Here is a 42,989-nt window from a genome sequence, read left to right on the forward strand (position 1 = left end):
GCAGCGGCCCACGGCGATGGTCAGGCCCTGCCCCAGCGAGCCGCCGGACATTTCCATACCGGGCGTGTAGCTGGCCATGCCCGACATCGGCAGGCGGCTGTCGTCGCTGCCATAGGTCTCCAGTTCTTCGGCGGGCAGGATGCCGGCTTCCAGCAGCGCCGCGTACAGCGCGATGGCGTAGTGGCCGTTGGACAGCAGGAAGCGGTCGCGCCCTTCCCATTGCGGATCTTCGGGGCGGTAGCGCATGGCATCGAAATAGGCCACGGCAAGCACGTCGGCGATATCGAGCGCCTGGCCGATATAGCCCTGGCCCTGGACCTCGCCCATCAGCAAGGCGTTGCGGCGGATGCGGTAGGCGCGTTCCCGCAAGGACACGGCCTTGGCGGTGGTGGCTTGTTGCATGATGTCTCCAGCAATCGGTTGGATCAGCATTTCAGGAAAAGGAAGCGGCCTCAGCGGTTCACCGACCTGGCCGGCACCATCAGCACCAGCACGGCACCGAAGACCACGGTGGCCGAGATGAACACCAGCCCCGCGGTGGACTTGCCGGTCAGGTCGTTGAGCCAGCCCACGATGGCGGGCGAGAAGAAGCCGGCCAGGTTGGCCACGCAGTTCACCGCGGCGATGCCGGCGGCGGCGGACATGCCGCCCAGCAGCGCGGTCGGCAGCGCCCAGAACTGCGAGGACGAGGCCAGGATGCCGGCGGCGGCGATGCACAGGCACACCAGCGACGCGCTCACGCTGCCCAGCAGCGGCAAGGTGGCAAAGCCGGCGGCAGCGACCACCATCGGCACGATCAGGTGGAAGCGGCGCTCGCGGCGGCGGTCGGCGCTCATGCCCACCAGCGGCAGCGCGACGATGGCGCACAGGTATGGCAGCGCGGTATAGATGCCGACCCACAGCGGGTCCGCCACGCCGGCCTTGCGGATGATGGTCGGCAGCCAGAAGGTCAGCCCGTACTGGCCCAGCACCACGCAGAAGTAGATCGCTGCCATCAGCCACAGGCGGCGGTCGGCCATGAAGGAGCGGATCGACATGTGCTCCATCTTTTGCGCGTTGTCGCCTTCGATATTGCGCTTGAGCAGCGCCTTTTCTGCGTCGGTCAGCCAGTGCGCCTCGTCGATGCCGTTGTCGAGGTAGTACAGGATCGCAACGCCCAGGCACAGCGACGGCAGCGCCTCGATCAGGAACAGCCACTTCCAGCCGGCCAGGTCGCCCACGCCGTGGAAGGCATGCATGATCCAGCCCGACAGCGGCCCGCCCACGATGCCGGCCAGCGGGATCGCCATGAAGAACATCGACAGCGCCTTGGCGCGCCGCTCCGACGGGAACCAGTACGTCATGTAGAGGATCACGCCCGGCGCGAAGCCGGCCTCGGCCACGCCCAGCAGGAAGCGCAGCACGTAGAACTGGGTCGGCGTGGTGACAAAGGCGAAGCACGCCGAGATCACCGCCCAGGTCAGCATGATGCGCGCCAGCCAGCGCTTGGCGCCGACCCGGTGCAGGATCACGTTGCTCGGCACTTCGAAGATGAAGTAGCCGAGGAAGAAGATGCCGGCACCGAGGCCATAGACGGTTTCGCTGAACTGCAGGTCGCTCAGCATCTGCAGCTTGGCGAAGCCGACATTGACCCGGTCCAGGTAAGCGCCGAGGTAGCACAGCATCAGGAACGGGATCAGCCGCTTCACCACCTTGGCATAGGTGCGGGTCTCGAAGGTGGCGGCATCGGCGCGCAGCGTCGCTTCGCCGCCAATGGGCGAAGCCGCGTATTTGGTCTTCATCGCTTGTCTCCTGCCGGGCAGCGCCGCGCTGCGGCGCACCGGCTGTTCTGGGGTCCCGCCTCGTCCGGGCGGCTTGGTTCGAATTCAGTGGATCAGCATGCCGCCGTTGACGTCGAGCGTGATGCCGGTCAGGTAGGCGGACATGTCGCTGGCCAGGAACACGCAGGCGTTGGCGACGTCGGCGGCGTTGCCCAGCCGGCCCAGCGGGATGCCCTTGATGATCTCGGCGCGCATCTCGGGGGTGAGCTTGTCGCCGGTGATGTCGGTCTGGATCAGGCCCGGCGTGATCGAATTCACGCGGATGCCGTCGGGCCCGAACTCGCGCGCCATGGCGCGCGCCAGGCCCAGCACGCCGGCCTTGGCGGCGCTGTAGTGCGGCCCGCCGAAGATGCCGCCGCCACGCTGCGCCGACACCGACGACATGCACACGATGCTGCCGCGCTGCTGCGCGCGCATCTGCGGCAGCACCGCCTGCGACATGTACAGCGTGCCGCGCAGGTTGACGTCGAGCACCGCATCGTAGTTGGCCGCCTGGATGTCGAGGGTGCGCACCGGCTGGGTGATGCCGGCATTGTTGACCAGCGCGTCGATGCGGCCGTAGTGCTGCAGCACGGCCTGCGCCGCGCGTTCGCAGGCGGCCTTGTCGGTCACATCGCAGGCCAGGCCGAGGTGCTGGTCGCCCAGTTCACCGGCGGCGGCCTGCGCGTCTTCCAGGCGCAGGTCCAGGATGACCACGGTGGCGCCCTGGGAGGCGAACGCCCGGGCGGTGGCCTTGCCGATGCCGCGCGCCGAGGCGGCGCCGGTGATGATGACTACGTTGTTCTCGACCAGCATCTTTGTCTCCTGCAATTGGACTTGGGATGTGTCGAGTTTTGTCGCTGGCGGCCTGGCGATCAACGCGGTCTGCCTCAGCTATTGCTGAGAAATTTTCAAACGTCGGCGGCAGGCGGTCTCAACGGGCGCCGCTCCGGTCACTTTGCCGGCCCTGCCCCGGCTGCGCGCGTTCAGGGCGAAGCCGGCAACTGGCGCTCGAGCCAGGCCAGGAAGCGCGCCACGCGCGGCAGTCCGGCGTTCTGGGCCGGGCAGACCACGTGGTGGCTGCCCACCTCCAGCGCATGGCTGTCGTCGAACACCGGCACCAGCGCGCCCTTGCGAATCTGCACCGATGCCAGCAGCGTGCTTTCCAGCGCCACGCCCAGCCCCAGCGCGGCCGTCTCCAGCGACATGTAGGAGCGGTCGAAGCTGAAGTCGAAGGTCTTGTGCGCAGCCGGCACGCCGAAGCGCGCGAACCATTGTTGCCACTGCACCAGCGGCGTTTCGGAATAGATCAGCCGCTGCGCGAGCAAGTCCTCCGGTGTTCGGATCGGATGCTTTTCGAGATAGGCGGGAGAGGCCAGCGGCGTGATGGTCTCGCGCCGCAGCGTCTTCACCTGCAGGTCGCGCCAGTGCGCGTAGCCATGCCGGATATCGACGTCGTAGTAGCCGCTGGTGAACGACACGTCCTCATACGAGCACGACAGGTTGAGCTGGATGTCGCCGTTGTCGGCCTGGAACGATTCCAATCGCGGCAGCAGCCACATCAGGCCAAAGCTAGGGCTGGAATGCACGCGCAGGATCTCGATGCTGGCCGGGCTGGAAGCCCGCTCGGTGGCGCGGTTCAGGTCCGCCAGCACGCCGGTGACATCGCGCAGGTACTGCTGCCCCACCGGCGTCAGCGCCAGCCCGCGCCCCTGCCGGAAAAACAGCGCCTGCCCCAGCGCCTCTTCCAGGTTGCCGATCTGGTGGCTGACCGCGGATGCCGTCAAACCCAGCTCCTCGGCGGCGCGACTGACGCTCTTGGTTCGGGCAACGCTTTCGAAGGCGATGATCGCCTTCACCGGTGGAATTCGCATGGGCGGCAAGGATCGGCGCGGGAGCGCGCCGAGACACCCTCCATCCCGATCGCGGTCAGGAACATGCCCGGATTCTACTTCGGCGGCCCGCGGGGGGCCGAGGGTTACGCTACTCCGCCCGCAGGGTTCTGACCGCGGTGCGCGCGTATTGCATGAACGCCGCAACCGCCCCGCCACGCAAGACCGGATCGTCCGGCCCGCCCGCCAGGTACGCCGCCCGCGCCGCTGCCAGCAGCGGCCGATGCGAATCCGGTACACGCTCCAGCGCCCACGCCGCGGCCACGTCCTTCGGCGCAATCCGGCCGGTGGCGGCGCTGTACCAGATCCGCGCCATCGCCAGCACGACGTTGCGCTCGTCGCCGGCCCAGTCGCTTTCGGTCCGCCATTGCGCGACGGTATCGGCGAGGGCAGCGATGAAGTCCTGCCGGGGCACGGGTTCGAAGCAGGCCGTGGCCGGCGGGCCAAGCAGCGCGACGCCATGCTGGCGCACCTGGGTCAGCAGGATGGCGAGATCGTGGTCCGGCATCCGGTCCGCGAACACACCGGCCTCGATGTCCTGGCGCAGCCATTCGCCGAACTGCAGTTCGCGCGTGGCCGGATAGCGCCAGGGCACCACTTCGCCGTGCGCCACCACGGTGACCTCCAGCGGCCGCCAGGGCGCACCGCTGCCTGGCGGTGCCGATACCTCCAGCAGGTCGCGCAGCAGCGCTTGCCGCGCGGCGTCGCCGGGCACGTTGCGCGTGGTCACCAGCAGGTCGATATCACTGTGCGGCCGCAGCCCGCCATCGAGCGCCGAGCCGAACAGGTGGACGCCCAGCAGTGTCCCGGCCAGGTGCCGTGCGATCACGGCCTGGGCCAGACGGACTTGCTGCGCGATGCCAGCGGGCAGGGATGGGGCCGCCCCGCTCACAGCGGCCCCGGCAGCGTCTTCAGCCCCAGCCAAAGCACGCCGATGACAACGTTGACCGGCACGCACAGCGCGCCGGGCACGTAGAACAGCGCCGACAGCGCCGGCGCGGACAGCATCAGCTCCACCGCGCCGCCCAGCGCGTAGAAGAACACGCCGCACCAGAGCCAGCGCCGCATGTAGGTCAGCAGCCAATGCGCGCGCGCCTGGTTGAAGTGCCAGGCGCGCGTGCGTTCGGCGCGATTGCCGCGGCTGGCGTCCCGGAACAGCCAGCCGAAGAAGAAATAGCGGTACAGCAGGGCGCTAAAGCTCAGCTCTTGCATGATCACTCCTTTGGCCGCTGCCAGCCGGAGGAGTGCGGAAGTCACGCACGCGCGGGGCGCAAGCAGCGATGGCAGCGGCAGGCATACCACCAGCGTACCAAAGAAGCGGCGCTAACCCGAGCCCGAGGATGCCCCTGCATGGCTGGCCGCACTAAGACAGTGCAGCCGATCGCGCGGCGATGGCACGCTGAATCACTGCACGCCGATCACTGCAGGCTGATATCGAGCTGCTGCACCACGCGCTTCTCGCGCTCGAACTGTTCGGCCGCGAACCTGGTGTAGTCCGCGCTGTTGAGGTGGACCGGCTCCAGGTCGATGGCCTCGAGCGAGCGCAGGTAGGCCGGGTCCTGCGCGGCGCGGAAGAACGCGTCGTGCAGCTTCCTGACCACCGCCGGGTCCATGCCGCGCGGGCCGACGATGCCCACCAGCGAGCTGGCGGTGATGTCGTAGCCCCGCTCCTTCAGCGTCGGCACATCCTTGAAGCGCGCAAAGCGCGTGTCGCCGACGATGGCCAGCGGCCGCACCTTGCCGGCGACGGCGAACTGTCCCCAGCCCGGGTCCAGCACCGCATCGATGTCGCCGCCCATCAGCGCCATCATTTCCTCGGCGCCGCCCTTGTAGGGCACGAAGGTGAATCTGGCGCCGGCGGCGCGGCCCAGCTTCTCCATCGAGATATGTCCCGAGCTGCCGATGCCGACCGCACCGTAGGTCACTTTGCCCGGGTTCGCCTTGGCATAGGCAAGGAATTCTTCCAGCGTCTTCCAGCGCGCGTCGGCGCGGACCACCAGGCCATAGCGGTAGTTGGTCAGGCCGATGATGTAGGTAAAGTCCCTGAGCGGGTCGTATGGCGTCTTTTGCAGGTGCGGCATGCGGAAGATGTTGGCCGCGACCATCGACAGCGTGTAGCCGTTCGGCGCCGTCGTCTGCGACATCACCTGGGCCGCCAGCGTGGCGCCCGCACCGGGCTTGTTGATCGGCACCACGCGCTGGTCCAGCTCCTTGCCGGCGGCTGCCAGCAGCGTGCGCAGCGAGCCGTCGGTGGGACCGCCGGGTGGGAACGGAATCCAGAACTCGATGGGCTTGGCCGGGAAATCGCCCGCCGCGGTCGCGGCCGGCGCTGCCGCCGTGCACATCGCCGCTGCCGCCATGGCCCTGGCCACGACCGATAGCAAACGCCCTCCCATTCCACGCCTTGTGATAGCCATGCGCTGTCTCCTGGTTGTCGTTCTGGTATTGCCGCCCGGTGTGCCGGCCGCGGTCGTTTTCGACAGACGTTAGAGCGTTGCGCCAGGCGGGCCAATTGCCGTTCTGCTCAATGTCATTGGCAGAAACGCCCGGCATGCGGGGCCGGACGCACCGGCCGCTTCAGGCCATCGCGGCAAGCACCGTGCCGAGCACGCGCACGCCCTGCTCTATCTGCGCGATGGTCAGGCTGGCGTAGCCCAGCACCAGGCCGGCCGTGCGGGGCCGGCCCGCCCCATGCGGCCGGGCATACAGCGCCGAAACCGGATACACGCCAACGCCGGCGCCGCGCGCGGCGGCCACCAGTGCCGGCTCGTCCCGCGGCCGCAGCGACGGCAGCCACAGCACCACGTGCAGGCCGGCGGCGGTGCCGCTGACCTCGGCATCGCCTGGCAGGTGGCGCGCAATGCCATCGAGCAGCGCCGCGCGGCGGCGCTCGTTCTCGCGGCGCATGCGGCGCACGTGGCGCTCGTAGGCGCCGCTGTCGATCAGCGCGGCCAGCACGCGCTGCTCCAGCACGGGCGCATGGCGGTCGGCCAGGCGCTTGGCCTGCCGGAACACCGGCACCAGCTCCGGCGGCAGCACCAGGTAACCGAGCCGCAGCTGCGGTGACAGCGCCTTGGAGAAGGTGCCGACATAGATCACGCGGCCATCGGTGTCGATCGCGCGCAGGGTGTCGATCGGGCGCTGGCCGTAGCGGAATTCGCCGTCGTAGTCGTCCTCGACGATCCACGCGTCATGGCGCCGCGCCCATTGCAGCAAGGCCTGCCGGCGCCCGATCGGCAGCACGCCGCCCAGCGGGAACTGGTGCGACGGTGTCACATAGGCCAGCCGGACCCGGCCGGCCGCGGGCAGGCTGGCGGTATCCATGCCATGCCCGTCCACCGGGACCGGCAGGCACGTCGCGCCGGTGGCCTCGAAGCAGCGCCTGGCCATCAGGTAGCCGGGGTCTTCGAAGGCAAAGGTATCGCCGTCGTCCAGCAGCAGCCGCGCGCACAGGTCGATGGCCTGCTGCGAGCCATGCACCACCACGATCTGCCCGGCATCGCAGGCCAGCCCGCGCGCGCGGCGCAGGTAGCCCTGCAGCGCGCGCCGCAGCGATGCCTCGCCTTCGGGGGCGGCATAGGACAGGCTGTCGTGCTGGCGCAGCAGCTCGGCCTGCCAGGCGCGCCGCCACGCCAGCGCCGGGAAGTCGCGCCAGGCGACCGCGCCGTACAGGAAATCGAAGCGCACCGGCTCGGCCGGCGGCGCTGCCGGCAGCGCCAGTGCCGCCACGCGACGGCCGAACGGCGACAGCGCCGGTACCCTGGCGCGCCGCGCCGCATCCGGCCGGGCCGGCGTGGAAGGCGCCAGCGGGCTGGCGATGCGGGCCGCCCGTCCCCGCGCCGTGACCAGGAAGCCCTCGGCCGCCAGCTGTTCATAGGCGGCCGTCACGGTGGTGCGCGATACCCCCAGCTCGGCCGCCAGGCCGCGCGTGGACGGCGCCGGCGCGCCCGGGGGCAGCGTGCCGTCGGCGATCTGGGCGCGCAGCAGGTCATAAATGCGGCGTCCCGCGCCCGTGGCGCCGGGCCGGGGGCCGGGGGACTGATCGAACTGGCCCATTCAAATTCCCGGAAACTGGACCTTCCGATTGTGCCAGTTGTCGGCGACAGTATCGAGCATCCGATCGCCCCGAGCCCCAACGATGTACGTCCCCGACCATTTCGCTGAGACCCGCCCCGACGCCCTCGCCCGCATCATCCATGCGTATCCGCTGGGCATGCTGGTCACGAACAGCCAGCACGGCCTGGATGCCGACCACCTCCCGTTCGAATTCGACCCCTGCGCCGGCGGCCACGGCGTGCTCACCGCGCACGTGGCGCGGGCCAACCCGGTCTGGCAGCGGTGCCCGACCGGCACGCAGGTGATGGTGGTGTTCCGTGGCGCCGAGGCTTATGTCTCGCCGAACTGGTACCCAAGCAAGCATGAGACGCACCGCCAGGTGCCGACCTGGAACTACGAGGTGGTGCACGCGCACGGCATCCTCACCGTGCGCGACGACGAGCGCTTCGTGCGCGGCCTGGTCGCGCGCCTGACGCGGCGGCACGAGGCCACCGAGGCCCGGCCGTGGAAGATGGGCGACGCCCCGCCCGACTACCTCGACGCCATGCTGCGCGCCATCGTCGGCCTGGAGATCGCCGTGACGTCGCTGGTCGGCAAGCGCAAGCTCAGCCAGAACAAGGACACGCGCGACCGCCTTGGCGTGGTCGACGCACTCGAGGCGCGTGGCTGCACGGAACTGGCGCAATCGATGCGCAACGCGGTCTGATCCGGCATCGCCGCAATCCGCGCGGGCGCAGCCGCAACCCTGCCTCATCAACAAGGAACCTGAACCATGTCGCTGATCCCCTTCCTGGTCGCCGCAGTCGTGCTCGCCATCACCCCCGGCCCGGCCATCGCCTATGTCGTCGCGCGAACGGTTGCAGGCGGACGGTCGGAGGGCCTGGCCTCGTGCCTGGGCACCGGCCTCGGCGGCTTGCTGCACGTGCTGGCTGCGGCCGCAGGCCTGTCGCTGGTCATCGCCCAGTCCGCGGTGGCGTTCAGCGTGCTCAAGTACCTGGGCGCGGCCTACCTGGTGTACCTGGGCGTGCGCATGCTGGTGCGCAAGGACCCGCCCGCCACGGTCGCGGCCGTGCCGTCCCGCGGCGCGCGCCGCGCGCTGGTCGAAGGCGTGGTGGTCGAGGTCCTGAACGTCAAGACCGCGCTGTTCTTCCTGGCGTTCCTGCCGCAGTTCGTCGCGCCCGGCGCAGCGGCCGTGACGCAGCTGGCGCTGCTGGGCTGCATCTGCGTCGCGCTCAACACGCTGGTCGATGTGGTGGTGGTCTTTGCCGCGCATCGCCTGCTCAGGTCCGGGGCCGCGAGCGCGGCACGCGCGCGGCTGATGACCCGTGCCTCCGGTGTCACGATGGTGGGGCTGGGCACCTTCCTGGCGCTGGCGCGGCGCGAAGCATAGCGGACCTCGCACCGCTGCCGCCCTCATCCGGGCTGGAAGGGCCTGCCCATCGGCTTGAGGCGGATGCCCGGGGCCAGCCTGGTCCACGGCAGGTCCGCGGGATCGGCCGTCATCGGGCCCGGCGCCTTGGCCACCAGCACGGCATGCGCGATGCCCTGGAAGTCGGCGCGGAAGTGCACCGAGCTCTTGTTGACCAGGATCTTCATCGCCTCGGGCTCGACCCCGCCCACCCGGAACAGGTTGCGGTCGAGCATCTGGGCCTTGCCGGCACTGACCACCACCTGCACTTCGTCGATGCGCAACAGTGCGACCGGGCCGACATCGGCCAGCATGCCGTGCATCATCGGCCCGCCGTAGCGGCATACGCCATCGGACAGCTTCAGCACCTCGAAGCGGCCCTGCAGCGGCGCATCGCCAGGCACCCCCGATACACCGCCGAGCGCCACCTCGATGGTCGCGCCCACGCCCGCACGGTGCGCCGCGGCCGCCGCGGCCGGGTCCCAGATCAGCCCGATCGCCGCCTGCCGCGCACCGTGGCGCAACAGTGCGCGCAGCATGCCCATGGTGTTCGAATCGCCGCCGGCGCCGGGGTTGTCCTGCGTGTCGGCGATGACCACCGGGCGCGTGGCCCCCGCGGCCAGCCGCATGGCTTCGCGCACGGCCTCGTCGGGCGAGAGGAACGGTACCTCCCACGCGGGCTCGTCGGCCAGCATCCGGTCGTACAAGGCCTGCACCGCCGCTTCGGCCGCGCCGGCGTCCTCGCCATAGCCCCAGATCACCGGCCCGCATTCCGGAAAATCTGCAGCCGGAAAGCCCGGCGCGAACGACAGCGACACCACCTCGCCGTGCTCGCGCTGCTGCAACAGCGCGTACATGGCGCGCGCCGGCTCCAGCAGCGTGCACATGCCGTTGATCGGGATCAGGAACGGCAGCCGCCGCACCGCGCGGTGCAGCGGCCCCTTGCGTTCCAGCAGGCGCTGCAGCAGCGCCGCGGCGCGCGCGCCGGTCTCGGCCATGTCGACATGCGGGTAGGTGCGGTAGGCCACCAGCGCGTCGGCCGCCTGCAGCATGGCCTGCGTGACGTTGGCATGCAGGTCGAGCGAGGCGACCACCGGCACCCCGGGGCCCACCGCCGCGCGGATGCGCGCGAGCAGCGTGCCCTCGCCGTCGTCGGTGTGCTCGGCCACCATGGCGCCGTGCAGGTCGAGATAGACCGCGTCGAAGCCGCCCGCGCGGGCCGCGCCGACGATCTCGCCGGCGATGCGCTCGTACGCGTCCTCGGTCACGTGCGCGGACGGGCTGGCGCCGGCCCAGACCACCGGCAGCAGCGTCCAGCCGTGCCGCTCGGCGGCGGCCATGAAGCCGCCGGCCGGGATGTTGACGTTGCGCAGCGCGCGCATGTCGTCGCCGCGCACCATCGCGGGAAAGCCTTCGCCGCGCTCGAAGCTGGCGTAAGTCGCCTTTGACGGGGCAAAGGTATTGGTCTCGTGCTGGAAGCCGGCGACCAGGATCCGTGTTGCCAAGGTTCTTCTCCGTGAAACAAAAGTCCGGCGTCAGGCCGGCGACACCGCGCCCTGCGGCGACGGCATCCGGTTGGCCACCAGCACCGCCGCGCCGGCCATCAGCAGCACCACCATCACCAGCAGGCCGGCCTGCATGCTGCCAGTGGCAGTGCGCACGGCGCCGATGATGGTAGGGCTGAGGAAGCCGCCGACCAGGCCGATGGTGTTGATCAGCGCAATGCCGCCGGCCGCGGCATCGCCCTTCAGGTATTGCGACGGAATCGCCCAGAACACGGTATAGGCGGCCCACATCATCGCCGTGGCGATGGTCATGCACAGCAGCGACACCGGCAGGTTGCCGCTGGACTGCGTGGCCACCGCCAGCGCCACCGCGCCGGTAAACGCCGGCACCGCGCTGTGCCAGCGGCGCTCGCCGCGGCGGTCCGAGCTGCGGCCGATCACCAGCATGGCAATCGCCGCGGCAATATAGGGAATCATCGAATACAGCCCGATCTGCATGGTGTCGGTGACACCGTCCGCCTTCAGGATCGACGGCAGCCAGAAGCTGACCGCGTAGATGCCGCAGATCATGGTGAAGTAGGCAAAGGCCAGCAGGTACACGCGCGGATCGCGCGCGACCTGGCCGAACGAGTGATGCCCGCCCGCCGGTGCCTGCAGCTCGGCAGCCAGCATGCGCTTTTCCGCGTCGCTGAGCCACTTCGCCTCGGCCGGCCGGTCTGCCAGCACGCGCAGCGCCAGCGCGCCGAGCAGCACGCATGGCAGCCCTTCCACCAGGAACATCCATTGCCACCCCGCCAGCCCGTGCGCGCCCGACAGCGCCGTCATCAGCCAGGTCGACAGCGGCGAGCCGAAGATGCCGCCGATGGGCCCGGCCAGCATCACCACCGCCATCACCCGGGCCATGCGTTGCTGCCCGTACCAGTAGGTCAGGTAGAAGATCATCCCGGGGGCGAAGCCGGCCTCGAACACGCCAAGCAGGAAACGCAGCACGTAGAACGTGGTTTCGTCGCGCACGAACATCATGCCCGCCGAGGTCAGGCCCCACAGCACCAGGATGCGGCTGATGGTCTTGCGCGCACCGATCCGGGGCAGCAGCAGGTTGCTCGGGATCTCGAACAGCACGTAGCCGAAGAAAAAGATGCCTGCGCCCAGCCCGTACACCGCGTCGGAAAAACCCAGGTCGCTCTGCATCTGCAGCTTGGCGAAGCCGATGTTGACGCGGTCCAGGTAGGCGAAGGTGTAGCACAGCAGCAGGAACGGCAACAGGCGCCAGTTCAGCTTGCGGTACAGCGCCTGCTGCGCGGCGGCTTCCGTTGGGGTGCGTGGGGGCAGGGTTGCGGACATGTCGATCTCTCCCGTGGTGGTCGGCTCTTGTGGACGCGATGTCTTTCGCTGGCAGGCTTTGATCGTCTGGCATCTGAAAAAACAGAGCAAGAGCAACTTAAGTCGGCTATCGTTGCCCTGCCGGCAACGCCACGACACGCCGGCGCCTTCCACGCCAGACAACGAGGTCCGACATGCGCGAACTGAACCAGCGCAGGCTGCGCTATTTCCACGAGGTACTGACGCACGGCTCGATCCGCGGCGCGGCCGACAGCATCAACACCTCGCCGTCGGTGATCACGCGCCAGATCCGCCTGCTGGAAGAAGAAGTGGGCGCGCCGCTGTTCGACCGCCATGCGCGCGGCGTGCAGCCGACCGAAGCGGCGGTGCACCTGCTGGAATACTGGCGCGGCTGCCGCGCCCAGCAGGAACTGTTCGAAGACCGCCTGCAGGCCTTGCGCGGGCTGCAGCATGGCCAGGTGCGCATCGCCACCAGCGAGGGCTATGTCGACGGCCTGATGGATGAGGTGCTGACGGATTTCTGCGCGCGCTATCCCCGGCTTGACGTGACCGTCGACATCCTGCCGGTGAACAACGTGCTGCAGGAGGTGGCGGAAAGCCGTGCCCATATCGGCCTGGCCTACAACCCGCCCGGCCATGCGGACATCGCGTGGGTGGCCACGTCGTCGCAGCCGGTGGTGCTGCTGGTGCACGCCGGGCATCCGCTGGCGCGCCGCGGCGGCAAGGTCCAGGTGCAGGAACTGGCGGACTATCCGCTGGCCATGATGCCGCCGGCATTCGGCCTGGGACAGGTGGTGCAGATGCTGGCGTACGCGGAGAACATCCAGATCCGCCCGACGCTGACCACCAATTCGCTGGCAGTGCTGCGCCACTTCGTCAAGCGCCATGACGGCATCACGCTGATCGGCGGCTTTGCGGCCTACCGGGAATTGCAGTCCGGCGAACTGGTGACCTTGCCGATCGCCCATCCGCTGTTCGAGGCCGCCAAGGCGCGCCTGCTGGTCAAGGCGGGCCGGCCCATGGGCGTGGCCGCCAATACGCTGCTGGACTGCATCCTGCGCGACATGTCGATGTTCGCCGGCGCGCGCCGGCGGAGGAAGCGCTAGCCCCGGCCCGCCCGCTCCGGTGCGCGGCTACTCCGGCACGAAGCCAATCGACCGCAGCAGTTCCGCCTGCCGCTCATGCGCCGCGCGCGCTTCCTTTGACAGCGCCTCGCTGCCGAGCGGCTGCCCGTTGTCCATGCCCATGTCTTCAACGTGCTTGCGGTAGCCGGGCTGCTGCATGATCGCCAGCGTGGCGTTGCGGATCTTTTCCTGCACCGCCGCGGGCACGTCCGGCGGCAGCCACAGGCCCATCCAGCCGGGCTCGGTCATTGCCGGGAAGCCCACCTCGGCGAAGGTCGGCACGTCCGGCAGCGCGGGAATGCGCTTCGGGTAGGCCACGGCATAGGCCCTGAGCTTGCCGGCCTTGATCAGAGGCAACGAGGTGGCCAGGCCGTCGAACATCAGCGGCACGTGCCCGCCCATCACGTCCTGCAGCGCGGGCGGCGAGCCCTTGTAGCCCACGTGGCTCATGTTCACGCCCGCCAGCCGGTTGAACTGGACCCCGAGGGTCTGTCCGCGCATGCCGGCGGCGTAAGAGGCGTAGTCGACCTGACCCGGCTTGCTCTTGATGTAGGCCAGCAGCTCGCTGAAGTTCTTCGCCGGCAGTTTCGGGTTGCCGACCAGCACCAGGCCGGTGCGCGCAACCTGGACAATCGGTTTCAGGTCCTTGAACGGGTCGAACGAGACCTTCAGCGCCAGCGGCGTCTCGGAAACGATGCCGCCCTGGATCAGCAGCACGGTATGCCCGTCGTGCGGCGCCGACAGCAGCGTGCCGACCGCGATCGCGCCGGCACCGCCGGGCTTCTGCTCGACGATCACTGGCTTGCCCAGCGCTTGCGCCAGCCCCTCGGCCAGCAGGCGCGCGAGGATGTCGGCGGTGCCGCCGGCAGGGCCGCCGACCACGATCCTGACGACCTTGGTCGGCCACGCCTGCGCATGGGCGGGCGCGGGGAACGCAGCCGGCAGCGCCAGGCCGAGCATGCATGTCAGCAACGCCCTGCGGCGCGCCGACGGTTGTGCTTGCTTCATGGTTGTCTCTCCGTATATGCGAGGGTTCGGGGCAGCCAGCTGCCACCCCTGCCCTTCTGCGGGCCGCATGCCAGTGGCAGCCGGCCCGGTTCAGGCGGCCTTGCGCAGGAAGCCCTGGTTGCCGCCATTGCGGTTCGGCGCGAAGCCGTTGGCCGCCAGCGTCTCTTCGACCGTGTCGTAGAACACGCCGATCCTCTGGATCTCTCGCGCTTCCTGCGCGGTAGCGACCTTGCGGCCGAACTCGCCGGCGATGCGCACCAGCTGCTCGATCTGCTTCACCGTGCTCATCTTGGCCGTGCGCGACTGGTTCCACAGGCAGTCCTCGGTGCCGCAGCGCACATGCAGCCCCAGCGCGATGCCCATCATGTTCACCGGCAGCACGTTGCGCACTGAGCTTTCGACGGTCAGCACCGCGCCATCCGGCACCGCACGGACCATGTTGGCCAGGTTGAACACGCTCGGCGCATCCATGCCGCCGCTGATCGCAACCCAGTTCATCACCAGCGGGCCCTTGTAGATGCCGCGCCGGATCAGCCGCTCGACCGATTCGAAGCTATTGATGTTGTAGCACTGGAACGCGCTCTGGATGCCGGCGGCCGACAAGCGGCGGATATGCTCCTCGACCCAGCCGGGCTGGGCGGGCACCGTCATTTCCTTGTACGCGTTGAAGATGGCGGGGTTTTCGCGCGAGGTGCCCCGGAAATCCGCCAGCTCGGCATGCTCGGTCACGTTCATCTGCGAGGTGTTCACCGTGACCGTGACCTGGTCCGGCACCGGATCGAGTTCGGCCAGCATGTGGCGCGTGTCGTCGGACAGCCACTTGGCGGCATCGCCCTCGTTTTCCGGGGCGAAACTGATCGATCCGCCGACCTGGATCACCATCTCCGGCACCGCCTTGCGCACGCCGGCGATCAGTTCGTTGAACTTGGACAGGCGCTTCGAGCCCCTGCCGTCGAGTTCGCGCACGTGCAGGTGCAGCACCGTCGCACCCGCGTTGTAGCAGTCAACGGCCTTCTGGATCTGGTCTTCCATCGTTACCGGAATGTCCTCCGGAAAATCGGAAGGCAGCCAACCCGGCGCGTAAGGTGCCGCGGTGATGATCAGCGGCTGCTGGTTTTCGGGGAACAGGGACCCATCTAGGTAATGCACGGCATGTCTCCATTGATCGTGGCGCTGGCCAGGCCGGGCCTGGCGGCCGGCGTGCTTCAGAACGGCTTGTCGCCGATGATGGCGGCGCGCTCCATCTTGCGCGGCGCCGGCCAGTAGTCCTGCACCGCGTAGTGCTGGGTGCAGCGGTTGTCCCAGATCGCCACGCTGTTGGGCTGCCAGCGGAAACGCACCTGGTACTCGGGAATCGCCGCCTGGCTGATCAGGTAGTTCAGCAGATGGCTCGCGCCCGGGGTCTTGTCCTGTCCGTAGCGCACGTTCTCGGGCGTGTGGAAGTTGACGAAGTGGGTGGAGAAGCCGCAGACATAAAGCACCTTTTCGCCGGTCTCCGGATGCGTGCGCACCACCGGGTGCTCGACCGCGGGGTACTGCGCCGCCAGCCTGGCGCGGTTCTCCGGGCTCATCGCCGCGCCGAAGGAATGCTCGATGCCGTGCTTGGCGCGCAGGCCGGCGATGCGCTGCTTGATCTCCTCGGGCAGGTGCTCGTACGCCGCGGCCATGTTGACCCAGATGGTGTCGCCGCCGACCGGCGGCGACTCGATGCAGCGCAGCACGCAGCCCATCGGCGGGCATTCGCGCCAGCTGCCGTCGGTGTGGTAGCTGTTCTCGTAGTTCTCGCGCTTGTCGCTGCGATAGATCTGCACCAGGCCGGGATGGTCGGGATCGCTGCCCGCCACCGGATGGTCTTCCAGTTCGCCGAAGCGCCGCGCGAACGCCACGTGATCGGCGCGCGAGATCTGCTGGTCGCGCAGGAACAGCACCTTGTGCTCGAGCAGCAGCGACCTGATCTCGGCAAACAGCGCCGCATCGCGCGCGCCATCGGCCAGGCTGACGCCGCTCAGTTCGGCGCCGATGCTGCAGGTAAGTGGTTGGACTCGCATGAAGACGCTCCTTTACAGCACGAAGATCGAAGAGCCGGTGGTCCGGCGCGACTCCAGGTCGCGGTGGGCCTGGACCGCTTCCTGCAGCGCGTAGCGCTGGTTGATGCCGATGCGGAGCCGCCCCGCGGCCACGTGGCCGAACACTTCCGCGGCCAGTTCGGCCTTCTCGGCGGGATCGGCGATGTAGTCGGCCAGCGCCGGACGGGTCAGGTAGAGCGAGCCCTTCCGCGCCAGCAGTTGCGGATCGAACGGCGGAATCGTGCCCGAGGCGGTGCCGACGCAGACCATCAGCCCGCGCCGCCTGAGCGAATCCAGCGAGCCCTGGAAGGTGCTGCGGCCGACGCTGTCGAACACCACCGACACGCCCGTGCCGTCGGTCAGCTCGCGCACCCGCGTTGCCACGTCCTCGCGGCTGTAGTCGATGACGTGGTCGCAGCCATGCGCGCGCGCCAGCTCGGCCTTGGCTTCGGTCGAGACCGTGCCGATCACGGTCAGGCCGAGCAGCCTGGCCCATTGCGAGACGATCAGCCCCACCCCGCCGGCGGCCGCGTGCAGCAGGATGGTCTCGCCGCCGCTGAACGGATAGATGCGGCGCATCAGGTAGGCCGAGGTCAGGCCGCGCATGGTCATCGCCGCGGCGGTCTCGAAGGAAATCGCATCCGGCAGGCGGATCAGCGGCGCGGCGGGCACCAGGCGCTCGGTGCAGTAGGCACCCAGTGTGTTGGTGAAGCCGGTATAGGTGACGCGGTCGCCCTCCACGATGTGGGTCACGCCCGGGCCCACCGCCTGCACCACGCCGGCCGCCTCGACCCCCATGCCGCTGGGCAACGGCACGGGGTAGGTGCCGTTGCGGAAGTAAGTGTCGGCATAGTTGAGCCCGACCGCGACGTGGCGGATTCGTACCTCGCCCGGGCCCGGATCGCCGACTTCGGCGTCCTCGTAGCGGAGGACTTCGGGGCCTCCGGTCTCATACATGCGAATGGCTTTGGCCAAGGCTGTCTCCTGATTGTGGTGTCCTGCCCGCGCCGCTATCATTGGCGCGGCGCAGTCGATTGTGAGACAGCCGGGGCGCAGCGCCCTTGACCGATCGCGCCACGATTTGCCATTTGACGACGGCCACGACCGACGCCCCCACCCCACTCTCGCGGCAGCCCCCATGACCGTCCTCGTTCGCAGCGCATCGCTGACCAAATACCTGGGAATCGCCCGGGGCGCGGGCCTGGATCCGGTGCGGATGGTGGCCCGGGCAGGCCTGGACCAGGCGTGCCTGTACACGCCCGACCTGCGCATTCCGGAGCAGCGCCTGGCGGAAGTGCTGGAGGCCTCCGCGCGCGAGACGGGCTGCCATTCGCTGGGACTGATGGTGGGGGAATCGTGGCGCCTGTCGGACTTCGGCCCGGTCAGCCTGCTGTTGCAGCACCAGCCCACGCTGCGCGACGCCCTGGCCGAGATCGAGCGCTACCGCCACTGGCTCAGCGACTCCATCGCCATCCTGGTCACCGAGCATCCCGGTGTCGCGGTGCTGCACGTGACGCTGCAAACCGGACGGCAACAGCCGGGCAGGCAGGCGATGGAGCTGACCGTGGCCGCATTGCACAGCCTGATCCGCGCCATCCTGGGCGAGTCGTGGATGCCGCACAGCGTGCATTTCGCGCATGCGGCGCCGGCCGACCTGCGCCTCCACCGGCGCCTGTTCGGGCCGCGCATCGAATTCGGTTCGGACTTCGACGGGCTGGTGCTTGCCAGCGGTGACCTGGACCGCGTCAATCCGCTGGCCGATGCCAGCCTGGCCGGCTACGCGCGGGGTTTCCTTGACCTGCAACCGGGCGCCGGCAAGCCATCCATCGCCGCGGACGTGCGGCGCACCCTGAACCAGCTGCTGCCGCGCGGACGCGGTGCGGTGGAACAGGTCGCGCAAAGCCTCGGCACCAGCCCGCGCACCTTGCAGCGCCAGCTGGAACAGGATGGCCTGACGTTTTCCACACTGGTCAATGAGGTGCGCCGCGAGCTGGCGCAGCGCCATCTGCAGGATCCGGCGCGACCGCTGGCGCAGGTCGCCACCTTGCTGGGATTTTCGGAACCGAGCGCCTTCTCGCGCTGGTTCGCGGCGCAGTTCGGCAAGTCGCCGACGCGCTGGCGCCAGGACGGCGCCTGAGGCGGGCCGCTTACTTCAGGTACTTCATCGTGGCGACACCGGTGGCCACCAGCAGTTCGCCATCCAGCCACACCTCGGCCCGCGAAAAGAAGATCGAACGCCCGCGGCGGTCGACCATCCCCTTCGCCGTCAGCAGCTTGCCGGTCCCGTTGCTGAGGAAGTTCGACGTCAGCGACAGCGTGACCGCATGCCGCGGGCTCTCGCCCGGCGCCGAGTAGAGACCGGCATAGCCGGTGGCGGCATCGAGCAAGGTGCAGATCGTGCCGCCATGCACGACGCGGCTGCGGTTGAGCATATTGGGCGCCAGCGGCAGTTCCAGCTCGACATGGTCGTCGCGCCAATGGGTGATCCTGACCCCGATGCTTTCCAGTGCCGGATTGTCGAGGCCGTAAGCCTGGTCCTTGCCTTCCACGATTGCCGCGTCCATCGCCCGGATGTTCCTTTGCCTGATCAAGCCTCCTTTGTGCGCGATCCGCGTGTTTCCGACAATCTGTATTTCGCAAACCGGACCTTCCGCCCGCATGAATCCACGCATGCGCCGCGGCATGCGCGGCTTTGACTCGGCATGCAGAACGACCTAGGCTAAGTAGGCTTACCGCGCACTCGGCCACGCGTCAGGTGACGTACCGGCGATGTCGCGAGGTCCGCCAGGACCAGGGAGGGGCTCACCATGAACATGCGGCCAGATCCGACGTTTCACGCCTCGCCGGAGCTTGCGATCCACGCGCCAGCGGAATCCTTTGCCTACACTGTGCTGCTCAGCCCTGACGGCGCGCAGCCCGACGCGCTCGCGGTGATCGACGTCAAGCCCGGATCGCCGACCTACAGCCAGGTGGTGCATACCGTGCCGATGACGCACAAGGGCGACGAGTTGCATCACTTCGGCTGGAACGCCTGTTCGTCGGCACTGTCGCCGCTGACCGGCCATGCGTTCCTGGAGCGGCGCTACCTGATCATCCCGGGAATGCGCTCGTCGCGCCTGTATATCGTCGACACCAGGCCGCATCCGACCCAGGCACGCATCCACAAGATCGTCGAGCCCGACGAGATCTTCCGCAAGACCGGCTATTCGCGGCCGCATACCGTGCACTGCGGCCCGGAAGGCATCTATGTCAGCACGCTGGGCGGCAGCGGGCCGGATGGCACCGATGGCCCGCCCGGCATCTTCATCATGGACTGCGAGACCTTCGAGGTGCTGGGCCGCTGGGAGATCGACCGCGGCGAGCAGCAGAAGCACTACGACTTCTGGTGGAACCTGCCGCGCGACTACATGGTGTCGAGCGAATGGGCCCTGCCCCCGCAGTTCGAGAACGGGCTGGTGCCCGAGGATCTGCTGGGCAACCGCTACGGCCACAAGCTGCATTTCTGGGACCTGCGCGCACGGCGCAACGTGCAGACCATCGACCTCGGCGCGAATCACCAGATGGCGCTGGAAGTCCGGCCCGCGCATGATCCGGTGCGCGAGTACGGCTTCGTCGGCGTGGTGGTCGACACCACCAACCTGGAAGGCTCGATCTGGACCTGGTGGCGCGAAGACGGCAAGTTCCACGCCGAGAAGACGGCGACGATCCCGGCCGAGCCCGCCGATGCCAGCCAGTTGCCGCCGCTGCTGCAAGGCTTCGGCGCGGTGCCGCCGCTGGTGACCGATATCGACCTGTCGCTGGACGACAAATTCCTCTACGTGTCGTGCTGGGGCACGGGCGAGATGCGGCAGTACGACGTCACCGATCCGCGCAAGCCCCGGCTGGCCGGCTCGGTCCATCTCGGCGGCATGGTCCGCCGCACTCCGCACCCCAACGGCAAGCCCTTCGCCGGCGGCCCGCAGATGGTGGAGATCAGCCGCGACGGCGAGCGCGTCTACTGGACCAACTCGCTGTATTCCACCTGGGACCAGCAGTTCTATCCCGACGGCATTCCAGGCGCGCAGGTCATGGCCCGCGCCGGAGCGGACGGCGGCCTGGAGCTGGCCGACGACTACTGGGTCGAGTTTCCCGAAGGCTACCGCGCGCACCAGATCCGGCTGGAAGGCGGCGACTGCTCGACCGATTCGTTCTGCTATCCCTCGGCCAGGGCTTGAGCGGGCACGACTGGGAACAGCTGGGCCTGTGGTCGGCGGTGCTGGCCAGCGGGCTCTATCACGGCGTCAACCCGGCGATGGGATGGCCGCTGGCGGTATCGAATGGCCTGCTGACGCACAGCGGCCGCGCCCTGCTTGCGGCGCTGGGGTATCTGGCGGCGGGGCACGCGCTGGCGGTGCTGGCGGTGACGCTGCCGTTCGGCATGCTGGCCGCGCTGGTCGCCTGGCAGGCGCAGATCCGCATCGGCGCCAGCCTGCTGCTGATCGCCGGCGGCATCGCGCTGCTGCTCAGGCGCGGCCATCCGCGCGCACTGGTGCGCATCGCGCCGTCGCGCCTGGCACTGTGGTCGTTCGCGGTGGCGATCGCGCATGGCGCCGGGCTGATGCTGGTGCCGATCTATCTTGGCCTGTGCCGAACCGATAGCGAGCCGGGGCACCAGGCCGCGGCCACGCTCGCCGGTGCCAACCTGGGCATGGCGCTGGCGGTCGCGCTGCTGCATACGCTGGCCATGTTTGCCATGGGCGGCGGCATGGCATGGCTGGTCTACCGCTACCTGGGGCTGCAGTTCGTCTCGCGCAGCTGGTTCAACCTGGAGGCGGTCTGGGCCCTCAGCCTCATGCTGGTCGGGATGCTGGCGCTGGGGCTTGAAGCCTTTGGCTAGGCGCCAGGCTCAGCCGGCCAGCCGCGCCATCAGCCGTCCGCGCGTGATGGCCGCGATCTGCGCCAGCGCCTCGTCCAGTTCCTGCTGCGTGCTGCGGCCGATGCGGCGCTCGAACGCGGCAAAGATGCCTTCGCGAGTGTAGTGGCGCACGCAGATGATGAAGGGGAAGCCGTGGCGCGCCTGGTAGTCGGCGTTGAGCTGGTCCAGCGCGGCCTCCTGCTGCACCGACATCGCATCCAGTCCGGCGCTCTTCTGCTCGGCGTTGGAATCCGCCGTCATGGTGCCCGCGCGGATATTGCGCGCCGACAGCTGCGGGTGCAGGTTCAGGAAATCGCACTGGCGCGGCGCGTCGAGCTTGCGCACCACGTCCATCATCGCGCCATGCAGCGCCGCCACCGAGGCGAACGGCCGCTGCGCCCAGGCGCCTGCCGCGGCCTGCGGAAAGTGTTCGAACACGCTGCCGAAGGCCTCGGCAAAGGCCGCTTCGTCCAGGGCGTTGACCGACGCCAGGTCGAGGGGGTGAGACATGGAGGCTTCTCCCGTAGGGATCCCGCGCAAGGCGGATCGTTGGATACGGGGCCGAGTATAGGAACGCCCCGCCGCAGCGGCGAGAGCCCGCGCCCTATAGATCGCATAACAGAAACCGATACCGCTAGCGATGCATGTCGCGCAGGTCGCGCAGTTCCTGCGAGGCCGCGCTCAGCATGCCGCGCAGCCAGACATGGGCGGCGGAGCGGTGGCGCGACGGGTGCCACAGCTGGTAGAAGCGCATGAAGGGGAACTCGATCGGCGGCTCCAGCACCGCCAGCGGCACATGCTGCGCATGGTAGTTGGCGAAATGGCGCGCGGTGGTCAGGATCAGGTCGGTGCCGGGGATCAGGCTGGGCGCGAGGTTGAAGTAAGGACAGCTGATCCGGTTGTCGCGGTGCACGCGCATGGTGCTCAGGCCTGCATCCACCAGCCCGCGCTGGTCGCGCGAGTACGGCGTCGGCACGATATGCGATGCGCCCAGGTAAGCCTGCGCGGTGAACTTGCCCGGCTGCGCATGCACGCTGTCCTGCGCCACCACGCACACCACCTCGTCCTCCAGCAGCACTGACAGGTGCAGGTGCTCGGGCGGATTGGGCCAGTTGCCGATCACGATATCGACCGTGCCCGCCGACAGCGCCTGCTCATAGTCGAAGCTGGTCCCCAGCGGCAGCGCCGACAGCCGCGCATGCGGCGCGGCGCGGCGCACGGCGCGCACCACGTGCGCAAAGAACGGCGGCGCCAGGTAGTCCGGCATCGCCACCACGAAGCTCTGCTCGGTGGTGGCCGGGTCGAAGCGGTCGTCCGACACCAGCAGGTTGTCGAGCGCGCTGAGCGCGGCCTGCGCGTTGCGCGCCAGCTGCAGCGCGCGCTCGGTCGGCACCATCACGTTCTTCTCGCGCGTCAGCAGCGGGTCGTTGAAGATCGCACGCAGGCGCTTGAGCGCGGCGCTGATGGCCGGCTGCGACTGGTTCAGGCGGATCGCCGTGCGCGACACGCTCTGCTCGGCGATCAGGATGCACAGCACGCGCAGCAGGTAGGTGTCGAACGGGTCGTCGGCGCGAATCATGTTGGGTCCGTGGCAGGGGAATAAAGGCGGGAACAAAGAAAGCATGGCGGGTGCGGCTGCCGCCGCTCGCGGCGGTGCCGGTATGCCAGGCCATGGCGACTTTGTAGCGTGTCGCGCACCGCACGGCAACTGGTGGAACCCGGACAGGCGCCGCCGCGCCGCGTGCGCGGCATCCCAGCAGCGGGCCGATCAGGGTAATCCATAGGTCTACACGTGGCCGCCGCGGATTCCCGCAAACCCGCCACAGGCAAGGGATAGCGGCCCATATCGGCGCTGCTATGGGGCCTATACCAGCCCCCTCGTTTCGCATCGGCGGGCCATTCATATACTTGCTCCCAACCCGGCGGACCGCATGCACCGCCACCAGGCCCCGGCCTGGCAGAACACCACAAGACAGGAGACATCATGTCGATCACGAAACAAGGCGTACCGGTCTTCGCCGGCACCGCCGAAGACGCCGAGGACAGCGTCTACCGCAAGGTAACCTGGCGCCTGCTGCCCTTCCTCGGGGTGCTGTGGGTGCTGGCGTGGCTGGACCGCGTCAACATCGGCTTCGCCAAGCTGCAGATGCTGGACGCGCTGCGCTTCAGCGAGGCCGTGTACGGCCTTGGGGCGGGCATCTTCTTCCTGGGCTACTTCTTCTTCGAAGTGCCGTCGAACATGCTGCTGCAGAAGATCGGCGCCAAGAAGACGATCATGCGCATCACCATCTGCTGGGGCGTGATCTGCATGCTGCAGAGCTACGTCACCACGCCCACGCAGTTCTACATCCTGCGCTTCCTGCTGGGCGCGTTCGAGGCCGGCTTCTACCCCGGCGTGATCCTGTACCTGACCTACTGGTACCCGTCGCAGCGCCGCGCGCGCGCCTTCGGCACCTTCATGTCGGCGTCCGCCATCGCCGGCGTGCTGGGCGGCCCGCTGGCAGGCTGGATCATGACCGGCATGGCGGGGGTCAACGGCATGCACGGCTGGCAGTGGCTGTTCATCCTGGAGGGCATCCCGTCGGTGCTGGCCGGCATCTTTGCCTGGTTCTACATGACCGACAAGCCCGAGCAGGCACGCTGGCTGTCCGACGCCGAGAAGCGCGTGGTGCAGGACGCGCTCAAGCGCGACAATGCGGCGATGGGCGAGCGCGGCCACGACTGGCGCACGCTCTTCACCAACCCCAAGGTCTGGCTGCTGATCGCGATCTTCTTCTGCCTGCTGTGCGCCAACTCGACGCTGACCTTCTGGATCCCGACCATCATCAAGGACGTGGGCTTCACCACGCCGATGGCAGTGGGCTGGATCGCCGCGGTGGCGTACCTGTGCGGCGCCGCCGGCATGATCCTCAACGGCGCGCATTCCGACCGCCGCAACGAAGTGCGCTGGCATTTCAGCGGCGCGGCGCTGGTCGGCGGCGGTGCCATGGCCGTGCTGGCGGTGCTGCTGGGCGCGCAGGTGCTGTCGCCGGTGATCGCGCTGCTGGCAATGACCGCCGCGCTGGTGGGCACCATGAGCGCGATCCCGGTGTTCTGGCAGCTGCCCAACCGCTACCTGGCCGGCAGCGCCGCCGCGGTGGGCGTGGCGCTGATCAACTCGGTGGCCAACCTGGCCGGCTTCGGCGCCCCGTACGTGATGGGGCTGGTCAAGAACACCACCGGCAAGCTGACCTCCGGGCTGTACCTGGTGGCCGTGATCGAAGTGCTGGCCGCGGTGCTGGTGCTGGTGGGCATCCGCCAGCTGCGTGGCAAGCCTGCCCGTCAAGGAGCCTGAGATGGACGACCATACCTTTGATCCCGCGCGCCGGCGCTTCGCGCTGCAATCGATGACGCTGGGCGGCGGCGCGCTGCTGGCCGGCGCCAGCTGGGGCGCCACGCCGGACGCGCCCAACCAGACCGCGGCGCCGGTGCAGCAAGGCGGCCTTGGCCCGCGCCTGACGCTGCATGCGCTCGACACCTACCACGGCACGCCCGCGGCCGGCATGCGCGTGGAGATGTTCCGCATCGACCATGGCCAGCGCGTGCCGCTGCAGACCGTCACGCTGGCCGCCAACGGCCGCAGCGAGCCGCCGCTGCTGATCGGCGACAGCTACCGCACCGGCACCTACGAGCTGATCCTGCATGCCGACGAATACTTCGCCGCGCGCAAGGCCAGCCTGCCGCAACCGTCGTTCCTGTCGAAGATCCCGCTGCGCGTGCGCGTCACCGACGCCGGCCAGCGCATCCACCTGCCCGTGCTGTTCGGGCCGTGGAGCTACAACTACTACCGCGGCAGCTGAGCGCGCGGCCAAACCCGGAGAGATCGCATCATGGCAGGTATCAGCACGCACGTGCTCGACGTATCGCTGGGCCGCCCGGTGGCCGGCATGCAGGTCGAGCTGTTCGACGTTGCGGTGCAGCCGCCCCGGCTGCTCGCGCGCACCCGCACCAACCACGACGGGCGCACCGACGCGCCGATGCTGCCGCCGGCGCAGGCGCGCACCGGCGAGTTCGAGCTGCGCTTCTGGGTGGCGGATTACTTCCGCACCCCCGACGTATTCGCCGACATCGTGCCGGTGCGCTTCACCATCGCCGACGCCGCGCAGCACTACCACGTGCCGCTGCTGTGTTCGCCGTGGAGCTTCGGCACCTATCGCGGCAGTTGAACGCCAGGGCGCAGGCCCGCGCCTAGCGCGGCTTGCGCACCTCCGCCTCGTCGTGCGACAGCACCTTGCCGTCGCCGGCGCGCGGCATCATCGGCGGCACCGGCTTGCCGGTGCGCTTTTCCACCAGTTGCGAGCGGCGCTCGCCGCGCGCGAACAGGTGGTGCTCTCCCCACTGGCGCAACGCCACCACGATGGGGAACAGGCTCTCCCCCATTTCCGTCAGCACGTACTCCTGGTAGGCACTGCCGTCCGAAGCGGGCCGCGTCGCCAGGATGCCGGCTTCCACCAGCCGGCGCAGGCGGTCGGACAGGATATTGCGCGCCACTGCCAGGCTGCGCTGGAAGTCGCTGAAGCGGTGCATGCCGTCGACGGCATCGCGCACGATCATCAGCGACCAGCGGTCGCCGACCAGCGCCAGCGCGCGCGCCACGGGGCAAGTGTCTTCGCTCGGATCCTTGCGGGTGACCATGTCTGGCTAGCCTTGGGCGCATCGCCCGCTGTCAAAGTGGTTGCATTTTAAAACTAGCAGGCTTACGCTTCAACTGGTTTTGATTTGCAACCACATGGAAGCGATATGGAAGCCTGCTCGCGCGCGCCGGCCCCGGCAGCGCCCACCCCCCATCCCGCGGCCTTGCCCGCACCGCTGCCGCGCGCCGCGGTGCTGCTGTTCGCCTGCGCCAGCGGGCTCAGCGTGGCCAACGTCTATTACGCGCAGCCGCTGCTGGACGCGCTGATGGCGGACTTCGGCATCGGTGCCGCCGCCATCGGCGGCGTGGTCACCGCCACCCAGGCCGGCTGTGCACTGGCACTGCTGTTGCTGGTGCCGCTCGGCGACCTGCTGCCGCGCCGCCGCCTGATGCTGGCCCAGGTGCTGGCGCTGGCCGGCGCGCTGGCCATGGTGGCGCTGGCGCCATCGGTCACGATGCTGCTGGCGGGGATGCTGCTGACCGGCCTGTTCGGCACCGCCATGACGCAAGGACTGATCGCGTATGCGGCCGCTGCGGCGGCGCCCCGGGAACGCGGGCACGTGGTCGGCACCGCGCAGGGCGGCGTATTTGCCGGCTTGCTGCTGGCGCGCGTGGTCGCCGGCGGTGTCAGCGACCTGGCCGGATGGCGCAGCGTCTATGTCTGCGCCGCCGCGGCCATGCTGGTGCTGGCCCTGCTGCTGTGGCGCTCGCTGCCGGTGCTGCCCGGTCCCGCGCAGCGCATGCGCTATGCCAGCCTGGTGTGGTCGATGTTGGCGCTGCTGCGCAGCGACCGGGTCCTGCAGATCCGCGGCATGATCGCGCTGCTGATGTTCGCCGCGTTCAATATCTTCTGGAGCGCGCTGGTGCTGCCGCTGAGCGCCCCGCCCTACCAGTTGTCGCACACTGCCATCGGCGCCTTCGGGCTGGTCGGCGCGGCCGGTGCCCTGGCTGCTGCCCGCGCGGGGCGCTGGGCCGACCAGGGCCTCGGCCAGCGCACCACCTTCGCGGCCCTTGTGCTGCTGGTGGCGGCGTGGTTGCCGCTGTCATGGCTGGGCGCCTCGCTGTGGCCGCTCGCGCTCGGCATTGTGCTGCTCGACCTGGGCGGCCAGGCCATCCACGTGACCAACCAGAGCATGATCTTCCGCGCCGACGCCACCGCGCACAGCCGGCTGGTCGGCGCCTACATGCTGTTCTATGCGACCGGCAGCGGCCTGGGCGCGCTTGCCACCACGGCGACCTATGACGTTGCAGGATGGCGCGGCGTGTGCATGCTGGGCGCAGGGGTCAGCCTGCTGGCGCTGGCATTCTGGGCCGGCACGCGGCGATGGATGCTGGAGCGGGCCACGTCATAGCGTCGCCTCACCCGTTCAGGCGAAAGCGGCGCGAAAGCGAGGAAGAGTCCGGGCAAGAAGGCTTTAGAATCTCGCATCCAACACCATTCCAAAACGTGAAAGCCTTTTCCCGCCTCAACATGAAGCAGCTCTCCCTGCTCTGCGCCGCACTGCTGGCCACCGTTTCCGTCCACGCCGCCACCACCGCGGCCCAGCCCGAGCCGGCCGGCAATACCGCGGCGCCGCTGGGCCTGGAACTGGGCAAGGCCAAATGCTCGCGCCTGTCGCCACCGCAGAACCATGCCAGGACCGGCACCTCCGAGTGGGCCGGCGGCGATACGGTGGAACTGAAGCACCTCGAGCGCTTCCATCTGCCTGGCCTGTCGCGCGTGGTGCTGAACTGCGATGCGCAGGATGCGGTGGCGCTGGTCACCATGACCTTCGAGCGCCCTGCCATGGAAGAGGTGCGCAGGAAGCTGGACGAGCGCTATGCCGCCGTGCGCAAGACCGAAGGCGCGGCGGAGAACGGCTATGCCGAATGGAGCGCCGCCAATGGCAGCCTGGAGTTGCTCTACGGGCGCGACAGCAAGCACTTCACCGTGGCTTACTGGGCCAGGGGCGCCAAGGCCAGGTACTTCGCCTACAGCGGCGGCGGCAAGAAGCCCGCGGCCGCAGCCACCGCGGCACCGCCCCAGCCTGCGCCGCTGTAAGCGGCGTGCCGGCGACGCGGACTTGCCAGACCGCGTCGCCAGCGGCTTCCAGGCGTCGAGATCATCACTGCAAGCGCTGCATCGGGTGGCGCGGAGCATTGCGCAATGCTTCTCGATTCCCCTGTATCGAAGCCGCCGTGTCGCCTATGCTTTCCAATGCGACGGATAAAAATCCGCGCAGCATTCGCATGAACTGAACAACAACAAGGGGCAAGTCCCCCAAAGCGGGGAAGCGCGCTGCCGGCTGGCGCCTTCCGCACGTTGCCTTGGCCTGGTCACGGGGTGAGTCGATCGCACACGAGCATGTGGGGGCTCGTGGGCGCGATACGCCGTTGACGACAACATGACAGACCAATTCCTGTTTAGTAAGCCGTTCACGTTTCTCGCCTGCGCCGGCATGACAGAAGTCAGGGACGGCATCGAGGCACTGGAAACGCTTCCGGGCCACCTGTTCTGGCTGGAGAACGAGGACTTCATCCGCCGGGTCTACGTACCCGATTTCCTGGAGCAAAGCCGTGCCGCGCTCGAGGCCGCGATGCCGGGCGGGCCGGAGCTCGTCGACGCCCTCGCGCCCGAGATCCGCCGCAGCACGGCGGTGCTGCCGGCACTGCGGCAGCTGTCCGCGGAACAGGCTGAGCTGGCCCACTCGTACTGCTACTGGGGCTATTGCGCCGATGTGGTCGGGCGCGCCCAGGGCATCCCGCGCAGCGCCATCGCGCGCCAGTTCGAGCGCGCCGTCGCCCCGCGCGACGGCGCGCACAAGCTGCAATGGCTGTGCCCATGCTGCGGTGGCCGGGCGCAGTACCAGGTCGATGGTTTGCTGGCATCGCAGCGGCCGGGGCGCCAGGGCGGCTTTTCGCTCGAATGCGCGCATTGCGGACACCAGGAGCGGCTCTATGCCGGATTCCTGCACGCGGGCCGGCTCGAATGCCGGTGCGCGCTGTGCACCGGTTTTGTCCAGTCGCTGGGGGGCCAGCTGGCCCGCGCGGCGCGCAAGCTGTGCGCCAGCCTGGAAGACTATGCATGGATGCACGCGGTCGACACCGCCGCGGAAATCGGCGAACTCAAGGATGCCTCGCTGCAACGGATTGCACATGGGGACAGGCCTTCCGCCAACGCGATGGCATTCGCGGCGGCGGCACAGTCCGGCGAGGTGCGCACCATGCCGGAACTGCTCGCCCGCATCGACCCCACGCTGGAAAGCCGGCTCGACAAGAACCCCAGGGCCTGGGCGCTCTTGTGCGAGCTGCTGCGCGAAGGCGTGGTCGATAGCGAATGCACCATCTACGACCACGACGGCCGCAAGCACGTGGCGCTTGAAATTGCCCTGCTCGACGATGACCCGGCGCTGGACGGCGGCACGGCGCAGGACTATCTCGCGACCCTGCTGCGCGGCTACCAGCCGGCCGAGCCCGAGGCCTTCGTCGGCTGGCTGAAAGCGCTGAAGCGGCTGCGCCTTTGCACCGGCCGGTTCAATGCGGCCGTCGACGTGTCGTGGAAACCCAACCTGGAGCACTGCCGCATCCTGACCGCGCGCTGGCTGCAGGACACGGCGCCGCTGGCGCCATTGGCCACGCACGGCAGCGCCCCGTGGCCGCCGCCGGCGCAGCGCGCGCGCACCCCGGAACGCCCGGTGTATCTCGACGCCGAACTGGAAGCCGTGCAGCTGCTCAAGTCGCTCGGCTATATCCTGCTCAGTCCGGAGGACATCCGTTCGCAACGGGATCCCGCCGAGTCCGCCGGGCTCGACTGAGCGCATCCGCCGCGGCGCTGCCCGCCGCCTGCCACGCATATCGAAGCGCGGATTTATTCGTTGGTGCGCGGACGCGGCACGCGTACGTTCGGGGATTCCGATATCGAACACCCGAACACCCCGAACGCCATGACAGCTTCCCGACGCCAGTTCCTGCGCCGCGGCGCCGCCGCCACGGCCGCGCTCGCCTCCGGCCCCCTCCTCACCTTCACCCCCTTCGCCGCCGGCGATGCGCGTGCACAGGGCCGCCCGGTGCTAAAGGCCGGCGACCAGAAGGGCGGCCTGCGCGCACTGCTCGAATCCGCCAACGCGCTCGAGGGCCTGGCCTATGACATCCAGTGGACCGAGTTCCCCGCCGCGGCACCGCTGGCCGAGGCGCTCAACGCGGGCGCGGTCGACAGCGGCCCGATCGGCGATGCGCCGGCCATCTTCGCGCTGGCCGCCGGCACGCGCATCCGGCTGATCGGCGCCAACCGCTCGGACCCCTACGGCACCGCGGTGCTGGTGCGACCCGACTCGCCCCTGCGGCAGGCGGCAGACCTGAAAGGCAAGAGCATCGGCACCAACCGCGGCTCGATCGGGCACCTGATCGCGCTCAAGGCGCTGGAATCGGCCGGACTGAAGCCGGACGATGCCAACCTGCGCTTCCTGCCGCCCGCGGATGCCAAGCTGGCGCTGAGCAGCGGCTCGATCGATGCCTGGGCCACGTGGGAGCCCTATACCGCGATGGCGGAAACCAGCCAGCACGCGCGCGTGCTGGTCAGCGGCCGCGGGCTGTGGTCCGGCCTCAGCTACCTGGCCGCGACCGACGCCGCGCTGGCAAGCAAGCGCGCGGTGCTGCAGGACTTCCTGCACCGCGTGGTGCGCGCGCAGCAGTGGTCCTACCAGCATGTGCCGGAGTTCTCGGCGACGCTGGCCCGCATCATCGGCATCTCGCCGCAGGCAGCGCGGCTGCAGTTCGAGCGGCGCCGCACGCAGTGGCGCAGCATCGACGCGGCACTGATCGCCGAGCAGCAGCGCACCGCGGACTTCTACCTGAAGGCAGGGCTGCTCAGGCAACGGCTCGATGTGCGGCAGACCTTCGACTCCGGGTTCTCCCTGAGCGCCTGAGCGCGACGAGCCCGCGGCGTTGACGCCGCAAGCGGCGCAGGCGAGGCCCTGGCGCCCGCCGCGGCCGGTACAGGAATTCCATGATTGACGCAGCCCAGCGCCACCGCTCCCCGCGGCCCGGCGCGGCCTGCGCGCGCGCGGCCGCTTCTGGCCCCACCGAATTCCGGCAACTGGTCCTATAGGCCCGGAATCGGGCTCACCTATAAAGCCGTGACCCCCAAACCCATTTCTCATCCGAGGAGCACAACCATGCGGTGGATCAAGCAGATCGCGATGTATTTCGCCCTGGCGGCGGCGCTGGCGCCGGCCGCACAGACCGTGCAGGCCCAAAACAAGAATGTAGTGATTGCTTACCAGGACATGGTCGTGCCCTGGCGCTATGCGCAGGACATGAAGGAGCTGGAAAAGCAGACCGGCTACACGGTCTCGTTCCGGCAGTTCGGCGGCGGCGGGGACGTGATCCGCGCCATGGCGTCGGGCCAGATCGCCATCGGCGAAGCCGGCACCTCGCCGATCGCCTCGGCGCTGTCGCAAGGACTCGATGTCGAGCTGTTCTGGATCCTGGACGACATCAACGCGGCCGAAGCCATGGTCGCGCGCAACGGCAGCAAGATCGCCAGCGTTGCCGACCTGAAGGGCAAGCGCATCGGCGTGCCGTTCGTGTCGACCACGCACTACCACACGCTGGTCGCACTGGAGCGCGCGAAGATCAATCCGAAGGACGTGCGCATCGTCAATATGCGCCCGCCCGAGGTGGCCGCCGCATGGGAGCGCGGCGATATCGACGCCACCTTTATCTGGGACCCGGTGCTGGCCAAGCTCAAGCAGTCGGGCACGGTGCTGACCACCTCGGGACAGATCGCCGCCGACACCGGCAAGGCGACCTTCGACGGCATGATCGCCAACAAGAAGTTCGCGCGCGAGAACCCCGAGTTCATGGTCAAGCTGGTGCGCGTGCTGGCCGCGGCGGACGAGAACTACCGCAACAACAAGGCGTCGTGGACCGCGGATTCGCCCATGGTGAAGGCCGTGGCCAAGGTCTCCGGCGCCAAGCCCGAGACCGTGCCCGCCAGCATGGCGCTGTACAGCTTCCCCACGCTGCAGGAGCAGGTGTCCGAGCGCTGGCTCGGCGGCGGTGCCGCGCGCGCGCTGCAGTCGGCGGCGCAGTTCCTCAAGGAGCAGGGCACCATCCAGACCGTGCTGCCGGACTACGGTCCCGGCGTCAACGCGGAATGGGCCAAGCGGGCGCTGCGCTGACCACGCACCCCAGTCGCTGAAGCTGGCCGCCGCTCCCCCCTGCTTTCATGCGGCGGTCCCGTCGATCCTGTTGCGGAAGCCGATCATGTATCAACTCGAAATCGATAATGTCAGTGTCAACTACGGCACGGCCGGCGGCGCGAAGACGCTGGCACTGTCGCAGGTCAACCTCACCATGGAGCGCGGCGATTTCGTGGTCGCGCTGGGTGCCTCGGGCTGCGGCAAGACCACCCTGCTGTCATGCATTGCAGGCTTCATGGAGCCGTCGGAAGGCGAGATCCGGCTGAGCGGCAAGCCCGTGCACGGCCCCGGCGCCGAGCGCGGCGTGGTGTTCCAGAAGCATGCGCTGATGCCGTGGCTCAGCGTCGAGGACAACGTCGCGCTGGGCCTGCGCCTGCGCGGCGTCAACCGCGCCGAGCGGCTGCGCATCGCCCATGAAAAACTGGCCGCGGTCGGGCTGGAAAGCGTCGCCGCCAAGCCGGTCTACCAGCTCTCAGGCGGCATGCAGCAGCGCGTGGGCATTGCCCGCGCGCTCGCCTGCGATCCGGCGGTGATGCTGATGGACGAGCCGCTGGGCGCGCTCGACGCGCTCACGCGCGAGTCGATCCAGGCGCTGATCCTGAAGCTGTGGGCGCGCGAGCAGAAGATCGTCTTCTTCATCACCCACAGCGTGGAAGAGGCGCTGTTCCTGGCCACGCGGCTGATCGTGATGACGCCCTCGCCCGGGCGCATCGCCCACACCTATGAACTGCCGTTCGCGCGCCGCTTCATCGAATGCGGCGACGCCCGCGCGGTCAAGTCCGACCCGGAGTTCATCCGCTACCGCGAAGAGATCGTCGATCTGATCCATGCCACCGCCTGAGGAGAAGCAGATGTCCGCTACCGTCCAACGCATCGAGCCGCCGCCGCATGCCGGCGCGGCGCCCGCGGCCCCGCCCGGCCGCCCCATGAAGACCGTGTCGGGCTACCGCCTGCCTGGCGAAGGGTCCAGCTCGCGCATTTCCACCATCACCGTGGTGCTGCTGCTGGCGCTATGGTGGCTGGCCAGCCACCTGCGCTGGCTGCCGCCGCTGTTCCTGCCCACGCCCGAGTCGATCTTCACCGCCTTTATCGATGCCTGGCAGGGCAACCTGCAGGGCGGCCAGCCGCTGACCGAGCATTTCGCCGCCAGCATGCTGCGCGTGTTCGGCGCCTTCGCGCTGGCGGTCGCCACCGCGGTGCCGATCGGCGTGATGATGGGCGTGTCGCGCATCGCGCGCGGCATCTTCGATCCGCCGATCGAGTTCTACCGCCCGCTGCCGCCGCTGGCCTACCTGCCGCTGATCGTGATCTGGTTCGGCATCGACGAGACCTCGAAGGTGCTGCTGATCTTCCTTGCCTGCTTCGCGCCGCTGGCGATGTCGGCGCAGGCGGGCGTGCGCTCGGTCACGATCGAGCAGATCAACGCGGCGTACTCGATGGGCGCGAGCCCCTGGCAGGTAGTGCGCCATGTGGTGATCCCGGCGGCGCTGCCCGATATCCTGACCGGCATGCGCATCGCCATCGGCTTCGGCTGGACCACGCTGGTGGCCGCCGAGATGGTGGCGGCCACGGCCGGGCTGGGCCAGATGGTGCTCAATGCCTCCAACTTCCTGCGCACCGACGTGGTGATCATGGGCATCGTGCTGATCGGGCTGATCGCCTACGTGTTTGACCTGCTGATGCGCAAGCTGGCCAAGTGGCTGGTGCCCTGGAAGGGACGGATGTGATGCCGGCGGCCCTGCAGCAAGCCTGCGGGGCCGGTTGCGCTGTAACATGGCGGGCACTTCGCCGGGCCGGGCCCGGCGACTCCTGCAAACCCGCCATGCACCGCTGTCCTTCCCTCTCCCTCCTCGCCCGCCTTGGCGTGGCCTTAGCCGGCGTGATCTGCCTGGGCACCGCCCGGGCCACCGATATCGATTGCGACCCGTCCGCCAGACCGGCCGTCGCCACCCAGGCGCAGCGGCTGGTCTGCGAATCCGCGCTGTTTTCCATGGGCTACCAGCGCATTTACGCCGACCAGCAACGGCTGCTCAAGGCGGGGACCATCAACGAGACAGATATCGCCGCGTTCCGGAACAAGCGTGACCGTTGCGACACCGCCGCCTGCCTGGATGCCGTGTTCCGCGAGTGGCGGACCTTCGCGGCCCAGGCCCGGGCCAGGCCGTAGGCGCCGTGTGCGCCGCCCGCTGCGGAAGCCACCCGATGCCGCGGGGTATGCCAGCTGCCCGGCCTTGATACAATCCCGGTTCACACAACGGCAGACATCATGGGCTTCGAACAACTGGCAGCACTCAGGGACCAACTCGCCAAGAAGGCGGCCGCCGAATCCAGGAAGGGCGAGCGCAAGGGCCCGCGCAAAGGCGCGACCAGCGGCACGACCGGCGACGCGTCGACAGGCACGTCCAAGGGCGCATCCAAGGGCGCGCCGAAGCGCCCCCGTGACGGCGAACGTACCGGCGCGGGTGCGGACACGCCCGCGGGCGCCAAGGGCCGCCGCGCGGCGCCTGCCGCGGCGCCGGCCAAGCAGGTCGATCCGGTGGTGCATTCCATTGCCCGGCTGCAGAAGCACTTCCCCAAGGCCTTCCCCAAGAACCCGGCGCCCAAGGTGCCGCTGAAGATCGGCACCTTCGAAGACCTGACCCAGCATGCGGCAAAGCTCGGCCTGGACGAGGCCGAACTGCGCGAGGCGATCCGTACCTGGTGCAGCGGCGCGCGCTACTGGTCGTGCATGGTGGAAGGCGCCAAGCGGCTGGACCTGGACGGCAACGAGGCCGGCGTGGTCACGCTGGCGGATGCCAAGCGCGCCCAGCAACTGAAGGCGCGCCGCGCCGGCGCCGCACGCCAGAAGGCCAAGGCTGCCGCGCCTGCAGTCGCTGCGGCGCCCGCCGCTGCGGACGCGGCGGAAGCAGTCGCGGCGCCTGCCGAGGCACAGGCACAGGCACCGGCAACGCCGGCTACGCCTGACACCCCCGAAACGGCCTGACCCGCGCCGCTGGCCTTCCGGCGGCCCTACCCCAGCACCGCGCGCGCGATCACCGTCCGCTGGATTTCCGACGAGCCCTCGTAGATGCGCAGGATGCGCGCATCGCGCACCAGCCGCTCCAGCGGCATTTCGCGCGTGTAGCCATAGCCGCCGTGAATCTGCAGCGCGGCATCGGTGACGAACCCCACCATCTCCGACGCATAGAGCTTGGCCATCGACGCCTGCTCGGTAAAGGGCTCGCCGTCGCGGCGCCGCGCCGCGGCCTGCAGCGTCAGCAACCACGCCGCCTCCAGCCGCGTGCGCATGTCCGCGAACATCCATTGCAGGCCCTGCTTGCGCGCCAGCGGCTCGCCGCCCACCTGGCGCTGCCGGGCCCAGTCCACCGCGCAGGCCAGCGCCGCCTCGGCAATGCCAAGGCTGGTGGCAGCGACGTCGAGCCGGCTGTTGTCGAGCACCTTCATCGCGGTGCGGAATCCCGTCCCCTCCGGCCCCAGCCGGTTGGCGGCGGGCACGAAGCAGTCGAGCGCCACCTCATGGGCCGGCGCGCCGTGGATGCCCATCAGCTTCTCCGCCGGCGCCACCTGCACGCCGTCGCTGCGGCGGTCGACCACGAAGGCGCTGATGCCGCGCGTGCCCGCGGCCGGGTCGGTCTTGGCATAGACCACGATAAAGTCCGCCGCCTCGGCGTTGGAGATGAAGTGCTTGACCCCGCGTAGCCGGTAGCCCTCGCCTTCAGGCGTGGCGCGCGTGGCCATGTCGGCCGGGTTGGAGCCGGCGCGCGGCTCGGTCAGCGCAAACGCGCCCAGCCGCGTGCCGGCCGCCGCGTCGGGCAGGTAGCGCGCACGCTGGCTGTCGTCGCCGCCGATCAGGATGGAATCGGTGGCCAGGTAGTGCGCGCCGAGCATCGATGACGTCGAAGCGCAGGCTTTGGCAACCTCCACCAGCGACAGGATCAGCGCCACCGGCGAAGTCTCCGTGCCGCCCCAGCGTTCCGGCAGGTTCATCCCCATCAGGCCGAGTTCGGCCAGTTGCGGCACATAGCGCGTGGTGGACGTCTCCGCGCGGTCCACTTCGGCCGCCTTCGGCGCCAGCTCGCTCTGCGCGTAGCGGGCGATGGCATCGGCGATTTCCAGGTCGTCCGGCTCGACGCCCAGTCGCTTGAGCATATTAGGCATGTTGTGTCTCCTTGCTGAAATCGTGCGCGGCCAGGATGGCCCCGGTGTGCTGCCCCAACTCGGGCGCGGGCGTGACACGGTTGGGGCCATAGCCAGAGAACTTCACCGGCTGCGACGGCAGCCGCACGGTGCGTCCATCCGGCCCGGCCACTTCGGTCAGCAGGCCGCGATGGACGGCATGCTCGCTCTCCAGCGCCTGCCTGACATTGCGGATCGGCGCGACCGGTATGCCCGCCGCGCCCAGCCGGCGGTTCACCTCGGCGACGGTCAGGCCTGACGACCACGCTTCCAGCCCGGCGCGCAGCGCGGGCTCGAAGCGGCAGCGCGATTCGTCGTCGGCAAAGCGCGGGTCGTGCGCCATCTCCGGGCAGCCGATGGTCTGGGCCAGCGTGTGGAACAGCTTGTTGTTGAGCACCGCCACCACGTAGAACCCGTCCGCGGCGCGGTACACGCCGAACGGCGCGGACGACGGGTGGCGGTTGCCCACCCGTTGCGGCGCCTGCCCGGTGGCGGCATAGCGCGCCACCAGCGTCGCGCTCAGGCTCAGCGTGGCGTCGAACATCGACACATCGACATGCGTGCCGCGCCCGTTCTTCTCGCGCGCCAGCAGCGCCGCCAGCACGCCCCATGAGGCAAAGAGCCCGCTGACCGCATCGGAGACCGCCTCGCCGAGCATGGTCGGCGCACCGTCGGGCGCGCCGGTGGCATCCATCAGCCCGCACATCGCCTGCAGGATGATGTCGTAGGCCGGCCGGTGCGATTCCGGCCCGGTCTGGCCGAAACCCGACACGCTCGCGTAGACCAGCGACGGATTCAGCGCCCGCAGCGCCTCATAGCCGATGCCGAGCTTGTCCGCCACGCCCGGGCGGAAATTCTCCACCACCACGTCGGCGCGCGCACATAGCGCGCGGGCCAGCTCCAGCCCCGCCGCCGTTTTCAGATCGATGACGATACTCTGCTTGTTGCGGTTCATCGCCGAGAACAAGCCGCTCCTGCCGTCAACGAAGGGCCCGACGGCGCGGTAGTCGTCGCCGCCCGGCGGCTCGACCTTGATCACCTCGGCGCCCAGGTCGCCCAGCAGCGCCGTGCAATAAGGGCCCGCCAGCACCCGCGAAAAATCGATCACGCGGATGCCGGCCAACGGCAGGTCGGAATGGGTGGAATGCGTGGAATGCGTGGAATCGCTGAAAGGATCCAAGGCTTGCTCCTCGATGGCTGGCAAGCCGCATGGCTTGCGTTTCAGTGGCTCGATTCTGCGCAGCGCAAGCTATCAAGTAAAATATGGAATTCGACTAGCACCTATAGGATTTCCTGATGCCTGTTTCCCGCATCTCGCTGCGGCGGTTGCGCTATTTCGCCGCGACCGCGGAAACCGGCAGCACCACGGCGGCTGCGCGGCTGCTGAACGTGTCGCAGCCGTCGATCTCCGTCGCCATCCGCGAGCTGGAGACGCTGTTCGAGGACGCCCTGTTTGCCCGCGACGCCGGCGCGCGCATGACCCTGACCCGCTTCGGCGTGCGCAAGCTGGCCGAAGCGCGCCAGATCCTGGGTGCGGCGACAGCGTTTGAAGTCGACAAGAGCGGCGACGGCGCGGCCGGCGAAGTGCAGATCGGGGTGTTCCGTACGCTGGCACCGGTCTACCTGCCGGTGCTGTTGCGCCTGGCGCGCGAGCGTTATCCGAACCTGGCGGTGCGTTTTGTCGAGGGTGACCTGGCCCAGCTGGAGGACTGGCTGCACGGCGGCCAGATCGAGCTGGCGCTGAGCTACGACGTCGGCATGCCCGACGACCTCGAGCGCGAATTGCTGGCCGAGCTGCGGCCCTACGGCCTGGTGCCCGCGGGCTCGCGGCTGGCACGGCGCCGTGGCAGCATCTCGCTGCACGAGCTGGCGCAGGAACCGCTGATCCTGATCGACCTGCCGCACAGCCGCGAATTCCTGATGGCGCCGTTCTGGCAATACGGGCTGCAGCCCGAGGTGCGTTACCGCGCGACCTCGCTGGAACTGGCACGCGGCATGGTCGCCAACGGCCTGGGCGTGGCACTGCTGATCACGCAGGCGCCCGCTTCATCGCAGATCACCGCCGTGGTCGAGAAACCGATCCGCGAAGACACCGTGCGCCAGCCGCTGGTGATCGCGCGCGCGGCGCGCGCCACGCGGTCCCGTGCCGCGGAACTGCTGGCCGACTGCGTGCGCGCCGCGGTGGCGGAGGCAACCGCCGCCTCTGCCCACGCGCGCCCACGCGCTACCTGAGTTCCGTTATCGCCAGCGCCACTGTGGTAGCGTGGCGCTTTCCGCTTTGCTTGCTCCCATGACCGACTTCGACGCCGACGCCCTGAAACGCCTGGTCACCGTCACCATGCCCTTTGGCAAGCACAAGGGCACGCTGATCGCCGACCTGCCGGGCAACTACCTGAACTGGTTCGCGCGCGAAGGCTTTCCGCCGGGACAGATCGGCGCGCTGCTGGCGCTGATGCATGAACTGGATCACAACGGGCTGGGGTATTTGCTGAAGCCGTTGCGGGGACACGCATCGCGCCAGTAAGCCCAGCCTTCAAGTCACCGGCGCCGGATTGAACAACACCAGCGCATTGCGGATCTTCCAATGCTCCGCCCATGACTTCTTGCCGCTGGCCACGGCCAGCAGCGTGTGGAACAGTTCCCAGCCCACTTCCTCGATGGTGGCTTCGCCGGTGGCGATGCGGCCGGCGTTGACGTCCATCAGGTCGTGCCAGCGCCGCGCCAGGTCATTGCGGGTGGAGACCTTGACCACCGGCACTTCGGCCAGCCCGTACGGCGTGCCGCGGCCGGTGGTGAAGACGTGGAGATTCATGCCGGCGGCCAGCTGCAGCGTGCCGCAGACAAAGTCGCCCGCCGGCGTGGCGGCGTAGATCAGGCCCTTCTGCGTGACCTTTTCTCCCGGGCCGCTGACGCCGTGGATCGGGCCGGTGCCGGACTTGACGATCGAGCCCATCGCCTTTTCGACGATATTGGACAGCCCGCCCTTCTTGTTGCCGGGCGTGGTGTTGGCGCTGCGGTCGACCTTGCCTTTCTCGAGGTAGGCGTCGTACCAGGCCATCTGCTTCATCAGCGCCTCGGCCACTTCGGGCGTGGCCGCGCGCGCGGTGAGCTGGTCGATGCCGTCGCGGACCTCGGTTACCTCGGAGAACATTACCGTGCCACCGGCGCGCACCACCAGGTCGGTGGCAAAGCCCACCGCGGGATTGGCCGTAACGCCGGAGAAGGCATCGCTGCCGCCGCACTGCACGCCCACCACCAGGTCCGATGCGGGACAGGTCTCGCGCCGGCGCGCGTTCAGGCGCTGCAGGTGCTTCTCGGCGGTGGCCATGATCGAATCGATCATCGAGGCGAAGCCCACGTGCTGTTCGTCCTGCAGGCACACCACATCGGGTTCGCCCGCCTTCTGGATCGGGATGGTGCCGGCTCCGATCAGGCGCGCCGGCTGCAGCTTCTCGCAGCCCAGGCTGACGATCATCACCTCGCCGCCGAAGTTGGGGTTCAGCGCGATATTGCGGATGGTGCGGATCGGGATGCCGGCATCGGGCGCGTCGATGGCCACGCCGCAGCCATAGGTGTGCTCCAGCCCGACCACGTCGTCGACGTTGGGGTACTTCGGCAGCAGTTCTTCCTTGATGCGGCGCACCGCGAACTCGACCACGCCTTCGACGCACTGCACCGTGGTGGTAATGCCCAGGATATTGCGCGTGCCGACCGAGCCGTCGGCATTGCGGTAGCCCTCGAAGGTATAGCCGTCCAGCGGCGGCAGCGGCGTCACGCGCGTGCCGACCGGCAGGTCCTCCAACCCGGGTGCGGCCGGCATGCGGATCACCCGCTCGTTGACCCAGCTGCCGCGCGGCAGGTCCTTGAGCGCGTAGCCGATCACGACGTTGTAGCGGATCACCGCGTCGCCTTCGCGCAGGTCGGCCAGTGCGACCTTGTGGCCTTGCGGGACGGCTTCGGCAAGCACCAGGCCGCACGGGAAGATGGTGCCTGCTGGCAACCCCCCATCATTGGCCACGATGGCGACGTTGTCGTCCGCATGCATCGTGATGTAGAGGGGTCGCGATGCCTGCGCTGCCGCTGTAGGGGTCACTGCCATGTCTTCTCCTGCCCATTCAAGCCAACCAGGGCATGTGTTACGTTGTCTGACAACATTTTACCGACTTCATCGCTTGCGGGGGTGCGGGTTATCCCTAAATCGGGCCAGATTCGAGAGAATTGAGTCGTACATTTCGCCAATGTTGTACGACAACATATAAAGATGACGCTGCCCGGCGATGAGACGACAGCACCTTTGCTGCGCCGCAAAGTGACCGTTCCCTGCGATATGGCCTATAAGAGTGCAACCGGTTTCATGCCACATGGCACCGGCCAATCCATGCGCCGGCCCTACGCAACATCCCGCCCGGCTCCGAATTCCATTCCGCTGGCCGTTCCCGCGGCCGGCCACACGACAGGAGGCATGACCCATGCGCTGGAAGCAACGTCCGCAAGGTTCCAACTGGGGCGACTTCGGCCCTGACGACCAGCTCGGCCGCATCAACCTGATCGGGCCCGAACAGGTCATCAAGGGCGCGCGCGAGGTGCAGGCCGGCCTGAGCTTCTGTCTCTCACTGCCGCTGGACTACCCCGGCGGCAACAAGCTCAATCCCCGTCGTCATCCGCCGGTGCTGCGGCCCACCTTCCGCGAAGACTCGCCGTACACCAATTTCCCGTTGGCGAAGGTGGATCCAGCCGCAACCGATGTGATCAGCGACGACCAGGTGTTGATGTGCCTGCAGTACAGCACGCAATGGGACGCGCTGGCGCATGTGGGCGCGCTCTTCGACGCCGACGGCGATGGCCGCGCCGAGCGGGTCTACTACAACGGCTACCGCGCCAACGAGCATATCGTCGGCCCGGTCGACTACGCCGAGGACGACAACTTCGCGCCGCACCCGTGCGGCCACGACCACAGCGCGGCGCACGCGCTCGGCATCGAGAACTTCGCGGTCAAGGGCATGCAGGGACGCGGCGTGCTGGTGGACCTGGCGCATGTGTTTGGCATGGACTTCCGCAACGTCGGCTACGACGACCTGATGCGCGCGATGGAAGCCGGCAAGGCGGAAGTCGAGCGCGGCGACATGCTGCTGCTGCGCACGGGCTTTGCCGAAGTGGTGCTGTCGATGCGGCGCGAGCCCGATGAGGCCGTGCTGCATCACAGCTGCTGTGCGCTCGACGGGCGTGACGACAAGCTGCTGAACTGGATCACCGACGCGGGCATCGCGGCGCTGATCGCGGATAACTATGCGGTGGAGCGCTACCCTGCCCGCCCGGCGCCCGACGGCGAATCGCACCATCCTTTGCTGCCGCTGCATCACCATTGCCTGTTCAAGCTGGGGTTGCCGCTGGGGGAGCTGTGGTATTTGCGGGAGCTGGCGGATTGGCTGCGGGGGAATGGGCGTACGCGGTTTCAGTTGACGGCGCCGCCGTTGAGGTTGCCTGGCGCCGTGGGGTCGCCGGTTACGCCGGTTGCTACGGTTTGAGTGTTTGAGATTCGTTGGAACTGTGGTCGGTGGTCGTGCTTGACTGGCGTGGCTGTTTCGCCGGCGTAGCCGGCGACCTCCTTTCTGTCCGAGCGACAGAAAGGAGGCAAAGAGCGCGTCGCCTGAGCGGCTGGCTAAGGCGGTGTTGGCGGTTCCCAGCGGTGGTGACTCGCGGTTCTGCGATGGGTGGGTTCCACCCTGCTGACGCTACCTGGAGGTGCCTGGCGTTCGGGGGCGGATGGACGAACCCGACTTTAGGCCGGTGGCCGCCTACTAACGGCGTTATTGGTGGGACGCCTTCGGCTGCACTGCGCGCGCTCCCTATCTCAGGTCTGCTGCTCGGGCACGGAGTGCGTCGCTGCGCTCGCACGCGTTATCGCGGGCGACCTTCCTGCTTTTCTTGTCCGCTTGTTTTCTCCCCTCTCCCGCTTGCGGGAGAGGGGCGGGGGAGAGGGCCGGAGCATCGACGAAGTCGGGCGTCCAAATCCGGGCAGGTCTTTCAACGTTTGCTGTCCGCATTTTTGTGTGCAAGGCGTTTTGAATTCAAAGCACAGCACTCCCGCCATGCCAATGCCAACAAGTGAGAACGGCCAGCCTCAGGAAACAGGCAACTCTTCTTCCAACACCCGTTCCAATTGCGCCTTCACCAACCCCAATAAGCAAAACGCCCCGAAAGCCCCCTCTGACCATTCACTCTGCTGCTCTAGCAGTGCAAGCACGGCGTCTATTCCCGCTGCCACTGCCAAAAGACTGTACCGCGCCGTTGATAGATCGATTTCCGACATAGGACCCTCCAATCGTTACCTGAAGGTCCACCGCACAACGCTGGCGGAGGGCGGCGGGCCTGACGACGAGGGTGGAAGACCGATGCAAACACCAAGCCGGCCAGCCTTGCGGCTGCCTCGTGTCGGCCCGCCATGGGGATGACAAGCGCGTATGCGGAGACAGGCGGCGTCGAAGACGCCGACCTGTGGTGCTTGCAGTTCGGGCTTCCACGCCCGGCCACCGTTGTGTGCGATGACCGTGTCAGTCTCCCGCATCAGAGTCAGGAACTCGATAGGACAGTTCCCATTCCTGAGCGAACGCGGCATCGTGCCGTCGCTGCGCCTGTTCGCAAATAGCCGATCTCCGAAACGAATCCTCAAGACATGCCTTGGCCGGTGAAGTGGCAGATTTGCAGTCGTGACTTCGTGGAGGCTCCCGCCCTCTCCCCCGCCCCTCTCCCGCAAGCGGGAGAGGGGAGTGTGGTGGTCCAATTTCCTCAGACAGGTCGATAGGTGGAAAATCACCATCGATGAGGAAAGCAGATGACAAAGCAACGCCGTAAATTTGATGCCA

The 42,989-nt window shown here is 68.5% G+C and carries 43 protein-coding genes (1 of these 43 running past the window's edge); 21 read left to right on the top strand and 22 right to left on the bottom strand.

The genetic code is table 11. The annotated features are described in order from the left end of the window. From C7416_RS19525 to pdxR, 8 genes are all read right to left on the bottom strand, one after another. Window positions 1–402: the 5' end (the start) of a transketolase gene (locus tag C7416_RS19525; protein ID WP_111520443.1), read on the bottom strand. Its footprint begins 444 nt before the window's first position; 402 of the gene's 846 nt are visible here — the first part of the coding sequence; the start codon lies at window positions 400–402; the stop codon falls past the left edge of the window. Window positions 403–452: 50 nt separating this feature from the next. After that, window positions 453–1,781, bottom strand: coding sequence for an MFS transporter (locus C7416_RS19530; protein WP_111520444.1), 1,329 nt, complete (start codon window positions 1,779–1,781; stop codon window positions 453–455). 84 nt (window positions 1,782–1,865) lie between these two features. Next, complete coding sequence (locus tag C7416_RS19535) at window positions 1,866–2,615, bottom strand: SDR family NAD(P)-dependent oxidoreductase (protein ID WP_111520445.1); 750 nt, start codon at window positions 2,613–2,615, stop codon at window positions 1,866–1,868. 170 nt (window positions 2,616–2,785) lie between these two features. Then, entirely contained in the window at window positions 2,786–3,673 is an 888-nt protein-coding gene (locus C7416_RS19540; protein ID WP_111520446.1) for a LysR substrate-binding domain-containing protein, read from the bottom strand. 109 nt (window positions 3,674–3,782) lie between these two features. Further along, window positions 3,783–4,583 (bottom strand): aminoglycoside adenylyltransferase family protein, encoded by an 801-nt coding sequence (locus C7416_RS19545; RefSeq protein WP_146604295.1) that lies wholly within the window; start codon window positions 4,581–4,583, stop codon window positions 3,783–3,785. After that, on the bottom strand, window positions 4,580–4,903 hold the full coding sequence (locus tag C7416_RS19550; RefSeq protein WP_111520447.1) for a hypothetical protein: 324 nt from the start codon (window positions 4,901–4,903) through the stop codon (window positions 4,580–4,582). Before C7416_RS19550 ends, C7416_RS19545 begins: the two co-directional genes overlap by 4 nt. A 206-nt stretch (window positions 4,904–5,109) precedes the next feature. After that, a complete protein-coding gene (locus C7416_RS19555) occupies window positions 5,110–6,075 on the bottom strand; it encodes a tripartite tricarboxylate transporter substrate binding protein (protein ID WP_240988261.1) in 966 nt (321 codons plus the stop codon). Window positions 6,076–6,268: 193 nt separating this feature from the next. Continuing rightward, on the bottom strand, window positions 6,269–7,747 hold the full coding sequence (gene pdxR / locus C7416_RS19560; RefSeq protein WP_111520449.1) for a MocR-like pyridoxine biosynthesis transcription factor PdxR: 1,479 nt from the start codon (window positions 7,745–7,747) through the stop codon (window positions 6,269–6,271). A gap of 82 nt (window positions 7,748–7,829) precedes the next feature. On the opposite strand from pdxR, the gene C7416_RS19565 reads away from it, so the two are divergent. Both C7416_RS19565 and C7416_RS19570 read left to right on the top strand, forming a co-directional pair. Further along, complete coding sequence (locus C7416_RS19565; protein ID WP_111520450.1) at window positions 7,830–8,453, top strand: FMN-binding negative transcriptional regulator; 624 nt, start codon at window positions 7,830–7,832, stop codon at window positions 8,451–8,453. Window positions 8,454–8,519: 66 nt separating this feature from the next. Beyond that, a complete protein-coding gene (locus C7416_RS19570) occupies window positions 8,520–9,137 on the top strand; it encodes a LysE family translocator (protein WP_111520451.1) in 618 nt (205 codons plus the stop codon). Between the two features lie 23 nt (window positions 9,138–9,160). Here C7416_RS19570 and C7416_RS19575 read toward each other — a convergent pair whose 3' ends face one another. Both C7416_RS19575 and C7416_RS19580 read right to left on the bottom strand, forming a co-directional pair. Beyond that, on the bottom strand, window positions 9,161–10,660 hold the full coding sequence (locus C7416_RS19575; protein ID WP_111520452.1) for a M81 family metallopeptidase: 1,500 nt from the start codon (window positions 10,658–10,660) through the stop codon (window positions 9,161–9,163). Window positions 10,661–10,690: 30 nt separating this feature from the next. After that, a complete protein-coding gene (locus C7416_RS19580) occupies window positions 10,691–12,004 on the bottom strand; it encodes an MFS transporter (protein ID WP_111520453.1) in 1,314 nt (437 codons plus the stop codon). Between the two features lie 173 nt (window positions 12,005–12,177). Here C7416_RS19580 and C7416_RS19585 point away from each other — a divergent pair, with 173 nt between their 5' ends. Continuing rightward, complete coding sequence (locus tag C7416_RS19585) at window positions 12,178–13,110, top strand: LysR family transcriptional regulator (RefSeq protein WP_111520454.1); 933 nt, start codon at window positions 12,178–12,180, stop codon at window positions 13,108–13,110. A 27-nt stretch (window positions 13,111–13,137) separates the two neighbouring features. Here the strand turns inward: C7416_RS19585 and C7416_RS19590 are convergent, their stop codons facing one another. The 4 genes from C7416_RS19590 to C7416_RS19605 all read right to left on the bottom strand — a co-directional run bounded on the left by C7416_RS19590 (window position 13,138) and on the right by C7416_RS19605 (window position 17,177). Then, entirely contained in the window at window positions 13,138–14,136 is a 999-nt protein-coding gene (locus C7416_RS19590) for a tripartite tricarboxylate transporter substrate binding protein (protein WP_111520455.1), read from the bottom strand. A gap of 90 nt (window positions 14,137–14,226) precedes the next feature. After that, the gene (locus C7416_RS19595; protein ID WP_111520456.1) at window positions 14,227–15,285 is read right to left on the bottom strand and encodes a beta-keto acid cleavage family enzyme; all 1,059 of its coding nucleotides are present in this window, start codon (window positions 15,283–15,285) and stop codon (window positions 14,227–14,229) included. A gap of 56 nt (window positions 15,286–15,341) precedes the next feature. Then, window positions 15,342–16,184, bottom strand: coding sequence for a TauD/TfdA dioxygenase family protein (locus tag C7416_RS19600; RefSeq protein WP_111520457.1), 843 nt, complete (start codon window positions 16,182–16,184; stop codon window positions 15,342–15,344). Between the two features lie 12 nt (window positions 16,185–16,196). Further along, window positions 16,197–17,177 (bottom strand): quinone oxidoreductase family protein, encoded by a 981-nt coding sequence (locus tag C7416_RS19605; protein WP_111520458.1) that lies wholly within the window; start codon window positions 17,175–17,177, stop codon window positions 16,197–16,199. A gap of 163 nt (window positions 17,178–17,340) precedes the next feature. On the opposite strand from C7416_RS19605, the gene C7416_RS19610 reads away from it, so the two are divergent. Continuing rightward, the gene (locus C7416_RS19610) at window positions 17,341–18,339 is read left to right on the top strand and encodes an AraC family transcriptional regulator (protein ID WP_111520459.1); all 999 of its coding nucleotides are present in this window, start codon (window positions 17,341–17,343) and stop codon (window positions 18,337–18,339) included. Window positions 18,340–18,349: 10 nt separating this feature from the next. Here the strand turns inward: C7416_RS19610 and C7416_RS19615 are convergent, their stop codons facing one another. Then, a complete protein-coding gene (locus C7416_RS19615) occupies window positions 18,350–18,766 on the bottom strand; it encodes a PaaI family thioesterase (RefSeq protein ID WP_111520460.1) in 417 nt (138 codons plus the stop codon). Window positions 18,767–19,009: 243 nt separating this feature from the next. Here C7416_RS19615 and C7416_RS19620 point away from each other — a divergent pair, with 243 nt between their 5' ends. Together C7416_RS19620 and C7416_RS19625 are read left to right on the top strand one after the other, a co-directional pair. Beyond that, window positions 19,010–20,416 (top strand): selenium-binding protein SBP56-related protein, encoded by a 1,407-nt coding sequence (locus tag C7416_RS19620; protein ID WP_111520461.1) that lies wholly within the window; start codon window positions 19,010–19,012, stop codon window positions 20,414–20,416. Next, window positions 20,413–21,078: a hypothetical protein gene (locus tag C7416_RS19625; protein WP_111520462.1), complete on the top strand. Its 666-nt coding sequence runs from the start codon at window positions 20,413–20,415 to the stop codon at window positions 21,076–21,078. The genes C7416_RS19620 and C7416_RS19625 overlap by 4 nt, the downstream gene beginning before the upstream one ends. Window positions 21,079–21,087: 9 nt before the next feature. On the opposite strand, the gene uraD is transcribed toward C7416_RS19625, so the two are convergent. Continuing rightward, window positions 21,088–21,606 (bottom strand): 2-oxo-4-hydroxy-4-carboxy-5-ureidoimidazoline decarboxylase, encoded by a 519-nt coding sequence (gene uraD, locus C7416_RS19630; RefSeq protein WP_111520463.1) that lies wholly within the window; start codon window positions 21,604–21,606, stop codon window positions 21,088–21,090. A gap of 124 nt (window positions 21,607–21,730) precedes the next feature. Next, window positions 21,731–22,675 (bottom strand): LysR family transcriptional regulator, encoded by a 945-nt coding sequence (locus tag C7416_RS19635; RefSeq protein ID WP_111520464.1) that lies wholly within the window; start codon window positions 22,673–22,675, stop codon window positions 21,731–21,733. 405 nt (window positions 22,676–23,080) lie between these two features. Between C7416_RS19635 and C7416_RS19640 the strand changes: the two genes are divergently transcribed. The 3 genes from C7416_RS19640 to uraH are packed head-to-tail and all read left to right on the top strand — an operon-like array spanning window position 23,081 to window position 25,301. Continuing rightward, complete coding sequence (locus C7416_RS19640; RefSeq protein WP_111520465.1) at window positions 23,081–24,430, top strand: MFS transporter; 1,350 nt, start codon at window positions 23,081–23,083, stop codon at window positions 24,428–24,430. Window position 24,431: 1 nt separating this feature from the next. After that, entirely contained in the window at window positions 24,432–24,935 is a 504-nt protein-coding gene (locus C7416_RS19645) for a hydroxyisourate hydrolase (protein ID WP_111520466.1), read from the top strand. Window positions 24,936–24,965: 30 nt separating this feature from the next. Then, window positions 24,966–25,301, top strand: coding sequence for a hydroxyisourate hydrolase (uraH, locus tag C7416_RS19650; protein ID WP_012355646.1), 336 nt, complete (start codon window positions 24,966–24,968; stop codon window positions 25,299–25,301). 22 nt (window positions 25,302–25,323) lie between these two features. On the opposite strand, the gene C7416_RS19655 is transcribed toward uraH, so the two are convergent. Beyond that, complete coding sequence (locus C7416_RS19655; RefSeq protein WP_111520467.1) at window positions 25,324–25,770, bottom strand: winged helix-turn-helix transcriptional regulator; 447 nt, start codon at window positions 25,768–25,770, stop codon at window positions 25,324–25,326. A gap of 105 nt (window positions 25,771–25,875) precedes the next feature. Between C7416_RS19655 and C7416_RS19660 the strand changes: the two genes are divergently transcribed. The 9 genes from C7416_RS19660 (at window position 25,876) to C7416_RS19700 (ending at window position 34,933) form a co-directional block, all read left to right on the top strand. Continuing rightward, window positions 25,876–27,120, top strand: coding sequence for an MFS transporter (locus C7416_RS19660; protein WP_111520468.1), 1,245 nt, complete (start codon window positions 25,876–25,878; stop codon window positions 27,118–27,120). 119 nt (window positions 27,121–27,239) lie between these two features. Continuing rightward, window positions 27,240–27,809 carry a hypothetical protein gene (locus tag C7416_RS19665; protein WP_181461278.1) on the top strand — a complete coding sequence of 190 codons (570 nt, stop codon included), beginning with the start codon at window positions 27,240–27,242 and terminating at the stop codon, window positions 27,807–27,809. A gap of 343 nt (window positions 27,810–28,152) precedes the next feature. Next, entirely contained in the window at window positions 28,153–29,562 is a 1,410-nt protein-coding gene (locus C7416_RS19670; RefSeq protein WP_111520470.1) for a hypothetical protein, read from the top strand. A 129-nt stretch (window positions 29,563–29,691) separates the two neighbouring features. Beyond that, window positions 29,692–30,672 (top strand): ABC transporter substrate-binding protein, encoded by a 981-nt coding sequence (locus tag C7416_RS19675; protein ID WP_111520503.1) that lies wholly within the window; start codon window positions 29,692–29,694, stop codon window positions 30,670–30,672. A 249-nt stretch (window positions 30,673–30,921) separates the two neighbouring features. Beyond that, window positions 30,922–31,929: a taurine ABC transporter substrate-binding protein gene (gene tauA / locus C7416_RS19680; RefSeq protein ID WP_111520471.1), complete on the top strand. Its 1,008-nt coding sequence runs from the start codon at window positions 30,922–30,924 to the stop codon at window positions 31,927–31,929. A gap of 85 nt (window positions 31,930–32,014) precedes the next feature. Next, window positions 32,015–32,791 (top strand): taurine ABC transporter ATP-binding protein, encoded by a 777-nt coding sequence (locus tag C7416_RS19685; RefSeq protein ID WP_062804169.1) that lies wholly within the window; start codon window positions 32,015–32,017, stop codon window positions 32,789–32,791. Between the two features lie 10 nt (window positions 32,792–32,801). Then, a complete protein-coding gene (locus C7416_RS19690; protein WP_111520472.1) occupies window positions 32,802–33,677 on the top strand; it encodes an ABC transporter permease subunit in 876 nt (291 codons plus the stop codon). A gap of 95 nt (window positions 33,678–33,772) precedes the next feature. Next, window positions 33,773–34,117 (top strand): hypothetical protein, encoded by a 345-nt coding sequence (locus C7416_RS19695; RefSeq protein WP_111520473.1) that lies wholly within the window; start codon window positions 33,773–33,775, stop codon window positions 34,115–34,117. A 99-nt stretch (window positions 34,118–34,216) separates the two neighbouring features. Beyond that, complete coding sequence (locus tag C7416_RS19700; protein WP_111520474.1) at window positions 34,217–34,933, top strand: ProQ/FinO family protein; 717 nt, start codon at window positions 34,217–34,219, stop codon at window positions 34,931–34,933. 26 nt (window positions 34,934–34,959) lie between these two features. On the opposite strand, the gene C7416_RS19705 is transcribed toward C7416_RS19700, so the two are convergent. Together C7416_RS19705 and C7416_RS19710 are read right to left on the bottom strand one after the other, a co-directional pair. After that, the gene (locus C7416_RS19705) at window positions 34,960–36,099 is read right to left on the bottom strand and encodes an acyl-CoA dehydrogenase family protein (protein WP_111520475.1); all 1,140 of its coding nucleotides are present in this window, start codon (window positions 36,097–36,099) and stop codon (window positions 34,960–34,962) included. Between the two features lies 1 nt (window position 36,100). Further along, window positions 36,101–37,306, bottom strand: coding sequence for a CaiB/BaiF CoA transferase family protein (locus tag C7416_RS19710; RefSeq protein WP_111520476.1), 1,206 nt, complete (start codon window positions 37,304–37,306; stop codon window positions 36,101–36,103). A gap of 116 nt (window positions 37,307–37,422) precedes the next feature. Between C7416_RS19710 and C7416_RS19715 the strand changes: the two genes are divergently transcribed. Together C7416_RS19715 and C7416_RS19720 are read left to right on the top strand one after the other, a co-directional pair. Continuing rightward, window positions 37,423–38,358 carry a LysR family transcriptional regulator gene (locus C7416_RS19715; RefSeq protein ID WP_111520477.1) on the top strand — a complete coding sequence of 312 codons (936 nt, stop codon included), beginning with the start codon at window positions 37,423–37,425 and terminating at the stop codon, window positions 38,356–38,358. A 58-nt stretch (window positions 38,359–38,416) separates the two neighbouring features. Continuing rightward, window positions 38,417–38,650, top strand: a complete 234-nt coding sequence (locus C7416_RS19720; RefSeq protein WP_111520478.1) for a DUF3820 family protein — start codon at window positions 38,417–38,419, stop codon at window positions 38,648–38,650. Between the two features lie 9 nt (window positions 38,651–38,659). Here the strand turns inward: C7416_RS19720 and garD are convergent, their stop codons facing one another. Continuing rightward, a complete protein-coding gene (gene garD / locus C7416_RS19725; protein ID WP_111520479.1) occupies window positions 38,660–40,225 on the bottom strand; it encodes a galactarate dehydratase in 1,566 nt (521 codons plus the stop codon). A gap of 370 nt (window positions 40,226–40,595) precedes the next feature. Between garD and C7416_RS19730 the strand changes: the two genes are divergently transcribed. Continuing rightward, window positions 40,596–41,651: a cyclase family protein gene (locus C7416_RS19730; protein WP_111520480.1), complete on the top strand. Its 1,056-nt coding sequence runs from the start codon at window positions 40,596–40,598 to the stop codon at window positions 41,649–41,651. 596 nt (window positions 41,652–42,247) lie between these two features. On the opposite strand, the gene C7416_RS19740 is transcribed toward C7416_RS19730, so the two are convergent. After that, a complete protein-coding gene (locus tag C7416_RS19740; RefSeq protein ID WP_111520482.1) occupies window positions 42,248–42,436 on the bottom strand; it encodes a DUF1484 family protein in 189 nt (62 codons plus the stop codon). Window positions 42,437–42,989: the final 553 nt, after the last annotated feature.

The sequence above is a fragment of the Cupriavidus phytorum genome (genome assembly GCF_003254285.1).
Classification (GTDB): domain Bacteria; phylum Pseudomonadota; class Gammaproteobacteria; order Burkholderiales; family Burkholderiaceae; genus Cupriavidus; species Cupriavidus phytorum.

What these genes read in the sequence shown, in the direction of transcription:
- C7416_RS19530 (WP_111520444.1), bottom strand. Translation starts at nt 1,781, where the DNA reads ATGAAGACCAAATACGCGGCTTCGCCCATTGGCGGCGAAGCGACGCTG.
- C7416_RS19535 (WP_111520445.1), bottom strand. Translation starts at nt 2,615, where the DNA reads ATGCTGGTCGAGAACAACGTAGTCATCATCACCGGCGCCGCCTCGGCG.
- C7416_RS19540 (WP_111520446.1), bottom strand. Translation starts at nt 3,673, where the DNA reads ATGCGAATTCCACCGGTGAAGGCGATCATCGCCTTCGAAAGCGTTGCC.
- C7416_RS19550 (WP_111520447.1), bottom strand. Translation starts at nt 4,903, where the DNA reads ATGCAAGAGCTGAGCTTTAGCGCCCTGCTGTACCGCTATTTCTTCTTC.
- pdxR (WP_111520449.1), bottom strand. Translation starts at nt 7,747, where the DNA reads ATGGGCCAGTTCGATCAGTCCCCCGGCCCCCGGCCCGGCGCCACGGGC.
- C7416_RS19565 (WP_111520450.1), top strand. Translation starts at nt 7,830, where the DNA reads ATGTACGTCCCCGACCATTTCGCTGAGACCCGCCCCGACGCCCTCGCC.
- C7416_RS19570 (WP_111520451.1), top strand. Translation starts at nt 8,520, where the DNA reads ATGTCGCTGATCCCCTTCCTGGTCGCCGCAGTCGTGCTCGCCATCACC.
- C7416_RS19580 (WP_111520453.1), bottom strand. Translation starts at nt 12,004, where the DNA reads ATGTCCGCAACCCTGCCCCCACGCACCCCAACGGAAGCCGCCGCGCAG.
- C7416_RS19585 (WP_111520454.1), top strand. Translation starts at nt 12,178, where the DNA reads ATGCGCGAACTGAACCAGCGCAGGCTGCGCTATTTCCACGAGGTACTG.
- C7416_RS19590 (WP_111520455.1), bottom strand. Translation starts at nt 14,136, where the DNA reads ATGAAGCAAGCACAACCGTCGGCGCGCCGCAGGGCGTTGCTGACATGC.
- C7416_RS19600 (WP_111520457.1), bottom strand. Translation starts at nt 16,184, where the DNA reads ATGCGAGTCCAACCACTTACCTGCAGCATCGGCGCCGAACTGAGCGGC.
- C7416_RS19610 (WP_111520459.1), top strand. Translation starts at nt 17,341, where the DNA reads ATGACCGTCCTCGTTCGCAGCGCATCGCTGACCAAATACCTGGGAATC.
- C7416_RS19615 (WP_111520460.1), bottom strand. Translation starts at nt 18,766, where the DNA reads ATGGACGCGGCAATCGTGGAAGGCAAGGACCAGGCTTACGGCCTCGAC.
- C7416_RS19620 (WP_111520461.1), top strand. Translation starts at nt 19,010, where the DNA reads ATGAACATGCGGCCAGATCCGACGTTTCACGCCTCGCCGGAGCTTGCG.
- uraD (WP_111520463.1), bottom strand. Translation starts at nt 21,606, where the DNA reads ATGTCTCACCCCCTCGACCTGGCGTCGGTCAACGCCCTGGACGAAGCG.
- C7416_RS19635 (WP_111520464.1), bottom strand. Translation starts at nt 22,675, where the DNA reads ATGATTCGCGCCGACGACCCGTTCGACACCTACCTGCTGCGCGTGCTG.
- C7416_RS19640 (WP_111520465.1), top strand. Translation starts at nt 23,081, where the DNA reads ATGTCGATCACGAAACAAGGCGTACCGGTCTTCGCCGGCACCGCCGAA.
- C7416_RS19645 (WP_111520466.1), top strand. Translation starts at nt 24,432, where the DNA reads ATGGACGACCATACCTTTGATCCCGCGCGCCGGCGCTTCGCGCTGCAA.
- uraH (WP_012355646.1), top strand. Translation starts at nt 24,966, where the DNA reads ATGGCAGGTATCAGCACGCACGTGCTCGACGTATCGCTGGGCCGCCCG.
- C7416_RS19655 (WP_111520467.1), bottom strand. Translation starts at nt 25,770, where the DNA reads ATGGTCACCCGCAAGGATCCGAGCGAAGACACTTGCCCCGTGGCGCGC.
- C7416_RS19660 (WP_111520468.1), top strand. Translation starts at nt 25,876, where the DNA reads ATGGAAGCCTGCTCGCGCGCGCCGGCCCCGGCAGCGCCCACCCCCCAT.
- C7416_RS19665 (WP_181461278.1), top strand. Translation starts at nt 27,240, where the DNA reads ATGAAGCAGCTCTCCCTGCTCTGCGCCGCACTGCTGGCCACCGTTTCC.
- C7416_RS19670 (WP_111520470.1), top strand. Translation starts at nt 28,153, where the DNA reads ATGACAGACCAATTCCTGTTTAGTAAGCCGTTCACGTTTCTCGCCTGC.
- C7416_RS19675 (WP_111520503.1), top strand. Translation starts at nt 29,692, where the DNA reads ATGACAGCTTCCCGACGCCAGTTCCTGCGCCGCGGCGCCGCCGCCACG.
- tauA (WP_111520471.1), top strand. Translation starts at nt 30,922, where the DNA reads ATGCGGTGGATCAAGCAGATCGCGATGTATTTCGCCCTGGCGGCGGCG.
- C7416_RS19685 (WP_062804169.1), top strand. Translation starts at nt 32,015, where the DNA reads ATGTATCAACTCGAAATCGATAATGTCAGTGTCAACTACGGCACGGCC.
- C7416_RS19690 (WP_111520472.1), top strand. Translation starts at nt 32,802, where the DNA reads ATGTCCGCTACCGTCCAACGCATCGAGCCGCCGCCGCATGCCGGCGCG.
- C7416_RS19695 (WP_111520473.1), top strand. Translation starts at nt 33,773, where the DNA reads ATGCACCGCTGTCCTTCCCTCTCCCTCCTCGCCCGCCTTGGCGTGGCC.
- C7416_RS19700 (WP_111520474.1), top strand. Translation starts at nt 34,217, where the DNA reads ATGGGCTTCGAACAACTGGCAGCACTCAGGGACCAACTCGCCAAGAAG.
- C7416_RS19705 (WP_111520475.1), bottom strand. Translation starts at nt 36,099, where the DNA reads ATGCTCAAGCGACTGGGCGTCGAGCCGGACGACCTGGAAATCGCCGAT.
- C7416_RS19715 (WP_111520477.1), top strand. Translation starts at nt 37,423, where the DNA reads ATGCCTGTTTCCCGCATCTCGCTGCGGCGGTTGCGCTATTTCGCCGCG.
- C7416_RS19720 (WP_111520478.1), top strand. Translation starts at nt 38,417, where the DNA reads ATGACCGACTTCGACGCCGACGCCCTGAAACGCCTGGTCACCGTCACC.
- garD (WP_111520479.1), bottom strand. Translation starts at nt 40,225, where the DNA reads ATGGCAGTGACCCCTACAGCGGCAGCGCAGGCATCGCGACCCCTCTAC.
- C7416_RS19730 (WP_111520480.1), top strand. Translation starts at nt 40,596, where the DNA reads ATGCGCTGGAAGCAACGTCCGCAAGGTTCCAACTGGGGCGACTTCGGC.
- C7416_RS19740 (WP_111520482.1), bottom strand. Translation starts at nt 42,436, where the DNA reads ATGTCGGAAATCGATCTATCAACGGCGCGGTACAGTCTTTTGGCAGTG.